The organism is Acinetobacter sp. AOR12_HL (genome assembly GCF_027855275.1).
Taxonomy (GTDB): Bacteria; Pseudomonadota; Gammaproteobacteria; order Pseudomonadales; family Moraxellaceae; genus Acinetobacter; species Acinetobacter baumannii.
The window spans coordinates 57672-115342 of the sequence record NZ_JAKTIJ010000016.1; the positions used below are offsets into that span (position 1 = coordinate 57672).

A 57671-nucleotide genomic window follows, 5' to 3' on the forward strand; every position below is an offset into this window, starting at 1 on the left:
ATTGCCGAGGATTCATCGTGTATTAAGCCAATATCAATGGCGGTTTCCACACCTTGCGAATAGCAATATGCTCCAACTGGCAATGCCGTAGAAGACAATGTCAGCAGTTGCAGTAATTGCGCAGCATTATGAGTGGACATGGTGTAAAGCTTTGATTGGGCTTAAACGATGGTCATGGCTATGCTGTGCATAGGCACCGCTTTCAGGTTCAAACGGATGATCGGTTTCTGTCACAGCAAGCCCCAAACCTTCCACCATTTCTGCAAGCACATGATCAGGCTCAAAATATAAAGCTGTTGGTGTCAGCATTAATGGCACATGTCGGTTACCTAAATGATAAGCCGCTTTAAGCAAATCAAATTCAGTCTGAGCAGTGACTTGCATTAACCGTTCAGGTTTGGCATCGACACGTAATACATCCCCTTCTTGCGTTGCAATATATGAACCACTACGCAAAATGCCGGTACGTGGCAAATCCGCACCAATATCTACGCCACTCGCTAAAGCCGCTCGAAAACGTGATTTTTGGCGGGTATCAAACGCTAGCTCAACCGTTTCAAATGCCTGATCAGGAGAAATATCTTCAAGACGTTGGGTGTAAATTTTCATTTAGCTTTTCTCTCCTTACTTATTTCTTTCATATATAAGGTAATGAGGCAAATCACCTCTATAAATTCATTAAAACAAGAAATAACGTTGTGCCATCGGTAATACGTCAGCAGGTTCACACGTTAGTAATTCACCATCGGCCCGCACCTCGTAAGTCTCAGGATGAACCTGCATAACAGGACAATATGTATTATGTTTCATATCGGCTTTGGTAATTGAACGCGTGTTTTTACACGGACTGATTAACTTTTTAAGATTTAGCTTCTCAGCAACTTTTTCATCAATTGCGACTTGAGATAAAAAGGTAATACAGGTGTTATGCACACCACGTGGATAAGCACCAAACATTGGACGATAATGCACTGGTTGAGGTGTAGGAATTGAAGCATTAATGTCACCCATTGGCGCTGCCGCAATCATGCCACCTTTAATGATCATGGAAGGTTTCACGCCAAAAAACGCAGGCTTCCATAATACTAAATCAGCAAGTTTTCCGACTTCAACCGAACCAATTTCATGACTTAAACCATGGGTAATTGCCGGGTTAATTGTATATTTGGCAATGTAGCGTTTAACGCGATTGTTATCATGAAACTCATTGTCACCCTCTAATGGACCACGTTGTACTTTCATTTTGTGGGCAGTTTGCCAAGTTCTTAAAATCACTTCACCCACACGTCCCATTGCCTGAGAGTCAGATGACATCATGGCAATTGCACCTAAGTCTTGTAAAATATCTTCAGCAGCAATGGTTTCACGGCGAATACGACTTTCTGCAAAAGCAATATCTTCAGCAATTGCAGGGTCTAAATGGTGGCATACCATGAGCATATCTAAATGCTCATCAATGGTATTGATCGTATAAGGTCGTGTTGGGTTGGTCGAAGATGGCAACACATTACTTTGCCCAATTGCTTTTAAAATGTCGGGAGCATGCCCGCCGCCCGCACCTTCGGTATGGTAAGTATGAATCGTACGGTCTTTAAATGCCGCTAGCGTTTCTTCTAAAAAACCACCTTCATTTAAAGTATCCGTATGAATTGCGACCTGTACATCATACTCATCTGCAACGCTCAAACAGTTATCAATAGCCGCAGGAGTTGATCCCCAATCTTCATGTAGTTTTAATCCAATTACTCCTGCTTTAATTTGCTCGCGAATGGGGTCAGGTAAACTTAAATTCCCTTTACCCAATAGACCAATATTCATAGGCAAATCATCAATCGCCTGCAACATGGTCGCAATATGCCAAGGCCCTGGAGTCACTGTCGTTGCCGAAGTACCTGCTGCAGGTCCTGTTCCGCCACCCACCATTGTTGTTGTACCCGACATAAGTGCAGTTTCAACTTGCTGTGGGCAAATCCAGTGAATGTGAGTATCAATACCACCTGCCGTTAAAATTTGCCCTTCACCCGCAATCACTTCTGTTGCAGCACCTAAAGGAATGGTAATGTCAGGTTGAATATCAGGATTTCCTGCTTTCCCTATTTTCCAGATTCGACCATTTTTTAAGCCAACATCCGCCTTTACAATCCCCCACCAATCTACAATCAAAGCATTAGTAATCACAGTGTCGGCAACTTCATCGGCTAAAAGTTGAGATTGCCCCATTCCATCACGAATGACTTTGCCACCGCCAAACTTAACTTCTTCACCATAGGTCGTTAGATCTTGCTCAACCTCAATAAAAAGCTCTGTATCAGCCAAGCGAATACGATCACCAACCGTTGGACCAAACATTTCTGCGTATGCACGACGTGACATTTTCATATGATTAGTTCCTTATTTTTCTGATGGCAAAGCATAATATTTTGTCATCGGGATAAACCGGATTCCCCATTTTTCAGCAGCATCACCACTTACAATAAAACCAAATTTTTCATAGATATCTTGAGCATAAAAACTTGAATTCACCGTAATTTTTTCAATGTCTATATTTTCATTTTTAATTTTTTCTTCTATGAAATCCCAAAGCTGTCGCCCTAGACCTAGTTTCAAATGTGTTTTTTTAATAAAAAAATGCATTAAATGTGAGGGTTGCATATAAGCGACTATACCCACGATCTGTTGATCAATCTCTCCAACAAAATAATGAATATCTTCTCGATCAAAAATTGTTTGTATGACTTCTGGTTTAAAGCGTGAGCGCCCTTCGTCATTTGCAATCACTTGATCTACATATGGAGCAATTATGGCAACGATAGTATCTGTGTCATCTTTCGTTGCTTTTCTAATCAACATTTTCATCCAAACGTCCCATTACCCGACCAGCAAAACCATATACTTCTCGCTTACCAGCTAAAGCAACAAGCTCTACTTCTCGACTTTGTCCTGGTTCAAAACGTATTGCTGTGCCTGCTGCAATATTTAACCGAAAACCTTTGACTGCCTCACGATCAAACTGTAAGGCATCGTTTGCTTCATAAAAATGAAAATGCGAACCGACCTGAATAGGCCTGTCGCCAAGATTAGCCACCACAACTTTCAAAGTTTCTCGTCCAACATTTAATTCAATGTCAGTTTCTGGAGTAATAACTTCACCGGGAATCATAAGTATTCCTTTTTATACAATGGGCTGATGAACAGTGACTAATTTCGAACCATCAGGAAAAGTTGCTTCAACCTGCACCTCAGCAATCATTTCCGGTACCCCATCCATGACATCTTCACGCTTTAATAAAGTCGTTCCAAAGTGCATAAGTTCACTCACCGTCATACCATCCCGTGCACCTTCAAGTAAGGCTGCGGAAATAAATGCAACAGCTTCCGGATAGTTCAACTTTAAGCCTCGTGCTTTACGACGCTCAGCCACTAAGCCTGCAGTAAAAATGAGTAACTTATCTTTTTCTGTTGGATTGAGTTCCATATCTCTTTCCCAAATAGCATCTAATTTTCTTTAAGCAAAATGCGTGCTCAAAAGCAGCATACCGGTTTTAATCGTTTTTAAAATACGCAATTTAACGTAACTTAAGTTTTCCAAATTCTTGGAAATTCTTCATCTAAATCAAACCAATAACGTCTTAATTTAGCGCGTATAGCTGCGAAAGCGTCATGACATCGTCGTACATCATTTCCTAAAAAACGCGCACATAGTACATCTTCTAATAAGGTCAACGTCACGGGAACATCCATACGCATAATGAGTGCACGGATGAGTTCAATATGTTGCTCTAAATAAAATGAAGAACGGAATTTTTCAGGGGGCACAGCCCAAAAACTGGCCATCACCGCCTGATTATTCATTCCTAAACACGAGCTTAACCAGCGATCTCCCCCTTCAAAATATAAAGTATCAGCAACTAATAACTTGTTTTTGCGCCATAATTTAAACTGGTTGTGATAGCTTCCCTGAACAAAATTCTCAGCCCGAGCCTGCCGCCCCAAGACCAGCATATCCCATCCAATAAAACTTGCTGTTTGTTCAAGATGGATATCTGTTTCAGAGTGGGCTAAAGCACCGTCAAAAAGCATTGTTTCTTGCGGCATCCACTCTAAAATAGAATCATCTTTTACATTCAAATAAATATGCTGGAAAGCCTGTTTTCCATTTGTTCTATACCACTTACCCGCTCCCGGTGTGGTAATTACAGCATGCGCCTGCCCTTCTGTTTCAATTTGAAAAGTAAGATGATCACCGCCTGCAATTCCAGCTGGTGGATGAACAATAATGGCATGACAAACCCCAGTTTTTTCGGGCCAGAGCATTTTTTGCACCCGAACGGGGCCATAATGCTTTCTATGACTCATTATGGTGCGCGAGTTTTCATAACAAAACCCCAGTTCTAACTGGGCATACCAAAATGGTGCTGAAGAAGTCTGAAAAGTTTGTTGAATTCGATTCATTTTGGCTCATTTTTGATAATGGCTTTTTTGATAAGCAAAATATGCACCAAAAGCAAAAAGTGGTTATTACAAACTTAGAAACAATTTTTTTATTTTAATGAGTCAAAAAATCATCAATGTCTAACATAAAACCACAGTAAAGCATGGAATTATTTATACAATAGCGCCCATCCTCGCTCTTATAAATTTTTCCCATGAAAATCTTTTTCGTGTTAGTACCGTTTGTATTTTTAACTGGGTGTATTTTTGGCCAATCAAGTGAGGTCAAACGTGCAGAAAAACTTTTAAATAACTTTCAATGTAAAAATATTGAAACAAGTGAAATTTCTACAAGTTCAATCAACTCTTATTACCAGCAATCTTTAGCGGTGAGTAAGGAAAAAGCGACCTCTTATGTAGAAAGCTATAAAAATGGTGAAGAATTATTCGCGATGCCCTTAGATGAAGTCGTAGAACAGCAATACCAACTTTATAAAGCAGCGTGCGATTCTTTAGGTGGGGTTTCTGCCCAACCATAAATTTTTAAAAGTATCCATTAAATCACTTTAGTGGATACTTTTAATTCTCAACTAAAATATAAAAAAACATAGCCCCAATTTGTGCAATTTTTACTCACTTTACCTTTTGTTAAAATTAAGCTACATACTAGAGCTTTTATTTTCGATTCTTTTTTCCTAGCCTGTCAGTACTTTATATTTATTTTTTTGAGGTTTTATTCATTATGAAAAAATCATTATTAGCAATTGCACTTATGAGTACTCTTCTTGTCGCATGTAATAAACATGAAAATAAAACAGAAACAACCTCTGATGCATCTACTCCTGTACAAACTGCTCAAACAAATAATAATGAAGCGGTAGATACCGCACATACAGCCGAGAATTCTTTAGACTGGGATGGTAAATATAAAGGTACGCTTCCTTGCGCAGACTGTGAAGGCATCAAAACTGAATTAGAATTAAAAGATGATAAAACTTATGAGCTAACAGAAACCTATCTTGGTAAAGGTGATGCAAACCCATTTGAAACCCATGGTAAGTTTACTTTCGATAAAGACAATACTTCTGTTATTACCTTAGATGATAAAGCTCAAAACCGTAAATTCTTTATTGGTGAAAATACCGCGATCGCTTTAGATATGGAAGGTAAAAAAGTTGAAGGTTCTTTAGCTGAACATTATGTTTTGAAAAAAGAAGATTAATCTATTTTTCAATATAAATAAAAAACCCGCTCAAATGAGCGGATTTTTTATGAAGTCAATTCTTAGTGAGCTGAGAATTGGTTCATTGTGTTTTTAGCATCGTCACCAGCTTTAAGTGCATTTTCACCAGCGAAGATTTCTTTGTGGTCATCACCGATGTCAGAACCAGCCATTGCTTGGTGTTTCACACATGCGATACCGCCACGGATTTCTTTACGTTGTACGCCAGCAACATAAGCTAACATACCTTGGTCACCGAAGTAACCTTGTGCTAATTCATGAGTAGAAAGAGCAGCAGTGTGGTATGTAGGAAGTGTGATCAAGTGATGGAACACACCAGCTTCACGCGCAGCATCTGCTTGGAAAGTACGGATTTTTTCATCAGCTTCAGCAGCTAATTCAGTATTGTCGTACTCAGCGCTCATTAATTTAGCACGGTCGTAAGCAGATACATCTTTACCTTCTGCAACCCAACGATCGTACGCTTGTTGACGGAAGTTTAAAGTCCAGTTGAATGATGGGCTGTTGTTATAAACAAGCTTCGCATTCGGAACTACTTCTTTTACACGGTTAACCATGTGTGCAATTTCTTGTACGTTTGGAGTCGGAGTTTCGATCCAAAGTAAGTCAGCACCGTTTTGAAGGCTAGTGATACAGTCAAGTACAACACGGTCAATCTGAGTACCTTCACGGAATTGGTATAGACCAGAAGCTAAACGAGTTGGACGATGTAATTTACCATCACGTTTAATTAAGATCTCATCTTCTTGAGCTTCTGAGATATCAATTTCTTGAGTATCTAAGTAGCTAATATATTTAGATGCGATATCACCTGGCTCTTTAACTACAGGGATCTTCTGAGTTAAGTCAGCGCCTTCAGAGTCAGTACGAGCAACGATAACACCGTCTTCAACACCCATTTCTAAGAATGCATAACGAAGTGCATGGATCTTAGCGATGAAGTCTTCATGTGGAACAGTTACTTTACCAGCTTGGTGACCACATTGTTTTGCATCAGATACTTGGTTTTCGATTTGAAGCGCACAAGCACCAGCTTCAATCATTTTCTTAGCAAGTAAGTAAGTTGCTTCTTCGTTACCGAAACCAGCATCGATGTCTGCAATAATTGGCACAACATGAGTTTCGAAGTTGTCGATTTGAGCTGTGATTTCAGCTACTTTCGCAGAGTCACCAGCTTCTTTTGCTTTATTTAAAGCACGGAACAAGTCATTTAATTCTTTTGCATCAGCTTGACGTAAGAAAGTGTAGATTTCTTCGATCAAAGCAGGTACTGAAGTTTTCTCGTGCATAGATTGGTCAGGAAGTGGACCAAATTCTGAACGAAGAGCAGCAACCATCCAACCAGAAAGGTAGATATAACGTTTGCTTGTCGTACCGAAATACTTTTTGTTAGCAATCATTTTTTGTTGAGCGATGAAACCATGCCAGCAACCTAATGATTGAGTATATTTGCTTGAATCAGCATCGTATTCAGCCATATCACGACGCATAATCGCAGCTGTATACTTAGCAATATCTAAACCTGTTTTGAAACGGTTTTGAAGTTGCATACGAGCAGCATCTTCTGGGCTAATGTCTGCCCAAGTGTTGCCGAATTTTGCTTTTAATTCACGTACTGCATCAATCGCTGTTTGATATGTAGTCATGATATTGTCCTGTATTCATTTTAGGATTTCATCGATCGAAGCCTAGAGTCATGTTATGAAAATTCCCTATGACACCAGCTGCTTCTTCATGTACACAGCTTAGACTTAGCCAATCAATTAATCCAATATCCTTCGTTAATCTTCAGTATTTATTTAAAAAATATACCAATAAATCGATATTATAAGTAAAACTAAAAAACATAACACTTTGTTTATAAAAACAAAATAATCCTAAAGGAGTATAGAATTTTGATTAAAAAACACTCCAAGCTTTATTTTTATACAGTTTTTGAAAATTTTCCATTCATTTTTAATATAAAAAGTCAATTGTAAATTAGGCGAATTTTGCCAATGCAAAATGTCAATCAGTATGCTAGAACAGTACTAAATATTAAGAAAATATTTTTGTTCAATAATTATAAAAATAAAAATAGATCAACGATAATAGAATCCAGCATTTGAGATACTTTTTGCCCATACTTAATTTCAACAAAAAATGTCGTTTTTCTCATCATTTTTTCACACAATGTTCTTTAAATATGGCATAATTTGAAACAATTTTAGGGTTTTATTTTCGGTATTTTTTTTATGAATCTGGAGCGGGTAGATCTTAATCTATTAATATATCTTGATGTTCTTCTTCGTGAAAAAAACGTTACTCGCGCAGCCGAACAGCTTGGTGTTACTCAGCCTGCCATGAGTAATATTTTACGCCGCTTGCGTAATTTATTTAATGACCCTCTCCTGATCCGCTCATCTGAAGGGATGACACCGACAGAACGTGCACTTGAATTACAACCGCGTATTCGTGATGCTCTTTCTGACCTTTCAATGATTTTGGAACCGCGTACCGAATTCCGCCCTTATACCAGTAATCGCGTTTTCCGTATTATGACTTCTGACTATGCAGAAGCCACCCTAGTCCCTCGTCTTGTTAAAGCCCTCCGCTCAGAAGCACCAAACGTTGTACTCGATTTTCTTACTCCAAGTGATGTGTCATATAGAGACATGGAACAGGGTAAAGTTGATTTAGCCATTAACCGCTTCAATGAAATCCCGCAAAGCTTCCACCAAGTTTTAGTTTGGCGTGATAGCTTTAGCTGTATTTTAAATGACAAACACCCCGCTGTGACTCATTTAAATCTAAAAAGCTATTTAGATGCTCAACATATTTGGGTATCTAAAACGGGTATGGGTGTTGGCTTTGGGGTAAACCCAGATAAACAAGGTGGCTTGGGCTGGATTGATCAAGCATTAGAACGTATTGGTCAACGTCGCAAAATTTCTGTATTTACACGTCACTATCAGATGCCGGCATTACTTGCTCAAAATGTTGACTTGATTGCCACTCTTCCAACTCGAATGGCACGTTTACAAGCACAAAATCCAAAATTAGTCATTAAAGATCCACCGTTTTACATTCCTGAGTTTGAACTTAAAATGGCTTGGTGTCCATTATTGCACCATCACCCAGCTCATCGCTGGTTACGCCAACTCATTCTATTTGTTGCTCGCCAAATGATCGAAGAGGAAAATCGTGAATTCCTGACTAATAATTCACAATTTTCCCACTATTAAATAAGTTTTAATTTAATTGTCTCTTTCAAACATTATCTTTAAGCGCTGAGCAATCAATCTGATTACCTCAGCGCTTTTTTGTGTTAAAACATAGTCATAATAATGATGATCCTCGGGTGATTTGTGAGTCTCTTTCAAAATATCATTATCATCGTACTGCTCATCATCGCAGCAGGCTTTTTATCTTTAACTGAAATTGCTCTAGCTGGTGCCAGAAAAGTAAAGTTAAAGATTTTAGCTGAAGCTGGCGAAGAACGTGCTCAAAAAGTACTTGATTTACAAGAACAATCTGCAGACTTTTTTGCAGCGTCCCAAATCGGCTTAAATGCTGTTGCAATCTTAGGCGGTATATTGGGTGAAGCTGCGTTTCGTCCTTTTTTTGTGAACTTAGTTGACCGTTTCTATGAAGGACCTTGGACGCAAACCATCGGATTTGCCCTATCTTTCACATTGGTAACTTCTTTGTTTATTTTATTCGCCGATTTAATGCCAAAGCGCTTGGCAATGATCGCACCTGAAAAAATTGCAATTAGTGTAATTAACCCTATTCAGATTTTTATCAAAATCTGTAAGCCTCTAGCATGGGGAATTAATGCTATTGCCAATTTGCTATTCCGCTTGTTTAAAGTAAATACCACACGCGAAGACAATATTACTTTTGATGATATTTCAGCAGTGATGGATGCAGGTGCTCAAGCAGGTGTACTACAAAAACAAGAACATCACTTTATTGAAAACGTATTTGAGCTTGAAGAACGTACAGTCCCATCAAGTATGACAACACGTGAAAATGTTGTTTATTTTACGCTTAACGAGCATGAAGATAGCATTCGCCAAAAACTGGCAGAATATCCTTATTCCAAATTTCTGGTTTGTAATGAAAATATTGATCAAGTGATTGGCTATGTAGATGCTAAGGATATTCTTGTACGTATTTTAAACAACCAATCTTTAACCCAGCTCAATGAATCAACTATTCGTACGGTTCTAATGATACCTGATACTTTAACACTATCAGAATTACTCGATCGTTTCCGCTCAACAAAAGAAAAGTTTGCTGTTGTAATTAATGAGTATGCGCTTGTCGTTGGGGTAATTACACTAAGTGATATCATGATTACTGTTATGGGGGATTGGGTTACCCCTATGGAAGAAGAACAGCAAATTATTAAACGTGATAATAATTCTTGGCTGATTGATGGTAGTACACCTATTGAAGATCTTAAGCATGCGCTTGAAATGGATGAACTACCTGATGAAGAGAATTATGAAACATTAGCTGGTTTCATGATGTACCGTTTACGCAAAATTCCTCGTCCAGCCGACTTTGTTGAATTTGGTGGTTATAAATTTGAAGTTGTTGACGTAGACCATTTTAAAATTGATCAGCTATTAGTAACACGTGTATTAGAAAAAAATGATTTACCATCTCCACCTGATGAAAATTGATTTATTTTGGTGCAAAATATCCTGCAAATGCAGGATATTTTTTGATAAATAATTTTTTCCTTTTAGATAATTATTATTTTAAAATTTTTTATATTAAAAGTTTAATTAATTATCCTAATCACAATTTCAAATATATAAATTAACTCATTCATTAAAATAAAAAAATTAAATTGAATTAAAATAAAATTTTGCACATAAAAGATTTACAGATTCACTTTCGTTATGTAACGTAGGGAGTAGAAGCTTTGTAAATGGGTATACTTCTCATTTCAGTATTTAAACAGAATATAATTTTTAAAAATACATGATAATTTCAAACATGATAAAGGTTTTATAAGTATATATAATAAGCACTATACATTATAAATAGACTATACCATTATTATATATGTTCAGTATTTCTGCAAAATATACCTTTCCAAGTGAATATATATTAACCAAATAAACTAAATATATTATTTGTCTTTTTATTAAAAATTCATAAGAATAATCGAGGTCAGAGTTTTTGAATAAACTTGTTCAGTAAAACTAAAGGCAAAGGATTGATTGTATGCTGACATTACTTGGTGTTGGCATGATTTTATGCTTCATGTATTTAATCATGTCCAAACGTTTAAGCCCTATTATTGCTTTAATTCTCATCCCATTTATTTTTTCTCTTATTGCCTGGGGCCTTGGTCACTACTTTGAAAGCTTGAGCCATATTGAGCTTAAAGGTCTCAGTGAAATGATGCTAGATGGCATCAAAAAACTTGCGCCTACTGGCGTAATGCTATTATTTGCAATTTTATATTTTGCCTTAATGATCGATGCAGGTCTTTTCGATCCTCCGGTTAAATGGATTTTGAAAAAAGTTAAAGGTGACCCCCTAAAAATTACATTAGGGACCGTTTTTTTAACTACATTAGTCTCTCTTGATGGCGATGGCTCAACCACTTACATGATCTGTGTGGCAGCCATGCTCCCTCTTTATCAACGCCTCGGTATGAATACACTGATCATGACAGCACTTATGTTGTTATGTAGTGGTGTAATGAACCTGACCCCATGGGGTGGCCCTACTGCCCGTGCAGCAAGTGCACTCCAAGTTGACCCAAGCCATATCTTTGTACCAATGATTCTTCCAATGGTGGTTAGTATTGGCTGGTTATTCTTCTTGGCATATTTATATGGTCGCTATGAGCAAAAACGTTTAGGCGTGATTGAGCTTGAAAGTCACCATGGTGATAACATTACAGTTTCAAAAGACCCAGAAGCAACTCGTCCACATTTACGTAAAGTGAATATGGTACTCACCATTCTTCTTATGATTGCATTGATTAAAGGTATTTTACCGATGTCAGTGTTATTCATGCTGGCGTTCTGTATTGCAATGCTCATCAACTACCCTGATGTTGATATGCAGAAAAAGCGTATCGCTATGCACGCAGACAGTATCTTGGCTGTTGTAGGTTTAATTTTTGCGGCAGGTATTTTTACAGGTATTTTATCTGGTACAGGCATGGTTGAAGCCATGTCTAAAGAATTTGTTGCAATGATTCCTACAAGTATGGGGCCATATCTAGCGCCAATTACTGCTCTGGTGAGCATGCCATTGACGTTCTTTATGTCAAATGATGCATTCTTCTATGGTGTATTGCCGATTCTTGCTGAAGCAGCTTCACATTATGGTATTAGCCCAGAAGCGATTGCTCGTGCATCAATTGTAGGTCAGCCAGTGCATTTGTTATCACCTCTCGTTCCATCAACCTACTTGTTATGTGGTCTTGCTAAAGTCGACTTTGCAGACCATCAAAAGTTCACTTTTAAGTGGGCATTTATTACTTGTATGGTATTGATGGGTACAGCTTTAGTGATTGGTGTTTTCCCACTTTTTAGTACGATGTAATTCTGCTCTACTATAAAAATAAAAGCCCCTATCGGGGCTTTTATTTTTTATTTATTTACATACTCAATCATGGCATCTAAGAACGCATGAAAGTGCAAGCTAATATCTTCTTGTAAAATTTTATAAGCATTATCAAATTGCACCATTGGAAAGCCTTCTTTCCAAAATGGGAAAATATTATGCAAGTCATGAGTAACTATTGCATCTTCTCGAACAATTGCTTGTGAAATTTGTGCCAAAACTTGCGCTGTCTCTGCGCCATCAACAGCAAGATAATCAATACCACGCGCTTTTAAAATACGAATTCGATCTTTTTTATAGCGAATTTTTTTAGCTTGAGCTGCATTTAAACCTAGTGCAAGAGTAACTGCCTCTACAAACTTCTCTTCAAAATTTGTATTTAGTGCCACCAAAGCCTGCTTATGTGCTTCCTGACGTCCTGCTTTTCCCCCGTTACGGATGATCTCATTGGCTTCCGTATCTAGCTTATCTTTTTTCATCGACTGTAAAATGTCTAAAATTTCGATATCGCTTAAAGATTCAGGAGATTGCTCAAACATAGGAGTCTCTATACATACAACTAAAGGCGTATTCTCTCATAAAAGCGATACTAAAGCAGAGTAAAATTTTAAATAGCATATTATCTTGACTATTTTTATAGTCCTAATCTCAGAGACTGCACTCATAAAATCAGTTAATTCTTTGGTTATGATTTTACCATTTGCCAAATTAATTTTACCCTGATAATATTATTTTACCCCGATAAAAATATGTAGCTAAAATGAATACTAAAATCACCTATACTGCTTTCACTGGAAGCACGCTTATTGCGAGTGACTCCCTTGTTGAACTTGCAAAGAAACTAAAAACTCTTCCTAAAACAACAGAAAATATTCTGATTTTTAATGATCAAACAGGTCAACAAATTGATCTTGATCTTTCTGGTTCGGAGCAAGAGCTTCAACAACGTTATGCTGAACCGGAAGAAATTAAAAAAGTTGGACGACCTAAACTTGGAGTAATTTCGCGTGAAATCACTTTACAGAAAAAACATTGGGATTGGTTAGATCAACAAAGTGCGAGTGCATCAGCAGTGATTCGCAAGTTAATTGATAAAGAGTTAAATAACCCAAATTCTGAAGGCAATATTATGCTAGCCAAACAAGCCATCGACCGCTTTATGTCTGCTATATTAGGCAATATGCCAAATTACGAGGAAGCAACACGCGCCTTATATCAAGGTGATCGAGATATATTTTTAAAAATGATTCAGAGCTACCCTAAAGATTTAAGAGAATATTTAACTTTAAAAGCTCAAAATGTTTTCTAAACTTAATAAAAAACCCGCTTACGCGGGTTTTTAGAACTTATTTTCAATCTATTAAAGACGAACTAATTCCACAATTTTCTCTACTGCTTCTTCTACCGTTTCAGCAGTTATCTCGGTATCTGTACCATCCACAGCGGTTGTGATAATAATAACACCCGTCTCACGTAATAGAACCAATTGCTCAGCTGTTAAGTTTGTTTTCGCGATCGCAACTACACCTTGCTGAATCAGTAAACTTTCTAAAGCTTGAGCTTTTTCAATTAACTGTGCAGAAACACCAATAACAGCAGGTTTTTGACCTAAACGAGCAGCACGATCTTCAGCAGTAACAGGATTACTATGAGCCGTCCACTCTACCGCGGCTTCTACCATGCCCGCGCCAACAGTTACGTTACTTAAACGGTCAATAAAAATAAATGAACCTGTGTAACGTGAATCTTGATAACGGTCAAACACGACTGGAGCATCAAACTCAACCACAACATCTGCAATCGCATTTAACTCAAGCTCTTCAACTTGAGTGTGTTCGAGCGTATTCACATTTACACGGTAGTTAATATTAGTTACTTTTGCTGGAACAGTTTGTGTACCAATCTTAATATTGTACAACTTACCTTTTACAAGTGGGTGTTCATTCATCCATACCACGGAAGCACGAACACTTCTTGAAATTAATGGTTGCTCGCCTGCACGTACTAAGACATTACCGCGACTAATATCAATTTCATCATTTAACGTTAAGGTGACTGCTTGACCAGCAACTGCTTGCTCAAGATTACCGTCAAAAGTAACAATTTCCTTAACTGTAGAACGCTTACCAGAAGGCAACGCCACAATCTCGTCACCAACTTTAATTTCACCTAATGCAACTGTACCAGCAAAGCCACGGAAGTCGAGGTTTGGACGGTTTACATATTGAACAGGGAAACGGAATTCATGTTTACTTGACTCGCGGTTGATTTCCACAGACTCAAGAATACTCATTAAGGTTTGCCCCTTGTACCAAGGAGTATGAGCTGATGGATTTACAACGTTATCGCCATTTAAAGCAGAAATTGGAACAAATAAAATATTGGCTGGACGGCGATCACCCAATTGGCTCACGAACGCATCATATTCAACCTGAATTTCATTAAAACGTTCAGAGGAATACTCAACCAAGTCCATTTTATTAATGGCAACAACAATATTTTTAATTCCCAGCAAACTCGCAATAAAGGTATGACGACGAGTTTGAGTTTGTACCCCATAGCGCGCATCGATCAGGATGATTGCAAGATCAGCAGTCGATGCACCTGTTGCCATGTTACGAGTATATTGTTCATGGCCCGGTGTATCAGCAATAATAAATTTACGCTTTTCAGTCGAAAAATAGCGATAAGCAACATCAATGGTAATACCCTGCTCACGCTCAGCCTGCAAACCATCTACAAGTAGTGCCAAGTCTGGTGCATCACCTGTTGTGCCCACTTTCTTACTGTCACGTGTTACAGCTTGCAATTGATCTTCATAAATCAATTTTGAATCGTAAAGTAAACGACCAATTAAGGTACTTTTACCATCATCTACGTTACCGCAAGTCAAAAAGCGCAAAAGGTCTTTTTGTTCATGTTGTTTTAAATACGCCAGAATGTCTTGGCTGATTAAGTCTGATTGATGAGACATTGCTCAAACTCCACAAATTTAGAAACTGTCTTAGAAATAGCCTTCTTGCTTTTTCTTTTCCATTGAGCCTGCTTCATCATGGTCAATCATACGACCTTGACGCTCAGAACTTGTTGCCAACAGCATTTCCTGAATAATTTCTGGCAATGTATCAGCTTCAGACTCAACTGCACCTGTTAATGGATAACAGCCAAGCGTACGGAAACGTACAGACTTCATTTGTGGAACTTCACCCTCTTTTAAGCGCATACGTTCATCATCAACCATGATTAGCGTACCACTACGCTCAACCACAGGACGAACAGCAGAGAAATAAAGAGGAACAATTTGAATATTTTCTAAATAGATATATTGCCAGATATCCAACTCTGTCCAGTTTGATAACGGGAATACACGAATACTTTCGCCTTTGTTCACTTTACCATTGTAAAGGTTCCAAAGTTCAGGACGTTGGTTTTTAGGATCCCAACGATGTTTACTATCACGGAATGAATACACACGCTCTTTCGCACGTGATTTTTCTTCGTCACGACGCGCACCACCAAAAGCAGCATCGAACTGATATTTATCCAAAGCCTGTTTTAAAGCTTGGGTTTTCATAATATCCGTATATTTCGAACTGCCATGATCAAATGGGTTGATTCCTGCTTCACGGCCTTCTTTATTCTGATGAACAATTAAATCAAAACCATGTGTTTTTGCCATGTTATCGCGAAACGCGATCATGTCTTTAAACTTCCAGCCCGTATCTACATGTAATAAAGGGAAAGGAAGTTTTGCAGGATAAAATGCCTTTAATGCAAGATGAAGCATCACAGCCGAGTCTTTACCAATTGAGTAAAGCATGACTGGATTTTCAAATTCTGCGGCTACTTCACGGATAATATGAATACTCTCAGCTTCAAGTTGCTTGAGATGTGTAAGTCTTGATTCAGTCATGAACACGCCCTTCTCTATCCATTTTGCCCATAAAATCTAGAAGCGGTATTACACCACCACTTAGAAGACCATGTGGAGGAACGAGTGCCATAACAACTCCAATTTTTCGTGATAAATAGTCCAACCACAAGCCCTTTATGAGGCTTATAGCATTAGTTATGCATTATAGTGATTTAAAACTGTTTTCTTTTGCTTGTTTTTTCATATTGATATTCAAATTCATCATATACATGTAATATGCTGATTTACTTATAACTTTAAAATCGTAACTGGTGTAGTCAACTTAAGCAAATCACCATCTGTGCTTTGGATTTCTCTAAAAACAATAAAAAAGAGAAGCCTCTGTAGCCTCTCTTTCTTATTATAAGGTTAACTAAAAATTAGAAACCAAACATTTTACGCTCTAGAGGAATTTCTACTCCAATTGATGCACCAGCATCATTACCTTCTAAGTCAGAATCACTTACCCAACCATTAATTTTTAATGGAAGATCAGGTTTAATGTAATGTGTCCAAGTTAGATCAAGCGCTTTAATTTCATCATCTTTAGGGAATGCTTTATTAATTGCCAAGTTAGATTGGTTAACTTTAACCACCATAGCACGACCGCTTAAACGGTTCATCACGTCAAAGCGGATATCACCACCCACAGAATACATTTGTCCATCGCCACCCATCGCATGTCCTAATGGGAAGCCATGTTGGTAATAACCATCTTTATAAACATAATGATTATAGGAAATACCCTTCACATCATTATTAGTGCGGGTATCAGCCCATTCTGCATAAAGTTGATATGGCATATTATTATAGCTAGAAGAATAGTCGACTCCTGCTAAATACATTTTTTTAGAAGGAAGTAGTCCAGCTTCATCTTCACCAACATATTGACCATAAATACCAACAGGAGCATTTATAAGAGATTGTAGATTTAAACGAGCATCAAAACCTGCAATTTGGTTAGAACGATCTTCATCAGAATCATACACATTGTCATTCCCTTTAATTGCATTCCACAAAGAATCCCAACTTTCAGAACGTCCTTCACCACCCCATTGTAAAGTACGAGAAGCACCTAGTTCTAAATAGGGTAAAGGTCTTGCAGTTAAACGTAAGCCTAATAATTTGGCATGAGGAACCGCTTTATAATCATCTAATTGGCCTGCAAAAGCTTGATATTGCCAAGGTCCAATCCAAGATAACCATTTTGTCTCAAAAGCATTTTGTACAGCTCTTTGTGCCGTCACGCCATACACAGGACGACTTGCATCGCCACGGATTAAGCTACCATCATGTCCAGGTCCCCACCATGTTGGAATTTGACCTGCAACAAGCCACTGGTTCCAGAGTTTACCAGCGACATATGAACCCTCAACGTTAACGTCATGCCCACTATCAATTTGAGGGTCTTTTTCTGCGTTTACACGGATTTTTGCATCCCAATTTTCACCACCAGCATTAAACTCTAATGAACCTTGGTACTGCGATTTTTGGTTATCACCAAATGCTTGAGGAATATTTTTGATATCAGTTTCAGCAAAAGCACCCACTTTAACTGTATCGTTATCTGCCTTTAATGCATTGAGAACTGAATTAATAACTTTTTGCTGTGCTGGATGAGTCACTTTAGCTTGAGAGAGAGCTCTTTGAATTTCATCACCACTTAATGGCCAAGTAGAAGTGCTGATGTTAATAACACCTTGTTGATTCAACCAGTTTAAGTCGGTACGTAAATCATCATTATTAAGCACTAAACCTTGTGCAAAAACAGCCGATGAAGCAGTTGCTAATAATGCAATCGAAAGTGTTTTTCTTAAAAACATGTCAGCACAATTCTCAAAGTTATTTATGAGCAACACATTAATTTTTTTATCGCAAATTTGCAATTGTTAAACTGTGCAATTACATTTTTTAACGGTGTTTTAAGTTTTCTATAACTTAAGTATTTTTTATATATAAATAGTTAATAAAAAAGGCAGTATAAACTGCCTTTTTCTGTATTGAAGATTAAATTAACCTTCTTTACGACGCATATGCGGGAACAAAATCACATCACGAATACTTGGTGCATCTGCAAAAAGCATAACCAAACGGTCAATACCAATACCTTCACCCGCTGTTGGAGGTAAACCATATTCAAGTGCTTCAACAAACTCTGCATCGTAATGCATTGCTTCATCATCACCAGCATCTTTTTCAGCAACTTGCGCTTGGAAACGTTCAGCCTGATCAATTGGATCATTTAACTCGCTAAAGCCGTTTGCCAATTCACGGCCACCAATAAAGAACTCAAAACGATCAGTAATGTGCGGATTATCATCATTACGGCGAGCAAGTGGAGAAGTCTCTGCTGGGTACTCAGTAATAAAAGTAGGCTGACGAAGTTTAGTCTCAACCGTTTCTTCAAATACGATTGTTTGAAGCTTACCTAAACCAAAACCAGGTTTAACTTCTTCTTTTAATTCCTCACGGACAAATTTTGCAAGGAATTCACGATCACCTACATTTTCAGGTGTGAACTGCGGATTATTCTCCAAGATCGCATCAAACATAGAGATTTTCTTGAATGGTCCTTTAAAGCTAAATACTTCACCTTGGTAAGGCACATCAGTCGTACCTAAAATATCAAGGGCTAGCTTTTCAAGCATGTTTTCAGTTAAAGCCATCAAGTCTTTATAATCAGCATATGCCTGATAAAACTCGATCATGGTAAATTCAGGGTTATGACGTGTTGACACCCCTTCATTACGGAAGTTACGGTTAATTTCGAACACACGCTCAAAACCACCAACAACTAAACGCTTTAAATAAAGCTCCGGTGCGATACGCAAGAATAATGGCATATCTAAAGCATTATGATGCGTTTCAAACGGACGTGCAGACGCGCCACCCGGAATCACATGCATCATTGGCGTTTCAACTTCCATGAAACGTTCATTAGTTAAAAATGCGCGAATACCTGCAACGACTTTGGCACGAATTTCAAAAGTCTTACGCGTTTCTTCATTCACAATTAAGTCAAGATAACGCTTACGATATTTAACTTCTGTGTCGTTCAAACCATGAAATTTATCCGGCAATGGACGAAGCGATTTTGTAAGAAGTTCAAAACCTTCAAGGTGTACATATAAGTCACCTTTGCCAGAACGACCGATATAACCTTCAGCAGCAATAATATCGCCAAGGTCTAAACCTTTAATAGTTTCGAGCGTATCTTTTGGTAAACCCTTACGGTCAACATATAATTGGATACGACCAGTCATGTCTTGAATCACCATGAAAGAACCACGGTTTAACATGACACGGCCAGCAACTTTTACATAAACATGTTCAGCGCTTTCGATTTGTTCTTTAGACTGATCTTTAAATTGTTCTTGTAAATCAGCAGCGTAATGTTCACGTTTGAATGTATTTGGCCAAGGACTCTTTCCAGTTTCCTTTGCAACATCTTGGATTTGCTTTAATTTGGCATGACGCTGTGCAATTAAATCGTTTTCGGAAATAGTTGGTTCAGAAGTCGATTGAGCGTTTTGTTGCGTCATCTCTGCCTCGGTTAAGTAAAAATGAAGTGGCATAGCTTAACAGATTGCTGAGGTTTTTCGAACGATTTCAATCAAACAAAAACGAAAAAAGTCCAAGCCGTCAATCTGAGTGGACATTGAATGATAAAAATTACTTAGACCAATCGCTAAGTTCATTTTTTTTAGGTTTGAGTAAAATATAAAAAAATCCAAATAACCTCGATTTGAAAAGGCCCTATTTGCCTTTTATTTTATCTATGAGATTGTGTAGTAAATAATGAAAATTCTATTTTTACATGGCTTGGATTCTTCTCGTGAATCAACAAAATTTCATGCCATTTTACATCCTGAAAAATTTTGTATTGATGTTGATTATCGCAACCTAAGTTATGCTTCAGTTAAAGACTTTTATCATCAAGCGATTGAAACAATTAAACCTGATTTGTTAGTCGGTCATAGCCTCGGCGGTTATTGGGCTTTGAAAACTGCTGCTCAACATAAATTAGCTGTTATTGTTGCCAACCCAAGCCTTACACCTAATTTTCGTAATGATTACCCTCACCTTTGTGACGAAGATCTTGACCACTCTAACCCTAAAATGGCCTATTTAGAGTTAGGAGACGAGCAACTTGATATGTATCAAGTACAGGAAAAGCTGTCACCATATATGACAATAGAAACTTATGACGGAGGCCATCATCGTCTTGCTTATCCTTCTCGTCTTAATGATCTCATTACTAAAATTCATAAAAAATATTTTGCTTGAATTTACGTATGACACATAATTTTCAAAAAACTTATTATGTAAAAAGATAACAAATTAAATTACAGAAACTTATTTTTCAGCCATTTGTTTTACAGCTTCAAAGCCTTGAACGAAGCCACTTTTTAACATACCGATGTACTCAGGTAAGGTGGCTAATTCTACTTTTACCGTTGTAGTATCCCCATTTTGACTTAAAAAATATTTTTCTAGCGAACCACTCCAGCCTTTCACCTCTTCACTTTCCAAGTCTTCTTTCCCGTCTTTAATCATTCCTAAATGTTTAAAAATTAGTACTTCAGGCTTTTTCATTTCTTCAATGGTCGAAACCATTCCATTTCCTTCTCCGTCTAGAAAATATGTTTTACCACCGACTTTCCAATCTGTGCGCATTGAAGAATCTGGAGCAAAGAATTTCGTCCATGCATTATAGGTCTCACTATTCCAGAGTACGTCCCATACTTTTTCTATAAGGGCATTAATTTCTACTTCATATATTAGAGTTTCCATATTCGACTTCCTTATTCTCCGTTAATTAAGTGTTCCATAAACTTTTCTGTTTTATATAAACATTAATTTATTTGTCCATTTATTAACCATATTACTTTTTTAAGAACTTTATTTATATAAATGCTTTGCTCTTTTTGTAACCCTTCATATCACTCATCGCCTCCTTGCATGAATAAACTTATAAAAACATATGATTTATTATGTGTTTATGTTGAAGTTTTGCCTAAATAACCATTTATTTGTCTCGATATGCCATTCATCTTTGCTTATGAATGATTAAACTCCCTTATATGCTTTACTTTAAATGTAGAACTGCGTAAAAATTTGATATCCGATCAAAGCGACATTAGTTATTATTGAGCGGATCGTAGTTACATTATTAATAGATGGAATAGTTTTACTGAAAGGCAGCTTTGAGCAAACTTATCAGTGCGGAGAGTCTCATGAAAAAATATCAATGTATCGTTTGTGGATGGATTTACGATGAAGCAGAAGGTTGGCCACAAGACGGCATTGCAGCTGGAACAAAATGGGAAGATATTCCTGATGACTGGACTTGCCCTGATTGCGGCGTTTCAAAAGCTGACTTCGAAATGATCGAAATCTAATGTCTTAAATTAAAAGGCCATGATTTACATGGTCTTTTTTATATATCACCAATCACCGTTTTAAATTAACAATTCTAATTCTGGAGAAAAAAATGCATCCAATCGTCATTATCGGATCAGGCATGGCGGGTTATACCTTAGCACGTGAATTCCGTAAGCTTAACCCAGAGCAAGAACTTGTGATGATTTGTGCGGATGATGCGGTGAACTATGCAAAACCAACCTTATCCAACGCTTTTGCAGGAAAAAAAGCCCCAGAACAGATTCCATTAGGTGATGCTGCAAAAATGAGTGCCCAACTCAATATGCGTATTGAACCTTTTACTTGGGTGAAAGAAATTTTAGCTGAGCGTCATGAACTTGTTCTAAAAAAAGACGGCGTTATTTCTCAGCAACCCTATTCAAAATTAATTTTAGCTGTCGGTGCTAACCCGATTCGCCTTGCAATTGCTGGTGATGGTAGTGATGACATCCATGTGGTGAACTCACTCATTGACTATCGTTCTTTCCGAGAAAATCTAGCTCAGCGCAAAGATAAACGTGTTGTGATTTTGGGTGCAGGTTTAATTGGTTGTGAATTTGCCAATGACTTACTTCATAGCGAATATGATGTAACAGTAATTGATTTAGCGCCTCAACCATTAGGCCGTTTATTACCTTCACACATTGCTTCAGCATTCCAGCAGAATCTTGAAGAAGCGGGTGTTAAATTTGCCTTAGGCACAACCGTTGAAAAAGTCAGTAAAATCAATAACGGTGAAGATTACGCGGTTACATTGGCAAATGGTCAGACTTTGGTTGCTGATATTGTGCTTTCAGCGATTGGCTTACAACCGAATATTTCTCTTGCTCAAAGTGCAAATATTCAAACCAGCCGTGGTGTGATTACCAATAGTTTACTTGAAACCAATCAAGCAGATATTTATGCGATTGGTGACTGTGCGGAAGTTAACGGTACCCTGCTTCCATATGTAATGCCAATTATGCAACAAGCCCGCGCTCTAGCAAAAACATTAAGTGGTCAACAAACAAATGTACATTACCCTGCTATGCCGGTTGCGGTAAAAACTCCGGCTGCACCGCTTACAGTTTTACCGGCACCGGTTGATGTGGATGTAAATTGGGAAACTGAAGAATTCGACGATGGTATGCTTGCCAAAGCAATTGACAATGAAGGAACATTGCGTGGTTTCGTATTGTTAGGTGCAACAGCAGGCAAGCAACGTTTAACTTTAACTAAGCTTGTTCCAGATCTTATTCCTGCCCAAGCATAAGGTTTAAATTGGGAATGCTCATGATCTTGAATATTCCCTCAAGGAATGAATAACATGAATAGCGCCTTACAATTTAGTATTTCACCGTACACTCCATTTATGCAGGAAACCAAAGTCAATTTAGGCAATGGTATCGAGCTACATGTAGAAGTAGGTGGAAAACCAGAACATCCGACTATTTTGCTGATTATGGGTTTAGGTGCCCAAATGCTATTTTGGCCGGACTTTTTCTGCAAATCACTCATTGATCAAGGTTTTCGTGTTATTCGTTTTGATAACCGTGATATTGGCCTTTCTTCAAAAGTCCGCCATCAAGGTAAACGTTTAAATACCATGAAATTGATGGGACGTTTTGCTTTAGGGCTAAGAAATCAGGGTGCACCTTATACGCTCTATGATATGGCAGATGACGTTTCTATGCTTCTCGACCGTTTAGGAGTAAGCAAAGCACATGTGATTGGTGCCTCAATGGGTGGCATGATTGCCCAGATTCTCGCTGCAAAATATCCGGAAAAAGTAGAAAAATTAGGTTTGATGTTTACCAGTAATAATCAACCGTTTCTACCACCACCATTCCCTAAGCAACTTTTAAGCTTGATTGGCAAGCCAGAATCACGTGATGAAGAAGGAATTGTGAATCACAGTTTAAAATTATTCCAATTGATTGGTTCTCCTGGTTATATTAACCATATTGAAGCCGTTCAAACTGCAAGAAAACTTTATCAACGTAGCTACTATCCTGCTGGTGTACTTCAACAGTTTTTAGCAATATTATGTACAGGTTCCTTACTGCAACTGGACCGTGAAATTAAGCAACCCACTTTAGTCTTGCATGGCTCTCGTGACCGCTTACTTCCACCGAGTCACGGTAAGGCCGTAGCAAAAGCAATTTCCGGTGCTAAGTTTGAATTAATTGATGGAATGGGGCATGATATCCCTGCCCATTTTATTCCACAGCTTAGCGGTTTATTTGCGCATCATTTTAAATCATCATACTAGGACACTATGGCTGCATTACCCTCACTAAGACAGCTATCATATTTAGTTACGTTGTCGGAAACTTTGCATTTTACTGAAGCAGCACGTCGCTCTTTTGTTACCCAATCGACTTTATCGGGCGGCATTATGGAGCTGGAAAGGCTACTAGGTGGCGTTCTGGTTGAGCGTGACCGTCAGAATGTGCGTTTAACGCCATTAGGTGAGCAAGTTGTTGCTCGAGCCCGTGTATTGCTAGCAGATGCTCAGGATTTAATGCGTTTAAGCCGTGAAATGAGTGAACCATTAACAGGTGATCTTCATTTGGGTGTTATTCCAACAATTGCACCTTTTATCCTGACACGGTTACTTGATGAAGTGCATCAACAATTACCGAAGATTCAGTTGCATTTACATGAAGCTCAAAGTGAGAAGATTGTAGAGCGCCTAGAACATGGTAATTTGGACATGATTGTCCTTGCCCTACCTTTTGACACAAGAAGTTTAAAAGTAGCTGAAATTTCAAAAGAAAATTTATATCTTGTTTGTAGTAAACAAGATACAAATGCACTTCAAGCAAATTCTCTTGATGATCTCGATTTATCACGTCTTATTTTGCTTGAAGAAGGCCACTGTTTACGTGACCACGTATTAAGTGCCTGTCCAATTGGTGAGCGTAAAAACGATAACCGCTTAAAAGCAAGTTCTCTACCAACATTGGTTGAGATGGTTTCTTCCGATTTAGGCTTTACTCTTTTACCAGAAATCGCAATTGAAAATAGTATGATCAAATTTAATGATCAGATTACTGCAAAACCAATTGAAGACGCACCTAGCCGTACTTTAGCACTTGTTACTCGTAAAAGTACGCCGTTGCAAAGTGAGTTTGATGTTCTTCTGCAAATCATGCAGAAAATTACCACAAACTTACATGAATAAAAAAAGGAGTCTTTGGACTCCTTTTTATTTTACTGTGCTGTTAGGGAAGCCCATTTAAATACCCAAGCCGATCTCAAATCCAAGCTATCATCTGCAATTATTTTTTCTCGAATAATTTGTGCAATTGCGTAGTCATTGGCAGGGTCGACCATGACCCGTATTCCTTTTGTGGTTGGGCTGGTAACAACTTTATACCCTTTAGCCTGTAATTGGGACTGAATCATATTTGCTTTATTTTGATTAGGTGCCAAAGCAACTTGCACCATCCATTTTTTTTCACCGTTTTCTAAAATTTCTTTCGCGACCGCTGCATCAAGTTGCTTTTTCTTCTCAATATTTTTCTTTTCTTCAATTTTTTTTAACTGATTATCGTCAATTTTCTTTTGTGCTAACAATTCCTCTTGAGTAAGTTTTCTTTTCTGAATCACGATTGTCTTATTTTGTGTTTCATTCTTCTTATTTTTCTCTCTAGAAGGATGTATAAAATAAGGATATATCATTTGATCATCAAATTTCTGAAATACAATAATATCTCCATAGCACTTCTGATCCGCATAAGCAGTCACTGGCATTAACCCCAAAAATATTCTAATAAATAAACTTTTAATAAAGTCTTGCATATTATTCACTTACCAAAGTTAAGTATATTTAATGCGGCGTATTAAAGTAGATTTCTTGTGATTTGTATATTTTTAAAATTCAATGTTTTATGTAAAGAATCACATATTTTTCAAACATATTGCATTAATTCAAATTATTGCCGTTTATCCTACAACCATTTAGAAAAATTAATTAAATTATTATGAAATTCAGTTAATTAAAAAGCCGACATGATGTCGGCTTTTTTAAAAATAATTTTTTATTTAAAAGTTTCTAATAATTCTCTTTGAGCATTATGCAATTTTTCGCCTGCGGCAGGCTGGGCACGTACCCATGTACCATCGCCCTGTAATAACCAAGCTTGCTGATTATCTTGTAAATAATTAAGGAGTCCTTGCTGATAAATACGTTTTTTCAAAGCAGGATCTTCAATTGGGAAGCATGCTTCAACACGATTAAATAAGTTACGATCCATCCAGTCCGCACTTGAACAGTAAATACGAGCATCACCATTATTACTAAAGTAATAAACTCGAGTATGTTCAAGTAAACGACCTACAATTGAACGTACCCGAATGTTTTCCGATAAATTTGGTAATCCCGGACGTAAACAGCAAATCGAACGAATAATGAGATCTACCTGCACCCCTGCTTGAGAAGCTTCATACAATTTATTAATAAGCTGAACTTCAGTTAAAGCATTCACTTTGACAATAATTTGGGCTTTACGACCAGCCTTTGCATTGGCAATTTCTTCATCAATGAAGTTGATGAGCTGAGCATGCAGAGTAAAAGGTGCATGGAGTAACTTTTTCAGTTTTGCCATTTTACCCATACCCGTGAGCTCTTGGAAAATACGGTGTACGTCTTCACACAAGTCTTTATCGGTGGTCATTAGGCCGTAATCGGTATAAATGCGAGCATTCATAGCATGGTAGTTACCCGTTCCTAAATGAACATAACGCACCAGTTTGTTGTTTTCACGGCGTACTACCATAATCATTTTGGCATGGGTTTTATAACCCACAATACCGTAAACAACGACTGCCCCTGCTTCTTGTAAAACATTAGCCACTTCGATATTCGACTCTTCATCGAAACGGGCACGTAATTCAATTACCGCTGTCACTTCTTTACCATTACGCGCGGCTTCTGCTAAAACTTGAACAATTTCCGAGTCTGCACCACTACGATAAAGTGTCTGTTTAATTGCGAGTACTTGCGGGTCACGTGCTGCTTCACGGAGTAACTGAATAACAGGTGCAAAAGACTCAAATGGGTGATGAAGTAAAATATCCTGCTTTTGCATAGCCGAGAAAATACTCTCGGTCTTTTTAAACACTTTTGGTACAACTGGCGTGTGTGAGTCATAACGCAAATGAGGACGTTTAAAGTTCGAAACCAGACGAGCCAAGTTTACAGGGCCATCAACTTTATATAATTGTTCTTCGTTTAAGTCGAACTCTTCAAGTAGATATTCATAAATATGCTGTGGACAATTTTGGGTTACTTCTAAGCGTACTGCACGACCAAATCGGCGTGAACTTAACTCACCTTTTAACGCTTTTGCCAAATCTTCAACGTCTTCGTTAAGTGCCAAATCGGCATTACGAGTTACACGGAATTGATAGCAGCCAGTTGCAGTCATGCCCGGGAACAAGTCTGAAACATGTTCATGAATAATTGCAGACAACATGACGTGATGTTCTTTACCACCCGTTAACTCATCTGGTAATCGTACAACACGTGGCAATGAACGTGGGGCTGGTACAACAGCCAAATCAATTTGTCGCCCGAACGCATCTTTACCTTCTAAAGTCACAATAAAGTTCAGACTTTTATTGACTAAACGCGGGAATGGATGGGCTGGATCTAAACTGATTGGAGTTAAAACAGGCGCAACCTGTTCCTGAAAATATTTTTTTACCCAAGCTGATTGAGCTGGTGTTAATTCACCACGACGTAAAAAGCAAATATCTTCTTCACGTAACTTAGGTAAAATTTCTTCGTTTAAAATACGATATTGGCGCTCAATTGCAGCATGAGCAGTTTCAGAGATTTTTTGTAAGACTTGTCTTGGTGTTAAACCGTCCGGGCTTCGACTTTCATTGCCTAGAGCGAATTGCTCCATAACACCTGCCACACGAATTTCAAAAAACTCATCTAAATTACGCGAAAAAATGAGTAAGAAATTCATTCGTTCCAGTAATGGATGTAAAGGGTCGACGGCCTGTTCCAATACGCGCAAATGAAAGTCAAGAATAGACAATTCACGATTAATATAACGGTCATTATAACTATATTCTGTTGGGGTCGTTGCTGTAATCGCTGTATTCATGTCTAACCTAATCTCTTTCCAACCAAAATCTCTGCAAAATAGTATGCTGCAAAATTATGTCAATTTGATAAAAACTAAAAAAATAACACATCTTTAAGACAGTGTTATTCAGGAATCTGGGTGCTATTCATATAACGTAAAATAACGCGTTTTCTATATTGTAGTTTACGATCGTTGCGATGATCTTGATAATATTTCGGATCAGGCAATAACGCGGCTAAAAAAGCAGCTTGTTCGCGAGTTAAGCTTTTGGCACTTTTGCCGTAATAATATTGGGCTGCTGCTTCAACACCATACAAATTTTTGCCAAATTCAACAGAGTTCATATACACCTCAAGAATTCGACGTTTCGACCACATGCGCTCCATCATCCATGTCGCTACAGTTTCTTGGCCTTTACGAATAAATGAACGCTTATTATATAAGAACAAGTTCTTTGCAAGTTGTTGAGATACGGTAGAACCACCAGCAACGACCTCTCCTTGCTCATTGTTACGCTCTAGCGCAAAACGAATACCATCCCAGTCAAAACCATGATGATGAATAAACTTTGCGTCCTCCCCTGCTAAAATTGCATGTTTGAAATTGTCACTAATATCATCATAGTCAAGCCATTCATGAATGATCGGCTCAGATGGATCTGACCAATAATCAATTCGCATAAACATGGTGGTATCAACTTCATGCGTACGCCACCAAACCAAACTTGAGAAAATCCAAAGCTGAATAAGGAGAATTGCCCCAATAAAAATTAACAACACGCGAACAATAAAGGCTTTCATGTTCGTCCTGATCTCCTGTATTCAACTTTTTTCATGTTAAGCTGTAAAGCATGTTCATATATAACAAAAGCATAGCATGACTCAATATCAGCCTCCGCACATTAATCGTAAACTCAATGTACAAGCTTGGTGGCTGACCGCCCTACTGATCTCGATTAATGTAGGTTTGTTCATCTGGCAAATTATATCTGGAGTCGATATTAGCGACCCAGCTATAAAAGATGCACTTCACTGGGGTGCAGATTTTACACCACTTACTTTTTCCGGGCAGCCAGAACGTTTATTTACCAGCATGTTTTTTCACTTTGGTATTATTCACCTTATGCTCAACATGTGGGCTTTATATATTTTTGGTAATGTCGCTGAAGCTTTATTTGGACGTTTATACTTTATTGGTCTGTATTTACTTGCAGGCTTGTTTGGTAGCCTTTTGAGTAGTTATATTAATATTCAAAATGGGCATGAATTATTACAACATTTTGATCAGAGCTTACTTCCCCATGTCAGTGCTGGTGCTTCGGGCGCTGTGATGGGATTAGGTGCAGCATTAACTGTTCTTTCTTTATTTCCGCCGCTGCCTCATCAAGCTTATATACTTGATAAGAAATCATTATTAATGATTATGGCGATTAACCTTATATTCGGTCTGGTTGCCACAGGTATTAATAATGCTGCACATGTCGGTGGTATGATTATGGGTGCATTACTCGCACTGATTTGGTATTTAAGCTACCGCACTCCATTTAAAACCCTCCTAAAATTTTTAGGTCTATTGGGAGGACTTTTCATGACTGTCGGCTTCTATGTTTACTGTAATCAGCTTAACTCACCATTACTTCCACTTTGGCATGAGGTTTTAATTCAGAACCCAGAAATACTCCCCTAACTTAAATCTGGTTCAGCTCACGTAAACTTTGTAGTGGCGGTAAATTACACAGATAACCGAGTCGATATCGGCCAATCAGAGCGCAAAGCAACATCATGGCAAATGGTAAAATCAACCATATTTCAATATGCCACTGTAAAGCCATATTCATTTTATAACTTGCAATAGCGCTAATTACCTCGGCAAAACAGCAGGCAACAATGCCTGCTAACAAACCTAAAAAACCAATTTCCAGACTGAGCATCTGCTTCATTTTATTTTTAGAGAGACCAAATGAACGCAACAAAGCCACTTCCCGACGGCGTTCATCCATTAATAGATTTAAACAAGCAATTAAAACAAGTATTCCAGAAAAGCCAACTAAAGCTGCAAGCACAGTCACGATTTTGACTAGAACGTTCATTAAGCGTTTTACTTCATCTAAAATTCGATCAACATCAATAAAAACCGTATTGGAGAATTGCTGAATCATATGGATCATTTTAGGTTGATCTTGCTTAGGCACATAAAAACTACCCAAGTAGCTACCAGCATTTTCATCTAAAGTTTTAGGCGAAAAAATAAAGAAAAAATTAGGACTAAAGCTTTCCCACTCAACGCTCCGAAAATTTATAACTTTAGCTTGCAAGGTACCTTCTGGCAGACTAAAAGTAAGCCTGTCACCAATCTGGATTCCTAAACTTTCTGCTGTTTTACTCTCAACTGAAACTTGGCCTACTGCATTAAATTCCGCTTGACCTTTTGTAATGACATTGTCATCTGGTAAAGCACTCGACTGCGTTAAATTTAATTCGCGGCGTAGAGCGTTATTTTGCTTTATAGCTTCTTCTGAAAAAGGAACATCATTCTTAGCAACTAATCGCCCACGAATGTTTGGATATAACGGTGTGCTTTGCCAACCATTTTGCTTTAACTGTTGCTCAAAAGCTTTTAAATCAAATGGTGGTAGGCCATAAACAAACTGGTTTGGTGTTCCCTCTGGTAATTGCTGTTGCCAACGCTCTAATAAATCTGTTCTTAATACACTTAACACGGTAATGAGGCTTAAACCCAAAGCCAGTGCTGTAATTTGTAAGGCACTTTGCGATGCTGAACGAATATAAAAAGACAAACGGGTTTTCATCTTTTTTAAAGCACGAAGCAATAGCCAGACAACGGTGTAAAGTAAAATGCAAAGCAGAATAATCGCTGTTAGTACCCAAATACTGAGCATTAAATTTTCACTTAAAACTAAGCTAAAAATAACAAGACTGGTAATACCCGCAAAGAACATAAAGAATAACGATTTTCGAGATTTGGCTTGCTCGCGAATAACACGGATGGGAGGAGTATTTAACAACTCCCAAATGCTTGGCAAAATGAATCCAAGTAGCACAATTACACTGGTAAAAATGGCAATTGGTAAGGGACCAAGTAAAAAACCAACCACAGAGAAGCTTAACTCTAGTTGTGGAATCAGTTGTAGCATGAGCTCAAGCAAGCCATAGCCCATCATTATTCCTAAGAGACTACCGATCACAATCGAAATTGCACTGACTACACAAAGTAACCCGATATAGGCCCATAAAATTTGAAACTTACTCGCACCTAAACAACGTATTAAAGCAATGTGATCTTGGTTTTGCTGAACATATCTTTGACTCGTTAAAGCAATGGCGATACCACACAATAAAATTGTTAAAATATTGGCCAATTGCAAAAAGGTATCTAGGTTTTCTAACGGACGTAATAATCTGCTATTTGATTCACTGGCATCGCGTAAACGTAACCCTATGGTTTCTTCCTGTTCATTTGCAGGTTGATGCTGTTGCTTAAATTGCCTTGAAAATGACTGAACCTGTTCAGGCTGACCAGATATTAACAGTCGATAATCGATTCTACTACCAGTTTGAATTGCATGGGTTTTAACAATATCTGCTTGATGAATAATGACAGTAGGCGAAAAACCAGAAAAACCAAGTTCTTGATTTGAATCTCGCACAATCACGCCACTAAAGCGAAATGCCGCATCTGTAATAGATACCATATCGCCTAGTTTAACTTTAAGTAAATCGGCTGCCCTTTGACTCAACCATACTTCACCTGGTTGGATACCACGCGCTATAGGTTCAATCTCAAGCTTTCCTCTTAATGGGAATGCAGGTTCTATTGCTTTTACATTGACCATGACAAACTGATCTTGAGTATGTGCCATTGAACTAAACATGGTCACATTAGTCTGCTTTAAGCCAAGCTGATCTGCCCTTTTTTGCCATTTTGCGTCTATAGGTTCATTATTCGACAGAACCAAATCTGCTGCTAACATTTGCGCTGCTTGTAGACTTACCGCATTTTTAACTTGGTCATTGCTAAACTTAAGAGCGGTGGTTGCACTGATCGCAAGTGAGAGCGCAATAATAAGTAAATATAAGCCTCCGGTACGCAAGCTTTGTAACAAAAGTGGTTTGAGAAGATTACGCATAGTTTAACCACCCTGTACCGTCTTTAGTCGGCCATCATCTAACTCGACATGTCGTTGGCAAAGTGCTGCCAAATTACGGTCATGTGTGACCAAAATAAGTGTAGTACCAAGCTCCCGATTTAAATCAAAAAGAAGGGTTTCAATTTCTTGGGCGGTTTGACCATCGAGGTTTCCGGTCGGTTCATCGGCAAAAATAATTTGTGGCTCGGCAATGAGAGCCCGAGCAATTGCCACACGTTGTTGCTCTCCACCGGATAAGACCTTAGGCGTTTGTTCAGCTTGACGGCTTAAGCCTACCCGATGCAACCAATCTAAAGCTTTTTTCTCAGCAATTTTATAATCAAAATCTTTACGTAACCGAAGCGGTAACATCACATTTTCAAGTGCACTTAACTGTGGCAAAAGCTGAAAAGACTGAAATATAAAACCAATATGCTGCATTCGAATTTGAGCGCGCTGCTCTTCTGTTAACTTATGAACCGCCTGACCACATAACCACACCTCACCTTCAGAGGGTTGGTCTAAAGTCGCTAAAATACCCAGTAAAGTTGATTTTCCTGAACCAGAACGTCCTGTAATTGCTACCTGCTCCCCTTCATAAATATCTAAATCAATATTTTTTAAAATCGTAAATTGATTTTGGTTAATCTGAATAGTTTGTGTAACTTGATGGGCAGCAATGATAGGTTGTGGCATGATGTGAACAGTCCTATATATTGAGTATTCGGGTCGAAACACAAATGTATAAATCTTATTTGTTTGGTTCTAAAAGTCTCTTGCTCATCTCATTGAGCATGTTGCCCATGTTCGTCTCGGCAAAAACTATTTTAATTTTAGGAGATAGTATCAGTGCCGGTTATGGAATAGACCCTAAACAAGGTTGGGTACAATTACTACAAAAACGTTTAGACCAACAGTATCCCAAACAACATAAAGTGGTCAATGCAAGTGTGAGTGGGGAAACCACTAGCGGTGCTTTGGCACGATTACCAAAACTTTTACAAACTTATAAACCCGAGGTAGTTGTTATTGAATTAGGCGGGAATGATGGCTTACGTGGTCAACCACCACAAATGATTCAAAAAAATCTGTCTCAGCTCGTCCAATTAAGCCAGAAGCAAAAAGCAAAAGTTATTCTTTTTGGTATGAAGATTCCGCCCAATTATGGCACGGCTTATAGCAAAGCATTCGAAAATAACTATAAAACTGTCAGTCAAAAATACCAGGTGAAATTGCTACCCTTTTTTCTTGATGGCATCGCTGGGCAAAAGCAACTAATGCAAAATGACTTGATTCATCCAAATGCCCAAGCACAATCAAAATTACTGAATTTAGCTTACCCATACATAAAAGGTGCCCTATAGGCACCTTTTAGTTTTAAATATTTTTATTATGATCAGAAATCAAAGAAAGTAACTTCACCAGTTTCTAGCGAATATTCAGCACCAACGACAATCAGTTCACCTTTTGCAATTAGATTTTCTAATACAGCCGAACCATGACGTAATTGGTTTACCGAAGCAAATACGTTTGAACGCACCGCATGACATGAGAGTTTTTTCAAGTCATTTTTTAAATCAGTCTGCATTAAAATCTCAACTGATGGACGAACACGGTTCACAATCGACATTAAGTTAGAAGATGGCGGGTGCTCAGGGTTCATCAAGGTATCAATTGTCGCTTGAATCGCGCCGCAATGACTGTGTCCTAATACAACTACAACCGGACAGTCATAACGTTCTGCCGCGAACTCAACACTACCAACTTGTGAAGGTGCAACAACATTACCAGCAACACGGATTACGAATAAGTCACCAAGACCTTGATCGAATACCATTTCTGCTGGTACACGAGAATCTGAACAGCCTAATACAATTGCAAATGGATTTTGATCCTTTGCCATTTCAGCGCGTTCATGATGTGATAAGGTTTTTGCAAGGGAAGTATTTCCATTTACAAATCGTTGATTACCTGCTTTCAAACGATCTAAAACTTCTTGCGCAGTAGGCATTTTATATTTCCATTGTTTTTTCAAGGTTAGAAATCATTTTAATGTGTCAAAATTTGAATGTCACTGACAAAAAATAAATCCTTTTTCAGGAAAATTTTTTAAAACTTTAATTAGTTTTATAAGGAAGATCACCGCACAATTACCTACTGTTTAGTGAAAAAATAGACATACTTTACTTTATAGATTGACTATAATTTTCTTGATTCCAAACGTTTGGCAAATGACTCATTGGCAAAGTTTTTCAATAATTTTTCAAACTCGCTTAAGCATCAAGGATGAAATCTATGACAAGGCTGTCCGCCCCAATTAAAGCCTCTATGAAAAAAACTGCTACTGCACTGACTTTGGCTTGTAGCTTATTGTCAGTCATGAGCATTTCTCAAGCGCAGGCAGCCGATAATATTGATGTCAGCTTTCAAACAATATTACAGCAGGAACGTAACTGGGCAGGACTGCAAAGCAAAAGCCTAAAGGTGGGCGATATCACTTGGTCATATAGTGAAGGTGGCTCTAGCACAAAGCCAACTTTACTACTCATTCATGGCCTAGCGGGCAGTCGAGATAACTGGAACCGAGTTGCCCATTATCTCACGACAAATTATCACGTTATTATTCCTGACTTACCGGGCAGTGGCGAAACTATCGTTTCGCAAGACTTTGATTATTCAGTTCCAAACTTAGCTGAAAAATTACGTCGCTTTGTTGAAGCCGCGAATTTAAAAGGCCCAATTCATATTGCTGGGCACTCACTCGGCGGATCAATTGCCCTACTCTATGCTGGACAATATCCATTTGAAACCAAAAGTCTATTTTTAGTCGATAGCGGTGGTATTTTCCGTTCTGCCAACACAATTTATCTAAAAGATCCAACCTATCTAAAACAACTTTTAGTCTCTAAAAAAGGTGATTTTAATTATTTATTAAAACAAACCATGTTTAATCCTCCGTTTATTCCGAAAGAGTTCCTACAAGCTCAAGAAAAACTGATGATTAATCAAGCACCTCAAACCCAGAAACTGGTTGATCAATTGATCGCACTCAATAAAGTCTATACCCCAGATTCATTTGCCGTACTTACTAAAACGATTGACGCCCCTACACTCATTTTATGGGGTAAACAGGATAAAATTATTAATGTAGAAGTAGCAAACGAGCTAAAACGGCTTTTAAAAAATGCCCAGCCTCCAGTTATCTTAGAAAACGTAGGCCATATGCCAATTTTGGAAGCTGAACAGTTGGTTATCCAACAATACGTACCATTTTTACTGAAAGTAGAAACAAACCAGTCGTCAAAAACGACAACACCTTAAATAAAACTTCCAACTTGTGAGACCTTATGTCTACCCAACCCATGATTGAAAAACTTATTGAAGCTCATCTAGATTTTTTAGATGAGCAATTTGCTCAGACTCAGGTAATCCAACAAGAGTTTGAGCAGTTTTATCATTGGTTGGGGAGTCGACAATTACAACACCTTTGGACGTTTGAACAGGTTCAACAGCTCATTCAAAAGCAGATTTTAGACACACCCGCTTCGGATTTTCTTATTGAACAGATTGCTGAGCATATCCGCTTTGCATTGATTCATCCTGCAAATGACACCGCAACTGTTGAAGATGTTATTCCTGTTTTAACCATTGATCGAATTGCACAATACGTTGCCAGTAAAGAAGAGCACCGTAAAAAACTCATTAAAACAATTGTGAATAACCCTGCCTTTTCTGCACTGTTGACTCAATTGATTCAGCAAACAATGCATGATTATTTAGATGAATCTATGTCAAAACGCGTGCCCGGTGTAGGTCGTTTTATGAAGATGGGCAAATCTGTATTAGAAACAGTAACCGACTCTAATCTTGACGATACCATTAACCATTACTTGCAAAAGAATATTTTAAAACTCAGCCAGATGAGTGAGCGTGTTTTAAACCAACATTTTGACAATGATAAACTCTACCATTTTCAGGCAAATGTTTGGCATAAAGTTAAAACCTCGCCACTTTCTGTTTTAAAAAACTATATAGAAGTTCAAGATTTAACAAAAACCGTTGGCCTAGGACATGAAATCTGGGACCACATTCGTCAAACTGATTATCTAAAACAGCAAGTACATGATGGTATCTATACTTGGTATGTACGTAATCAGGAGCGTAGTTTTGATTTATTGCTCCGTGATCTTAATATAGACGAAAATTTAGTGAAGCATGAACTCACCGAATTGCTTGTACCCGTACTACAACAATTAGTCACAACAGGACATTTAAGACGTCGTGCCCGTGTATACTTAGAGAAGTTTTATTATTCAGAAAAAGCATTAGAGATTTTAAATAATAAAGGCGCTTAAAGCGCCTTTGTTATTTTATTGATTAGAAAGAATATTTTAAAGATGCGTAATAAGCTCGACCTGGCTCATTATAAGTTTGGCTAATAGAATTACTGTCTCTTAAAATTTGTTTATCAAACAGATTACTCACACCAACACGCGTACTAATTTGGTCTGAAAACTTATAACCAACATTAATACCAGCGGTACTATAGCTTTTTACCGTACTTGGCTTAAGCGCAGAATTCGCACCTCCTGAACCTATACCGGATTCAAGTCTATTCTCTGCAAATTGACGTGATTTTTGACGACCATATTGAGTAAATACAAAATTTACATCCAATTGATCAGTAATGTCATAATCAAAAATTGAGTTAATTGTATAGATTGGAACTAAAGATAATGGATTCCCAGTTTGCTTGTCTTTCGAGTCCATCATGTAGGTAAAGTTATTAGTCCAGCGGATATCACCGAAGTCTAACCCCAAACTTCCTTCAAAACCTTGAATTAAGGCTTTAGGCGTATTTTCCCAACGCAAAATATTCCACTTCGTATTGGTCACAGCTCCTGTATTTGCATTTGTACTTGAGCCATCAACTGTTCCGACAACATGAGTACCCGCAACAATCTTATCTTTATAATCATTACGGAACCAAGTTAAGCTCGCATTCACGATATCTTTTTGGAACTGAATACCGAGCTCTTTATTTACCGATGTTTCAGGTTTTAAATCACCATTACCTTGTAATAAACAACGCGACTCAATATTAGCAGGGCAGCCATTGCCATTTGTACTTAATAAATACCCTTCGGCATTTTGATACATATTTGGTGCTTTATAAGCTTTTGCTACCCCACCTTTTAAAGTGAAATAATCATTGAGTTTTTGAGTAATATTTAAGCTTGGGCTCCAATTAGAACCAGATTTACTATGGTCATCAAAACGTAAACCTAATACAACATCTGTGCTGTCTGTAACTTTCAGGTTATCTTCAATATATGCAGAAGCAATACGTGACTCCATTTTACTACGATCACCTTTCGCTAATTGATCGCCATAACCTGAACCACTGCTGTCTTTACCTTGAGTTGTCGAGACATTATCTTTAAATCTGTCTTCAACCCATTCGGTACCTACAGTTAATACTTGGGGTAAATAGTATTCAAAAGGAATATTAGCCTCGCCGTTAAAGCGAAGAGTTTCTAAACGCGAAGTGGCTTTATCATCAAGATTATTAATTTTTCCTTCTACACTTCCCGCCAAGCCTTCAGGTAGACGTTTGTTATGGGTCTTATCATATTGAGCAACTAACTTACTCTTACCCCAAGACCAATCACCTTCGTGCGTTAATGCATAGCTATCACGATACATGGTATTGGTTTCTTTACCAATGAGCTGCGAAAGAATCGCATCCGCTTCAGCATTTGCATTTAACTGAGAGTCACCAGAATAAATATTACCTTGTTTGCTAGAAGAAATATCAAGCAAGACAGTTTGCTGGTCTGTTGCCTGCCAAGCTAAACGTCCTGAAATATCTTTATTTTTAACACCTTCACGGCCAGCTGCGGTACTACCAATTGATTTATTAATATCAACATCGTCAGCTTCTGTTTTATTATAATTACCATATAAACGATAAGATAAAACATCCTTAATTAGTGGCCCACTTACGTTAAAACCAACACGATTTGATGAACCTTCTTTGGAGTCTTCAGGCTGTGAAGTATAGAACTCTACTGAACCATGAGTTTCATTCGTTACTTTTTTAGTAATGATGTTAACTACACCACCCGCAGCACCAGAGCCATAACGAGCTGCTGCTGGTCCGCGTAAAACTTCGATCGACTCGATGGCTTCTGCTGGTACCCAGTTTGAGTCGCCTCGTGTATCACGCTCTCCTTTCCAGCCATAACGGACTGAATTACGAGAGTTAATTGGTTTACCGTCCACTAAAATAAGCGTGTTTTCAGGGCCCATTCCGCGAATATCAATTTGTCTATTATTACCACGCTGCCCAGTAGCACTATTACCTGTCAGGTTGACACCTGGCATACGACGTACATAGTCAGAAATATCATTACGAACTGGTAGTTTTTCTAAATCTTCTTTGGTAATAACCGATACACCGAGCGATTGCTTCACTTGCTCTTCAGCTGTTACGAAAATTGTTTCCAATTTCACAGGTTCAGCAGGCTTTTCTAATGTTTGTTCAGCTTGTTCTTGCTCATTTTGTGCAGCAAAAGCCATAGACATCATACTTGCCAGTACTGAAACAGAAAGCACTGACTGGATAATACGCTTCGACATAAGTATTCCCAATATATTGATTTATTAAACATCTCTCATTTTCAGTTTCGCATTGTAACAAACATAAATAAAATTACAAATGATATTGATAATAATTATCATTATTTGCATTGAATAATAAAAAAACCTCATTCCGAGGCTTTTTTATTTCACTTTTCAAATAATTTAATTATTTGAAATAAGCACCTTCTGCTTGTGTATGGTCTGTTTGGTCAACCACACGTTGTAGTTCAGGAATGTGTTCTTTCAAGGTTGTTTCAACACCTTGTTTTAAAGTCACATCAATTGCTGAGCAACCTTGGCAACCGCCACCAAATTTCAATACAGCAGTAAGACCATGTTCAGGGTCATCTTGCACTTCAACTAAGCTACAGTTACCGCCGTGTCCTGCAAGGCCCGGGTTAATTTCTGCTTGAAGTACATAGGTAATACGCTCTTCAATTGATGCATCTGGCCCTACGCGCGGCACTTTAGAGTTTGGTGCACGGAAAGTTAACTGACCACCAAAACGATCTTTGTTGTAGTCAATAACAGCGTCTAAAAGATAAGGGATAGACGGCGCATCAATATATGCAGGGAAATCAGGATAGTCCTGTTTATAATCCGTTGGCACCACTTCTTCTGGTGCACTATATGCCATACAGCACTCTGCACGTGGTGTACCCGGATGTTCAACAAAAATTCGAACGCCAATTCCCGGAGTATTTTGCTTCGCCAATAATTCGTGCAAATACTCTTGTGCAGATGGTGTAATCAAAAGGTTCGGAATTTCTTCTGCAACAGCAGTGTTGGTGTTCTCAGTCGACATAACAATATTCCTCAAGCTGATGCCTTTATATTAACCGAAGATGAGGTGGATTTAAAAAAAATCAACTAAATTTGTCGGATTTATACACAACAGGGTTTCAAGTTGTGTTTTTAATGGCATTATTGCCATCAGTATTGATCATTTTTAAATATTTCTTATGTTGCATTTGCCGTTTAATCACACCATTACTCTTATTATTATTACGGTCATTGTGTCTTTACTTGCTTTTAGCAATCAAAATGTCATGAACCGTTTGATCTTCTGGCCGCCTGCAATGCAACGTGGACAATTTGATCGATTCATTACTCATGGTTTTATCCATGCAGATGGTACACATTTGCTCTTTAATATGATTACCCTGTTTTTCTTTGGCAGCATCATCGAAAGTTTTTATCGCCAATATTTTTATGACATGGGTTTTGTGTTGTTTTACTTAGGGGGCTTAATCTTCGCGATCTTGCCAAGCTACCTACAACATAAAAATGATGCAAACTGGGCAAGTCTAGGTGCTTCAGGAGCCGTATCTGCGGTTCTATTTGCCTATATTTTATTTCAACCGTGGAAGCTGATTTTTGTATTCTTCATCCCTGTGCCAGCTATTATTTTTGCAGTTCTCTATGTTGCTTATAGCATTTGGGCAGGTAAACGTGGCAATACGCATATTAATCATAGTGCCCATTTATGGGGTGCGGCTTACGGCGTAATTGTAACGATTTTGATTGAGCCAAGAGTGATTCCTCATTTCTTAGATCAACTTACTCGCCTACCTTTTTAAATCCATATTTTTGAGAAAAGCCCAATATGGGCTTTTCTTTTTTTCTCATTTATTTATCAAGATAAATTCTCAGATATTTTTCTGATTTTCTTTGATCAATTCCTTGTTTTGATTGCAAAAACCATCTGATTAAACTCAAGCACAATTCTTTTAATAATTCAGATGATACAATGAAGTACAAAGCTCTTTTATCTAGTCTTTCTATTGCTTTATTTAGCTTATCTTTAGCTGGATGTAACGATAATGATTCACAAGAAACTGCGGTAAGTACACCAAAGCAGCCGAATATTTTATTCATTATGGCCGATGACTTAGGCTATTCAGATTTAGGAGCTTTTGGTGGTGAAATTCATACCCCAAACATTGATAGTTTAGCGCAAGAAGGTCGAATTTTAACTGACTATCACACTGCACCTACATGCTCGCCTACTCGTTCACAACTCATTTCTGGTACTGATCATCACTTGGCAGGCATAGGTGCTATGGCAGAGCTTACCCCTGAACATTTAAAAGGACAGCCTGGCTACGAAGGCTATTTAAATGAACGCTCACTATCGATTGCTCAGGTGCTCAAAGATAATGGTTATCGAACTTATATTAGCGGTAAATGGCATTTGGGATTAACACCTGAAACCAATGCACATGCCAAAGGTTTTGATCATTCATTTACCTTATTACAAGGTCTAGACCATCACTTTAAACAAGCCCCAAGTGCCTTTAAACGGAACTCGACGTATACCGAAGATGGACAAATTATTCCTGTTTCAGCATTGCCTGATGACTTTTTCTCGACCAATTATTTTACCGACAAATTACTTAGCTATTTAGAGTCAGGTAAAAATAGTGGCAAACCATTTTTTGCCTATGCAGCCTATACAGCACCCCACTGGCCAATACAGGCACCAGCAGAATACCGTGAAAAATATCGTGGCGTTTATGACGTTGGTTACGATGCTATCCGTAACGCCCGTATTGCACGCCAAAAGCAACTTGGAATTATTCCAGTAAACTTTGAGGCTGCAGAACCAATTGCAACTCAAAATGCACCACAAAAATATGGCAAGTGGAATGAGTTAACAGCTGAACAAAAAGCGCTTGAAGCACGCAAAATGGAAATCTACGCAGGCATGGTAGAAAATCTCGATGCCAATGTAGGCCGAATTATTCAATATCTCAAACAAAATAATCTTTATGACAACACTTTAATTTTCTTTGTTTCTGATAATGGCGCAGAAGGTTTTGTTCGCGGAAGCTATGGCAGTGAATCAGGCTTTGATAATTCTGTATTAAATGTAGGTACCCCTACTTCTTATCATTACATTGGTCCACGTTGGGCCGAGGTCAGTGCAGCACCTTTCCACTTATGGAAAGATACAGCTGGTGAAGGTGCAACTACCGCTCCTGCTATTGTGAAATTACCAAATCAAAAGAAAGCTGAAGAAACCAATCATAGCTTTGCATCGGTACTCGACGTTTTTCCAACGTTATTAGATTATGCTCATATTCCAGTACCTCAAGGGCAATATAAAGGCCGAACCATTAATACGCCAAGCGGTTATTCTTGGAAGTCTGTACTTGAAAATAAATCACAAACGATACGCCCTGCCAATTTCAGTTTTGCCGATGAATTGCATGGTAGTAAATATGCAAAACAGGGTGAATGGAAAATCGCACTTCAAGGTCGCCCTGAATTAGGAACAGGTTCTTGGGAGCTCTATAACATTGCCACTGATCGTGGAGAAAATCACAATGTCGCGCAGCTTTACCCTGCAAAAGTTCAAGAGCTATTAGCGGTTTATCAAAAATACACTGAACAAAATGGCGTACAGGAATATAACGCCAAATGAAATTGAAACTGGTTTTAAGTACTACAATCAGCCTGTTGTTCATCACAGGCTGTAGCAAGTCTGAACATAACGCTGACACTAAAACGGTTTTACCAAAGCATGCCATTCAATCGGCTGCTTTGGGTTCCATTGAACAGTGTAAGAGCTATACCGGACTTCCTACAGGCTGGCTTAAAAATACAACCGCAGGCATGGTATTCATTCCAGATGGGCATTTTAATTTTGGTTCTGAAAAAGCTTATCCAGATGAACTTAACTTTGGAAAAAAACAACGGGAAGTTAAAGGTTTCTGGATTGATCAAACTGAAGTCACTGTTGCTCAGTTCGCGAGTTTTGTGAAGGCAACTGGTTATATCTCCGATGCTGAAAAACAAAAACAAGCTGCTGTTTTTTCTCCAGACCCCCATCACCCTCAGCAATGGTGGCAACTTAAGACAGGATATACATGGAAAACACCAAACGGCAAAAATGGTGCACTTCCTAACCCTCATGAACCTGTACGCTACGTAACTAAAAATGATGCTGAACATTATGCAGTTTGGCTAGGACGTGATTTACCCACAGAACTTGAATGGGAATATGCCGCTAAAGCAAACTCGCCAACTGATACTCCTTTACATCAAGCACCTACCGATGAGCACCAGCATCCACAAGCGAATTACTGGCAAGGTGCATTTCCCTTTGAAAATCTGAACCAAGATCATTTTACTGGTATTGCTCCTGTCGGATGTTTTAAACCTAACGGTTTTAAACTATTCGATATGATTGGAAATGTTTGGGAATGGACATCTTCTCCTTATCAAGGTGCGCATGACCAGCACATGGGTAATTATTCTGCTTTAAGACAACAAGAAATGAGCAGTACTCAATATGTGATTAAAGGTGGATCGTTTTTATGTGCTGAGAATTACTGCTCACGTTATCGTAATAGTAGCCGCTATCCCCAAGATTTTGATTTAGCCGCTACCCATGTGGGTTTTAGAACGATTTTACGCTCTCCTTAATTTCTTCTTAATTTAGCTGCTAAAAGATATTTTTTAACCAAAAACCGATCGAAATATAATCAAAACATTTCTATAGTAAAAGGGAGAATGATAAAAAAGCGAGAACAACATGAAAACTTTACTTCTTTGTGCCGCAGCAATTTTCACAATGTCATTATCAGCCTGTGCAGTACATACACCTGAGGGTAGTATTGTGATTGATCCTGACTCTCCGTATTACGGACACCCAGGAGGTTTTTGCCCACCTGGACAGGCGAAAAAAGGACGTTGTTAGAAGTACTCTTTTAAAGTCATTAGATAGAGACTTCTATTAAATGATGAACTGAATACCGAAATGGAGGGTTCCAGCCCAAAATTAGATGGGATGAAACTAGAAAATTATGGTGTAAAAAATCACCATATCCCCAAGATTTTTAAAAGACAATCTTACGTTGTCTTCTATCTAGTTTCACCCCAATTCTTTCTTATTTCGTTTGACTTTTCTGATCATTTAATAAAAAAAGTCTAGTTTTTACTCATCGTTGTATCTTTTTATTGATACATTTTGATCATTTTACCTTCAGGTCAAACCTGATGAATTCGCTCTATACAAAATAACTATTTATGTAACGTAAGTCTATAAAAATGTTCTAAAAATGTGAAAAAAAATAAAGGTAAAATGCGATGTAATTATCATAAAAAATGACTCATCTTGTATTCATCACAAAAATATTGAATTTTATTTTGGCAGTTATTGCCACACGTTTCTTTTCGTTGGCATAGATAATGTATACACCTGTATATTAACCTTATCGTACAAGCGAGATATTTTATGTCCAGCCAGAGTTCAGCCGAAGGTCTACAATTTCCGATTCACGCCTCGATCAAAAAGCAAAGCACGTCTCTTACAGGCCAAGAGATTTTGTCAGAAGCTTTATCTATTGTAGATAATAAAACTGCTCAACAGATTTTGGCTGAAAAAAATTGGCGAAAAAATTATCCTATTTACTTTAAGGCACTTGTTAAGCACGGAATTACTAACAGCAATAATCCAATTACCATTGCAAAACAGGGGTTGCATAAGGCTCATCATCTTTTTGATTATTACCGCGATGGTAAACACTATCTTTTAAAAGATGCTCTACACATCCCCACTTCTACTCCTTTAAATACAGTAAGATTTAAAGGCGAAAGTGAAGCTGCACCAGAATGGTATGTTCCATATAAAGGTCAAAAACTGAGCGGAAAAAGCTTACTTGACCAAATTCAAAAATGGGAAAATACAGGTATTATTGAACCAAGCCATGCTAAGGCTTTACGTGAAGCTGCTGCTCATCCTGAATGGTTTGATTTATCTGACCGTACGATGGTGTTATTTGGTGCAGCCTCAGAAGCAGGACCATTACCTTGGCTAGCAAAATGGAAAGCGAATATTGTTGCAATAGATTTACCAAACCCACGAGTTTGGGGGAAAATTCTAAATACAATCCAGCAAGGAAACGCAACGCTTATTGCACCAAGTATTGAAAAAGTTGACTCGTCGGCAAAAGCTTCAGCATTGAGAGATAAATTGGGTGCCAATTTATTAACCCAAATACCAGAAATTGCCCAGTGGTTAGTTCAATTTCCTCAAAAATTAGACTTGGCTGCTATTGCTTATTTAGACGGAGAAAAACATGTCCGTGTTTCTATGGCAATGGACAGTATTATGCAATATGTGAGTGAACATAAACCTGATACCAGCTTAATGTTTATGTGTACGCCAACCGATGTTTATGCAGTACCTAAAGAAGTTGCAGAAGCTGCTCAAGAGAAATTTAAATCCCGTTCACAACTACAAAAAATGGCTGTGAAAGGTGTTTCTACACTCTCACTCAAACGTTTTTTCCAAGCACCTTATCAAGATTTGATTACTAGCGAAAATGGCAAAACTTATGGTATTGCAGACTGTTTGGTAGTTGAACAAGGACCAAACTATGCTTTGGCAAAACGTATTCAACAATGGCGTGCGACACTTGCCCGTCATCAAGGTCAACGTGTAAGTATTAATATTGCACCATCTACCACAACTCATTCGGTCACAAAGAATCCGCTCCTTAAAGCTGCTTTTAATGGCGCAGAACTTTTTGATGTAGAAGCATTTAGTCCAGAAACCACGAATGCGATTATGGCGGCGCTATGGATTCATGACTTAAGAAATGATTCTTCTGTTGCAAACCCTGAAACCGTACTCGACCACCCTCTAGAGTTGATGATGGAGGGGGCTAACCATGGCGGTTTATGGCGTGTGGCTTATTTGGCACGTACAGCTCTTCCTTTTGCAGCCATCTATGGCTTTGCAGCCGAGAAACTTCCATTTAGGAAATTTTCTAAAAAATAATGAAGTTGAAAGCCCAATTTTAGAATTGGGCTTTTTTGTGCAATTAATTGCTTTGGCTATGCGTTAAATACTTCTGCATTTCATCAGGTGGAACCATTCCTCCTCCTGTCGCCCATACCACATGTGTCGCATGTTGTAACTTTTCAGCTGACAATTGATGCAAAGCCAAATAATCAGGAGTAGTTTGCACATAATATGGCCCCATCATGCCTGCCGCTGCCGAGGGCTCAACTTGAATATTTTCAGTTTGATTTAAAAGCGCAATGAGTTCATATAAACATTCATCATGAATGGTGTAGTAACCGTCAATTAACTGCTGCATAGCACGTCCGACAAAACCAGAAGCACGGCCAACAGCTAATCCATCTGCCGCAGTGATGTTATCTAAACCAATGTCATTTACTGAAATCTGATCATGCAGGCCTGTATAAACGCCAAGTAACATACACGGAGAATGGGTAGGTTCTGCAAATATACAATGTACATGCTCACCAAAAGCAAGTTTTAACCCAAAGCTCACCCCACCAGGTCCGCCCCCTACTCCGCATGGCAAATATACAAATAAAGGATGATCTGCATCGACTTTAATTTGCTTTTGTTCAAACTGTTGTTTTAAACGCAAACCTGCAACTGCATAACCTAAAAATAAAGTAGTCGAATTCTCATCATCAATAAAAAAACAAAATGGGTCCTGTTCGGCTGCCTGACGTCCTTCTTCTACAGCAACTCCGTAATCACTGGCATATTCCACCACATTTACACCAAGTGAACGTAGCTTATCTTTCTTCCATTGCCTTGCATCGGCAGACATGTGTACCGACACTCTAAACCCAAGCTTCGCGCTCATAATACCGATTGATAAACCAAGGTTACCGGTAGAACCTACTGCAATTTGATATTTGGAAAAAAATGTTCGAAATGAGTCTTGGTCTAATTTACTGTAATCATCTTCTAGCTTGAGAAGCCCTGCCTCAATGGCTAATTTTTCAGCATGGGCCAATACTTCATAAATACCGCCACGTGCCTTGATTGAACCCGAAATAGGTAAATGACTATCTTTTTTCAGCCAAAGTTTCCCTGTAAGTGTCTTATGTTTTTGTAGCGATAGAGCTTGTTGCATGTCGGCAATTTCTACTAGCGCTGATTCAATTTTTCCATGCTGGGCTTGAGTTTCCGGGAAGACTTTTGCCAAATAAGGTGCGAAACGCGCTAGCCTTGCTTCTGCTTCTTTTACATCCTGTCCTGTAAGACCCACTTTCATTAGTGCTTCGTTTAAAGGATAACGGTGAGGATTAAACCAAAATGTTTCTTGATAGTCTTGTAATGTTTGAATGAGTGGAAATTGTTGTTTTAATTGGTCGAGTTGAACCGTTTTCATCTTATATCCTTTCATAAAAATTTTAAGCTAAACCGTTTACTACAGGTGTTCTAGATAGCCATTAACTTATTAGAGAATTTACCCTAAAAAAATATTTTTTTTGAAATATAGAAATAAAAAAAGCCACTCATACTAGTGGCTTTTTTTTTATTCAAACAGACAGCTTATACAAACTGTAAGAACAACCAGTATAGACCACCAGACAAACAGATGGTTGCAGGAAGTGTAAATACCCATGCAGAGAGAATTGTTTTTACAGTATTGAAATTCAGGCCTGATTTATTGGCAACCATAGTACCTGCAACAGCACTGTTTAAAACGTGTGTTGTTGAAACCGGCATACCTAAACCATCTGCTGCAGCAATTGTACTCATTGCAACAAGTTCAGCAGACATCCCTTGACCATAAGTCATGTGATGCTTACCAATACGCTCACCGACAGTTACCACAATACGTTTCCAGCCAACCATAGTACCAAGTCCAAGCGCTAATGCGACTGCCACTTTCACCCAGTTTGGAATGTATTGTAAGAATGAATCCAAGCTACTACGATAATCTTTCACAAGCTTTTTCTGTGAGTCATCCATTTTTGGTAAAGCATCTGCCTTATCCAAACGCTTAAACGTCGTTGTGCTCAAATACATGTCATTACGGATTTCGCTAATTGCAGCTTCTGGAATATCTTTTAAGTTGCTATAGCTAGAAACACGCTCACCCAAATGGTCAGTCATGCTTGCCAATGCAGGCACAACTTCAGGTGTTTGTTGCTTGGTTTGAATGTATTTAGTTAAAACCGCACGCGCTTTTTCGTCAGTCAATTCTGGTTGATTTTGGTTTAACAAAACCGCAGTTTGAGAAGAAAGCTGGTGGAATGATTGAACCTGCTGTGTATCGAGGTTTTTATTTAATGAATAAGCTAATGGCACTAAACCAACCAAAATAAGCATGATAAGACCCATACCTTTTTGGCCATCATTAGAACCATGTGCAAAACTCACACCTGTACAGGTAAAGATAAGAATTGCACGAATGATTGCTGGTGGTGGCTTATTCCCTTCAGGTGGCTGGAATAATTCTAATTGGCGTTTGAAAATAGTTTTAACCAACAAGAATACAATTGCCGCAAAAGCAAAACCAATTAAAGGAGAAAATAATAATGCCTTACCTACTTTAATCACCTGATCCATATCAACACCACTGGTCGTTACGCCAGTCGATGCACTCAACAGATGATTCATAATACCCACACCTAAGATTGAACCAATCAAGGTATGAGAGCTAGAAGCAGGAATTCCCAAGAACCAAGTGCCAAGATTCCAAAGAATTGCAGCGATCAACAATGCAAAAACCATTGCAAAGCCAGCACCACTGCCCATGTTCATAATAAGTTCAACTGGAAGCAATGCAATAATGCCATACGCAACAGCACCACTTGCGACCATTACCCCAAGGAAATTACAAAAACCTGCCCACATGACTGCAACCGGTGCAGGCAAAGCATTTGTATAAATAACCGTTGCAACTGCATTAGCAGTGTCGTGGAAACCGTTAACAAATTCAAAGCCTAGTGCAATCAAGAGTGCAGTAGATAAAAGAATAACTGAATAAAGGCTTAAAGGTGGAACATGCGCTAAATCAGCACTGACCTGAAACCCAATATAAATAAGTGTTGCAATAATAATCGTCAGAAACACCGGCATAAAAAACTTAGGTGTCGGGACATGTACATTCGTCGATTTTGCTTGCAGGTTTGCCGCAAGTTTTGAATCCGAAACAGGGGGTAGATTAGAATTCATGCAGACGGTAAGAGGATAATAAAATCCTCTGTATTCTTAAATTAAATTATGACAATTATATGACAAAGAGGCGCCTGATGAAGTCAATTTTTTATATTTTGACCTCATTTGATGCACCTTTCCCCGACTGTTTTTATTTTTTTCTTAAAATACAATAATTTAAACCATTAATTATGAGCTCCTTTTGTGCTTATTTTTACAGCAAAAAAATAAATAAAATTACCGATATGTCTATTTTTCATACAAAGCAACTGTAATATTTCGGCATATTGAGCATGAAATATTTCAATATCATGATCATTTGATGAATATTTCATGAAAATTCCTTTGTTTTTGACATAAAGCGATCTCTTTTTTTAACTTTTTAGTCAGCTACACCTGACCTTCGTAGATCATCATTTGTGCTGCTATTCTGTTACAATAGCGCCGCATTTTTAAATTCATATAAAGATCGGGGTTTTCTATGTCTACGCTTGCCACCCTAAAAGCGCTTCTTGCTAAACGCATTCTGATTATTGATGGTGCAATGGGAACCATGATCCAGCGCCATAAATTGGAAGAAGCTGACTACCGTGGTGAGCGTTTTGCTGATTGGGCACATGACTTAAAAGGTAACAATGACCTTTTGGTTTTAACACAGCCTCAAATCATTCAAGGTATTCATGAAGCCTACCTCGATGCTGGTGCAGATATTATTGAAACCAACAGCTTTAACGGCACACGTGTTTCAATGTCTGACTATCACATGGAAGATCTTGTTCCAGAGATTAACCGTGAAGCAGCACGTTTAGCCAAAGCAGCTTGCGAAAAATATTCGACTCCAGACAAACCGCGTTTTGTGGCAGGTGTACTGGGGCCAACATCTCGTACATGTTCAATCTCTCCAGATGTGAATAACCCTGCTTTTCGTAACATTAGCTTTGATGAACTAAAAGAAAATTATATTGAAGCGACTCATGCACTAATTGAAGGTGGTGCAGACATTATCCTGATCGAAACTGTATTTGATACTTTAAACTGTAAAGCAGCGATTTTTGCAGTCAAAGAAGTCTTTAAACAAATTGGTCGCGAATTACCAATTATGATTTCAGGGACCATTACCGATGCATCAGGCCGTACTTTAACAGGTCAGACAGCGGAAGCTTTCTGGAACTCGGTTCGTCATGGCGATTTGCTTTCAATCGGTTTTAACTGTGCCCTTGGCGCAGATGCCATGCGCCCTCACGTAAAAACTATTTCCGATGTCGCAGATACCTTTGTTTCAGCGCACCCAAATGCAGGCTTACCAAACGCATTTGGTGAATATGATGAAACTCCAGAGCAAACTGCAGCTTTCTTAAAAGAGTTTGCTGAAAGCGGTTTGATTAACATTACTGGTGGTTGCTGTGGTACGACACCAGACCATATTCGAGCTATTGCCAATGCGGTAAAAGACATTGCGCCTCGCCAAGTGCCTGAAACGGTACCTGCTTGCCGCTTAAGTGGTTTAGAACCATTTAATATTTATGATGATTCATTGTTTGTAAATGTTGGTGAACGTACTAACGTTACCGGTTCTAAAAAATTCTTACGTCTCATTCGTGAAGAGAACTTTGCCGAAGCTTTAGAAGTTGCACAGCAACAGGTTGAAGCTGGCGCACAGATTATTGACATTAACATGGATGAAGGGATGCTCGATTCGCAAAATGCGATGGTGCATTTCTTAAACCTTGTAGCATCCGAACCTGACATTTCACGTGTGCCGATCATGATTGACTCATCGAAATGGGAAATCATTGAAGCTGGCTTAAAATGCGTACAAGGTAAACCAGTTGTTAACTCAATTTCCTTAAAAGAAGGTTATGACGAGTTCGTCGAAAAAGCCCGCCTCTGCCGTCAATATGGTGCCGCAATTATTGTGATGGCCTTTGACGAAGTGGGTCAGGCCGACACTGCTGAACGTAAACGTGAAATCTGTAAGCGCTCTTACGACATTTTAGTAAACGAAGTAGGCTTCCCTGCTGAAGATATTATTTTTGACCCGAACGTATTTGCAGTTGCGACTGGTATTGAAGAACATAACAACTACGCAGTCGATTTTATTGAAGCAACGGGCTGGATTAAACAGAACTTACCGCATGCCATGATTTCTGGCGGTGTGTCTAACGTTTCGTTCTCATTCCGTGGTAATGAGCCAGTTCGTGAAGCCATTCACTCTGTATTCTTGTACCATGCCATCAAACAAGGCATGACCATGGGTATTGTGAACGCAGGTCAAATGGCTATTTATGATGATATTCCTACCGAGCTAAAAGAAGCGGTTGAAGATGTCATTTTAAATCAGAATCAAGGTGAGTCTGGTCAGGCTGCAACTGAAAAATTACTTGAAGTTGCAGAAAAATACCGTGGACAAGGTGGTGCAACAAAAGAAGCCGAGAACCTTGAATGGCGCAATGAATCAGTTGAAAAACGTCTTGAATATGCCTTGGTTAAAGGTATTACTACTTATATTGACCAAGACACCGAAGAGGCTCGCTTAAAATCAAAACGTCCTTTAGATGTAATTGAAGGGCCACTGATGGACGGTATGAACGTCGTCGGTGACTTGTTCGGTTCAGGCAAAATGTTCTTGCCACAAGTTGTAAAATCTGCCCGAGTCATGAAACAAGCAGTGGCATGGCTCAACCCGTACATCGAAGCTGAAAAGACCGAAGGACAGTCTAAAGGTAAAGTCCTGATGGCAACGGTTAAAGGTGACGTACACGATATTGGTAAAAATATTGTAGGCGTAGTACTTGGCTGTAATGGCTATGACATTGTTGATCTTGGCGTGATGGTCCCTTGCGAGAAAATCTTGCAAACTGCGATTGATGAAAAATGTGACATCATCGGATTGTCTGGTCTGATCACCCCATCTTTAGATGAGATGGTATTTGTTGCTAAAGAAATGCAGCGTAAAGGCTTTAACATTCCTTTATTAATTGGTGGCGCAACCACTTCTAAAGCCCACACAGCAGTAAAAATTGACCCTCAGTATCAAAACGATGCGGTAATTTATGTTGCCGATGCTTCACGTGCTGTTGGTGTAGCGACAACCTTGCTTTCGAAAGAAATGCGTGGTGCATTTATTGAAGAGCATCGTGCTGAATATGCCAAAATTCGTGAGCGTTTAGCCAACAAACAACCAAAAGCGGCCAAACTGACTTATAAAGAGTCGGTTGAAAATGGTTTTAAAATTGATGAAAGCTATGTGCCACCAAAACCAAATCTTTTGGGAACACAAGTTTTAAAGAATTATCCGCTTGCTACACTCGTGGATTATTTTGACTGGACGCCATTCTTTATTTCTTGGAGTTTAACTGGCAAATTCCCGAAAATTTTAGAGGATGAAGTGGTCGGCGAAGCAGCAACTGACTTGTACAACCAAGCACAAGCAATGTTGAAAGATATTATCGACAACAACCGTTTTGATGCTCGTGCTGTTTTTGGTATGTTCCCTGCTCAGCGTACAGATGCAGATACCGTCAGCGTATTTGATGAAGCTGGTCAAAATGTTACGCATACTTTTGAGCACTTACGTCAGCAATCTGACAAAGTGACAGGTAAACCGAACTTGTCTTTAGCAGATTACATTCGTGCTGACCGCGAGCAGCAAGACTACTTGGGCGGATTCACTGTATCGATTTTTGGTGCAGAAGAACTGGCCAATGAATACAAAGCCAAAGGTGATGACTACTCTGCAATTTTAGTGCAGTCATTAGCTGACCGTTTTGCTGAAGCCTTTGCAGAACATTTACATGAACGTATTCGTAAAGAGTTCTGGGGCTATAAAGCGGATGAGCAGCTCAGCAATGAAGAACTGATTAAAGAGAAATACGTCGGTATTCGCCCTGCACCAGGTTATCCTGCTTGCCCTGAGCACTCTGAAAAAGCAGTGTTGTTTGACTGGTTAGGTTCTACCGACAAAATCGGTACTAAACTGACTGAACACTTTGCAATGATGCCACCATCTTCGGTGAGTGGTTTCTATTATTCTCATCCACAAAGTGAATACTTTAACGTGGGTAAAATCTCACAAGACCAACTTGAAGATTATGCAAAACGTAAAGGTTGGACACTTGATGAGGCGAAGCGTTGGTTAGGGCCGAATTTAGATGATTCGATTGTTTAAGTTATTAAAGGAACATCCCCTCAATTGAGGGGATTTTTTTATTTTTGTTCAAATACTCCTGTAATATGAGTCATACCATTAAGTGTATTTACTCCTGCTTTTACATTATGAAAATAAAAGGTTTGTCTATTACTATCTGAAGTTATGCCAGAACAAGGGATTTCTCGATTTCCGCACATGAACTCTTGTTCACCAACTATTGTTTTAACGCTTAAATGTCCTGCAAGCTCTTGAATGATAGATATATCAATTAATTCATTACTATTTTCAAAACCTAGATTATAAATTTTTTGATCATTTTTAACTGTAGCTATATAACGATTGTGAATAGGCAACATTACTATTTTTTGATCCCCAAATTGTAAGTCACTATAAGTTTTAGGCATGTTCATATTTACACTAACATTTAGTTTCCTATTATTAGTATGATCAATCAATTCTATATTTTCGAGATTAAACTCTATATTTTTTTGATCTTCCTTCCAAAACTGATCGCTCAATTTCTCTATATTTTCAAAATCCCCACCTTTATATACCAAATTAATTAATGCATTACTTTTCACCTTATTTTCATAAAATATTATACTTAAATATGAAATATCTTCATTTTTCTTCAAAGTAATTTTTTTTGTAGTGTATATTAATTCATTATTATAATATTGCTTTGACTCTTCAAAATCTATAATTTTAAAAATACTTCCATCAATAGCAATATCATTAACTTTGATAGCTGAAAACCTATCTTTTTGAAACAATGGCCAATTTGAAGGAACCGTAAAATTTATATTTCCAGACACAACTACGGGAACTCTATTTCCTATCTCCTCTCCATTTATAGAAGTTACTGAGAACTCATTTTTGGACTGATTCAAATCAAAACTCAATTTAAATTTATCCCCGAAATTTTCTATCTTATATGTCGTACCATCTGAACAAGTTAAGAGTGGTAAACATATAAGTGCCTTATTTAAAGTATCCTTCCATACCAGATAATCTAAACTCGCTATATTTGAATAAGGTTTTAATGAAATAGAGCCCAAGAGCTTTTTTTCCTGTCCCGTTAAATTAATCAAGACAGCTTCAGTAGGTTCATTACCATAAGCAATTAGGTCATAGTTGGTTATGGCTGGGTTTAATTCAACCTTTTCATTAACATTAACGCCTTGTATAAACAATGTATTATCTTTATTTGGTACTATACTTTGGTTATTTTCACCACATCCAGCCAATATTAAAAAACTTAATAGACTAAAGTGTATTTTTTTCATTTTTTCAAATCCTATTTATAATTTTTATTCATCTTATAACAGATAATTATTTAAACCAAACCTTCAAAATAGCCAACTTCCTGTTAATTGATGTTTACATTTCATTAGCATATTAAGATAAAAAATCCCCTAACCTTTAAGATTAAGGGATTTCAACGAATGTATTTCCATACTATCCACATTAAGCAAATACTACTTTTACTTCAAATGTGACTTAATCTTCTCTTTAACTGCTTCAGTTGAAATACCATATCGATCATGCAAAGTGGGTAATGCGCCTGCATCTAAAAATGCATCTGGCAAACCAATCATGTCAAAACGAGGATGTTGCCCATTTCTTAGAAGTAGTGAGCCGACAGCTTCACCTAACCCACCAATGACTGAATGATTTTCGGCAGTTAAAACAGGTCGGCCACCTTTTGCGACTTCATCCAGAATAGTTTGTTCATCTAAAGGCTTAATGGTAGGCACATGCAGCACTGAAACCTCAAGGCCCTCTTTTTCAAGTTCTTCAGCTGCCTCAAGCGCACGCATGGTCAATAAACCAGTAGAAATAATGAGTAAATCTTTACCCGGTTTAATCACCTGTGCCTTACCCAATTTAAATTGGTAATTATATTTATCGAGCACTAACGGAACCTGACCACGCAATAAACGCATATATACGGGGCCATTATGCGCGGCAATCTGAGGAATCGCCTGTTCGATTTCCAAGGCATCACATGGATCGATAACCATCAAGTTCGGCATAGCACGGAAAATTGCAATATCGTCAGTCGCCTGATGGCTTGGGCCATAGCCCGTGGTTAACCCCGGGAGTGCCGCCACAATTTTGACATTAAGGTTATCTTCTGCAATCGCCATACAAATAAAGTCATAGGCACGGCGTGATGCAAACACGGCATAAGTTGTTGCAAAAGGAACAAATCCTTCACGAGCAAGTCCTGCTGCTGCGCTCATCAAAAGTTGTTCTGCCATGCCCATTTGGAAAAACTTGTCTGGGTTTTCTTTGGCAAAGATATGTAGATCAGTATATTTTGATAAATCCGCTGACAAACCCACGATATCGTCACGCTCTTTTGCTAAGGCATTCAGTGCATGTCCAAATGGAGCTGGTTTGGTCGGTTGGCCCTCGGCAGCAATAGAAGCAATCATTGCCGAAGTGGTTAGTTTTTTCTTAGGGGGATTGGCTAACTGGCTCATGGTGTATTCCTTACTGTCCATAGTGGGTCAAAATATTTAAAGCGTCGTCCCATTCATGTTCATCAACACGAATGAAGTGTGTTTTTTCGCGGCTTTCCAAGAACGACACGCCTTTACCCATTTTGGTGTCACAAATAATGACGCGTGGGCATGTTCCCTTATAGTTTCGTGCTTGATCGAATGCCTCAAGCAAAGCTTCCATATCGTTGCCATCTACACGTTGGGTGTACCAACCAAAAGACTGCCAACGATCAACAATTGGCTCAAACGCTAAAATTTCGCTTGAGTGCCCATCTGCCTGCTGATTATTCACATCAATAATGGCAATCAAGTTATCTAGTTTCCAATGAGAAGCAGACATCACAGCCTCCCATGTTGAGCCTTCATTTAGCTCCCCATCGGACAGTAAGTTATAGACAAAAGCATCTGATTTTTTCTGTTTCAGTCCTAGACATGCGCCGACTGCAATTCCAAGACCATGACCCAATGAGCCACCTGTAATTTCCATACCCGGTGTATAGGAAGCCATGCCCGACATCGGTAAACGACTGTCATCTGCACCATAGGTTTCAAGCTCTTCAAGCGGGATAATTTTTGCTTCAATTAAGGCTGCATAGAGTGCAATTGCATAGTGCCCAATAGAAAGATAAAAACGGTCACGCCCTTCCCATTCGGGGTTTTCTGGCTGATATTTCATGGCATGGAAATAAGATACTGCCAGTAGATCTGCTGCACCCAAAGCTTGCCCAACATAGCCTTGGCCTTGTACTTGCCCCATACGTAAAGCATGCTGGCGAATGTGGTAGGCACGTTGTTGCAACTCGGCAATTTGGCCTGCTCTATCAACATTTAACATTGTCATTTACTATTCCTTATTAACGATTAACCAGTTTTGCCGGAACACGCAGAACCAGACTGGCACCGAAAATTAATACTGCTGTGATTAAGAACATGCCGATTGCATTTGAACCCGTGTTAGTAGTGACCCAACCGATTAAATAAGGTGAGCAAAATCCGGCAAGGTTGGCAAAGCTATTGACGGCTGCAATACCTGCCGCAGCGGAAACACCACCCAAAAAGTTGGTCGGTAACATCCAGAATAAAGAGGATGCTGTCAGCACACCTGAGGCTGCGATGCAAAGGCAAATTAAAGAGAACGTTAGATTTGAAGCGAATAAAGTCGCAAATGTGAGTGCTATAGCACCTGCACACATCGGAATAATTAAGTGCCAGCGGCGTTCTTGGAAATGGTCGCCGCTACGCCCCGCCAAAATCATGACCACAATGGCACACATATAAGGCAGGCTTGTGAGCAAACCAATATGCCAGTTATCACTAATGCCCGAGTTACGAATGAGAGTTGGCAACCAAAATGTAATTGCGTATTGGCCCATCACTACACAAAAGTAGATACCTGCCAGTAGCCATAAGCGTTTATCCGCGATGAACTCTTTGACGCTAGCATGGCCTTCTTTGTGCTGGTTATCCTGAGCAAGCTCTTGCTTCACCAAGTTTTTTTCGTCTTGGGTTAGCCAGTTGGCTTCTTGAACTGAATCTTTTAAAACAGCAAGTACAAGCAAGCCAACAAGCACTGTGGGAATGGCCTCAATTACAAACATCCACTGCCAGCCAAACCAGCCATGTACGCCGCTCATTCGGTCCATGATTAAGCCTGAAAGTGGGCCACCAATCATTCCCGAAATTGGAATTGCGATAAACCACAGTACGGTCATGCGTGCACGGCGGTAAGACGGGAACCAGTAAGTGAGGTAGAGCAACAAACCCGGAGCTAGTCCAGCTTCAGCGACACCCAGTAAAAAACGTAAGGTGTAAAATTGCCATTCAGTTTGAACAAAAGCAAAACAGCCTGACAAAATGCCCCATGTAATCATGATTCGGGCAATCCAACGCCGTGCACCTACTTTATGAAGCACAATGTTACTTGGTACTTCACAAAGAAAATAACCAATAAAGAAAATCCCTGCGCCTAGCCCATATACAGCTTCACTAAACTGTAAATCGCTCATCATTTGGAGTTTGGCAAAACCCACATTTACTCGATCTAAATAGGCACAAAAATAACAAAGCATTAAAAATGGCATGAGCCGAAATGCAATTTTTCGATACGCCGATTTACGAATCGTTGTATCTACTTCAGATGAAAATACTGTATCCATCATGCGAATCCCTTTACATTTGGCCACAGTATCCTCTTGTGACCATCATTCTATTTTTATTTAAATGGTGAGCGATTAATGAATAAGCATGCCACCATTTACATCGAGTGTTACACCAGTCAAATAAGCTGACAGGTCACTTGCCAAAAATAGTGCTGCATTTGCAACGTCTTGTGCTTTACCTAAACGGCCAAGCGGAATACCAGCCAGAATGTCGTGACGACGGTCATCATTCATTAAACCGCCAGTAATATCAGTCTGAATTAGACCGGGAGTAAGAGAATTTACACGAATCTGGTCACCACCAAACTCACGAGCCATCGCTTTTGCCAGACCTAACACGCCTGCTTTAGCAGCGCTATAGTGTGGCCCGCCAAAAATACCACCGCCGCGTTGTGCTGAAACTGAAGATAGGCACACAATGCTTCCACCACCGTT

General features: G+C 38.6%; 53 protein-coding genes (2 of these 53 cut by a window edge). 22 read left to right on the forward strand and 31 right to left on the reverse strand.

The window, feature by feature from the left end; all coding sequences use genetic code 11:
- The 7 genes from MKL36_RS06745 to MKL36_RS06775 form a co-directional block, all read right to left on the reverse strand.
- Positions 1–140: the 5' portion of an urease accessory protein UreF gene (locus tag MKL36_RS06745; protein ID WP_000103638.1), read on the reverse strand. Its footprint begins 526 nt before the window's first position; the window shows 140 of its 666 coding nt (coding positions 1–140); its start codon is at positions 138–140; its stop codon lies beyond the left edge, outside the window.
- Positions 127–609 (reverse strand): urease accessory protein UreE, encoded by a 483-nt coding sequence (gene ureE / locus MKL36_RS06750; RefSeq protein WP_021511450.1) that lies wholly within the window; start codon positions 607–609, stop codon positions 127–129. The genes MKL36_RS06745 and ureE overlap by 14 nt, the downstream gene beginning before the upstream one ends.
- 69 nt (positions 610–678) lie before the next feature.
- Positions 679–2379, reverse strand: coding sequence for an urease subunit alpha (ureC, locus tag MKL36_RS06755; RefSeq protein WP_000784172.1), 1701 nt, complete (start codon positions 2377–2379; stop codon positions 679–681).
- 12 nt (positions 2380–2391) lie between these two features.
- Positions 2392–2850, reverse strand: a complete 459-nt coding sequence (locus MKL36_RS06760) for a GNAT family N-acetyltransferase (protein ID WP_002156405.1) — start codon at positions 2848–2850, stop codon at positions 2392–2394.
- A complete protein-coding gene (locus tag MKL36_RS06765; protein WP_000612143.1) occupies positions 2840–3160 on the reverse strand; it encodes an urease subunit beta in 321 nt (106 codons plus the stop codon). The genes MKL36_RS06760 and MKL36_RS06765 overlap by 11 nt, the downstream gene beginning before the upstream one ends.
- A 12-nt stretch (positions 3161–3172) precedes the next feature.
- Positions 3173–3475: an urease subunit gamma gene (ureA, locus tag MKL36_RS06770; RefSeq protein ID WP_000422460.1), complete on the reverse strand. Its 303-nt coding sequence runs from the start codon at positions 3473–3475 to the stop codon at positions 3173–3175.
- Between the two features lie 101 nt (positions 3476–3576).
- Positions 3577–4452 (reverse strand): urease accessory protein UreD, encoded by an 876-nt coding sequence (locus MKL36_RS06775; RefSeq protein WP_021511449.1) that lies wholly within the window; start codon positions 4450–4452, stop codon positions 3577–3579.
- Between the two features lie 194 nt (positions 4453–4646).
- Here MKL36_RS06775 and MKL36_RS06780 point away from each other — a divergent pair, with 194 nt between their 5' ends.
- Entirely contained in the window at positions 4647–4970 is a 324-nt protein-coding gene (locus MKL36_RS06780; RefSeq protein WP_000688341.1) for a hypothetical protein, read from the forward strand.
- 203 nt (positions 4971–5173) lie between these two features.
- The gene (locus MKL36_RS06785) at positions 5174–5653 is read left to right on the forward strand and encodes a copper resistance protein NlpE (RefSeq protein ID WP_021511448.1); all 480 of its coding nucleotides are present in this window, start codon (positions 5174–5176) and stop codon (positions 5651–5653) included.
- 62 nt (positions 5654–5715) lie between these two features.
- Here MKL36_RS06785 and MKL36_RS06790 read toward each other — a convergent pair whose 3' ends face one another.
- Positions 5716–7320, reverse strand: a complete 1605-nt coding sequence (locus MKL36_RS06790) for an isocitrate lyase (protein ID WP_000214787.1) — start codon at positions 7318–7320, stop codon at positions 5716–5718.
- Between the two features lie 588 nt (positions 7321–7908).
- On the opposite strand from MKL36_RS06790, the gene MKL36_RS06795 reads away from it, so the two are divergent.
- The 3 genes from MKL36_RS06795 to MKL36_RS06805 all read left to right on the forward strand — a co-directional run bounded on the left by MKL36_RS06795 (position 7909) and on the right by MKL36_RS06805 (position 12235).
- The gene (locus tag MKL36_RS06795; protein ID WP_001047619.1) at positions 7909–8898 is read left to right on the forward strand and encodes a LysR family transcriptional regulator; all 990 of its coding nucleotides are present in this window, start codon (positions 7909–7911) and stop codon (positions 8896–8898) included.
- Between the two features lie 123 nt (positions 8899–9021).
- Complete coding sequence (locus MKL36_RS06800; protein WP_000051871.1) at positions 9022–10347, forward strand: hemolysin family protein; 1326 nt, start codon at positions 9022–9024, stop codon at positions 10345–10347.
- A gap of 550 nt (positions 10348–10897) precedes the next feature.
- On the forward strand, positions 10898–12235 hold the full coding sequence (locus MKL36_RS06805) for a CitMHS family transporter (RefSeq protein ID WP_000956803.1): 1338 nt from the start codon (positions 10898–10900) through the stop codon (positions 12233–12235).
- Positions 12236–12282: 47 nt separating this feature from the next.
- Here the strand turns inward: MKL36_RS06805 and MKL36_RS06810 are convergent, their stop codons facing one another.
- Complete coding sequence (locus MKL36_RS06810) at positions 12283–12795, reverse strand: hypothetical protein (protein ID WP_000462918.1); 513 nt, start codon at positions 12793–12795, stop codon at positions 12283–12285.
- 221 nt (positions 12796–13016) lie between these two features.
- Between MKL36_RS06810 and MKL36_RS06815 the strand changes: the two genes are divergently transcribed.
- The gene (locus tag MKL36_RS06815; RefSeq protein ID WP_021511447.1) at positions 13017–13565 is read left to right on the forward strand and encodes a DUF2239 family protein; all 549 of its coding nucleotides are present in this window, start codon (positions 13017–13019) and stop codon (positions 13563–13565) included.
- Between the two features lie 51 nt (positions 13566–13616).
- Here the strand turns inward: MKL36_RS06815 and cysN are convergent, their stop codons facing one another.
- From cysN to lysS, 5 genes are all read right to left on the reverse strand, one after another.
- Positions 13617–15230 carry a sulfate adenylyltransferase subunit CysN gene (gene cysN, locus MKL36_RS06820; RefSeq protein WP_000019500.1) on the reverse strand — a complete coding sequence of 538 codons (1614 nt, stop codon included), beginning with the start codon at positions 15228–15230 and terminating at the stop codon, positions 13617–13619.
- Between the two features lie 30 nt (positions 15231–15260).
- Positions 15261–16169 (reverse strand): sulfate adenylyltransferase subunit CysD, encoded by a 909-nt coding sequence (cysD, locus tag MKL36_RS06825; RefSeq protein ID WP_000140408.1) that lies wholly within the window; start codon positions 16167–16169, stop codon positions 15261–15263.
- Positions 16162–16293 carry a hypothetical protein gene (locus tag MKL36_RS06830; RefSeq protein WP_002011285.1) on the reverse strand — a complete coding sequence of 44 codons (132 nt, stop codon included), beginning with the start codon at positions 16291–16293 and terminating at the stop codon, positions 16162–16164. The genes cysD and MKL36_RS06830 overlap by 8 nt, the downstream gene beginning before the upstream one ends.
- A 256-nt stretch (positions 16294–16549) precedes the next feature.
- Positions 16550–17992, reverse strand: a complete 1443-nt coding sequence (locus tag MKL36_RS06835) for a capsule assembly Wzi family protein (protein ID WP_000479765.1) — start codon at positions 17990–17992, stop codon at positions 16550–16552.
- 189 nt (positions 17993–18181) lie between these two features.
- Positions 18182–19711 carry a lysine--tRNA ligase gene (gene lysS, locus MKL36_RS06840; RefSeq protein ID WP_000193744.1) on the reverse strand — a complete coding sequence of 510 codons (1530 nt, stop codon included), beginning with the start codon at positions 19709–19711 and terminating at the stop codon, positions 18182–18184.
- A gap of 256 nt (positions 19712–19967) precedes the next feature.
- On the opposite strand from lysS, the gene MKL36_RS06845 reads away from it, so the two are divergent.
- Entirely contained in the window at positions 19968–20456 is a 489-nt protein-coding gene (locus tag MKL36_RS06845) for a YqiA/YcfP family alpha/beta fold hydrolase (RefSeq protein WP_000697203.1), read from the forward strand.
- Positions 20457–20525: 69 nt separating this feature from the next.
- Here MKL36_RS06845 and MKL36_RS06850 read toward each other — a convergent pair whose 3' ends face one another.
- Positions 20526–20963, reverse strand: coding sequence for an SRPBCC family protein (locus MKL36_RS06850; protein ID WP_021511446.1), 438 nt, complete (start codon positions 20961–20963; stop codon positions 20526–20528).
- 443 nt (positions 20964–21406) lie between these two features.
- On the opposite strand from MKL36_RS06850, the gene rubA reads away from it, so the two are divergent.
- From rubA to oxyR, 4 genes are all read left to right on the forward strand, one after another.
- On the forward strand, positions 21407–21571 hold the full coding sequence (gene rubA / locus MKL36_RS06855) for a rubredoxin RubA (protein WP_000760495.1): 165 nt from the start codon (positions 21407–21409) through the stop codon (positions 21569–21571).
- 92 nt (positions 21572–21663) lie between these two features.
- On the forward strand, positions 21664–22845 hold the full coding sequence (gene rubB / locus MKL36_RS06860; protein WP_021511445.1) for a rubredoxin reductase RubB: 1182 nt from the start codon (positions 21664–21666) through the stop codon (positions 22843–22845).
- A 54-nt stretch (positions 22846–22899) separates the two neighbouring features.
- Positions 22900–23844 carry an esterase EstB gene (gene estB, locus MKL36_RS06865; RefSeq protein WP_001083350.1) on the forward strand — a complete coding sequence of 315 codons (945 nt, stop codon included), beginning with the start codon at positions 22900–22902 and terminating at the stop codon, positions 23842–23844.
- A gap of 6 nt (positions 23845–23850) precedes the next feature.
- On the forward strand, positions 23851–24759 hold the full coding sequence (oxyR, locus tag MKL36_RS06870; RefSeq protein WP_000729506.1) for a LysR family transcriptional regulator OxyR: 909 nt from the start codon (positions 23851–23853) through the stop codon (positions 24757–24759).
- A gap of 29 nt (positions 24760–24788) precedes the next feature.
- On the opposite strand, the gene MKL36_RS06875 is transcribed toward oxyR, so the two are convergent.
- The gene (locus tag MKL36_RS06875) at positions 24789–25379 is read right to left on the reverse strand and encodes an SPOR domain-containing protein (protein ID WP_002055323.1); all 591 of its coding nucleotides are present in this window, start codon (positions 25377–25379) and stop codon (positions 24789–24791) included.
- A 57-nt stretch (positions 25380–25436) separates the two neighbouring features.
- On the opposite strand from MKL36_RS06875, the gene MKL36_RS06880 reads away from it, so the two are divergent.
- Positions 25437–25565, forward strand: coding sequence for a hypothetical protein (locus MKL36_RS06880; protein ID WP_085920711.1), 129 nt, complete (start codon positions 25437–25439; stop codon positions 25563–25565).
- Between the two features lie 53 nt (positions 25566–25618).
- Here MKL36_RS06880 and ppk1 read toward each other — a convergent pair whose 3' ends face one another.
- Entirely contained in the window at positions 25619–27697 is a 2079-nt protein-coding gene (gene ppk1 / locus MKL36_RS06885; RefSeq protein ID WP_021511444.1) for a polyphosphate kinase 1, read from the reverse strand.
- A 104-nt stretch (positions 27698–27801) separates the two neighbouring features.
- A complete protein-coding gene (gene mtgA, locus MKL36_RS06890) occupies positions 27802–28479 on the reverse strand; it encodes a monofunctional biosynthetic peptidoglycan transglycosylase (RefSeq protein WP_000642933.1) in 678 nt (225 codons plus the stop codon).
- 76 nt (positions 28480–28555) lie between these two features.
- Here mtgA and MKL36_RS06895 point away from each other — a divergent pair, with 76 nt between their 5' ends.
- Positions 28556–29365, forward strand: coding sequence for a rhomboid family intramembrane serine protease (locus MKL36_RS06895; RefSeq protein ID WP_021511443.1), 810 nt, complete (start codon positions 28556–28558; stop codon positions 29363–29365).
- A 1-nt stretch (position 29366) separates the two neighbouring features.
- Here MKL36_RS06895 and MKL36_RS06900 read toward each other — a convergent pair whose 3' ends face one another.
- Both MKL36_RS06900 and MKL36_RS06905 read right to left on the reverse strand, forming a co-directional pair.
- Entirely contained in the window at positions 29367–31826 is a 2460-nt protein-coding gene (locus MKL36_RS06900; RefSeq protein ID WP_086374214.1) for an ABC transporter permease, read from the reverse strand.
- Positions 31827–31829: 3 nt separating this feature from the next.
- Positions 31830–32522: an ABC transporter ATP-binding protein gene (locus tag MKL36_RS06905; protein ID WP_021511441.1), complete on the reverse strand. Its 693-nt coding sequence runs from the start codon at positions 32520–32522 to the stop codon at positions 31830–31832.
- Positions 32523–32566: 44 nt separating this feature from the next.
- Between MKL36_RS06905 and MKL36_RS06910 the strand changes: the two genes are divergently transcribed.
- Positions 32567–33190, forward strand: a complete 624-nt coding sequence (locus tag MKL36_RS06910; RefSeq protein WP_031945678.1) for an arylesterase — start codon at positions 32567–32569, stop codon at positions 33188–33190.
- A gap of 32 nt (positions 33191–33222) precedes the next feature.
- Here the strand turns inward: MKL36_RS06910 and MKL36_RS06915 are convergent, their stop codons facing one another.
- A complete protein-coding gene (locus MKL36_RS06915; RefSeq protein WP_001141695.1) occupies positions 33223–33837 on the reverse strand; it encodes a carbonic anhydrase in 615 nt (204 codons plus the stop codon).
- Positions 33838–34121: 284 nt separating this feature from the next.
- Between MKL36_RS06915 and MKL36_RS06920 the strand changes: the two genes are divergently transcribed.
- Together MKL36_RS06920 and MKL36_RS06925 are read left to right on the forward strand one after the other, a co-directional pair.
- Positions 34122–35147, forward strand: a complete 1026-nt coding sequence (locus MKL36_RS06920; RefSeq protein WP_000197531.1) for an alpha/beta fold hydrolase — start codon at positions 34122–34124, stop codon at positions 35145–35147.
- A 26-nt stretch (positions 35148–35173) separates the two neighbouring features.
- Positions 35174–36181, forward strand: coding sequence for a hypothetical protein (locus MKL36_RS06925; protein ID WP_021511439.1), 1008 nt, complete (start codon positions 35174–35176; stop codon positions 36179–36181).
- Between the two features lie 22 nt (positions 36182–36203).
- Here the strand turns inward: MKL36_RS06925 and MKL36_RS06930 are convergent, their stop codons facing one another.
- Both MKL36_RS06930 and nfuA read right to left on the reverse strand, forming a co-directional pair.
- Entirely contained in the window at positions 36204–38468 is a 2265-nt protein-coding gene (locus MKL36_RS06930) for a TonB-dependent siderophore receptor (protein WP_000044170.1), read from the reverse strand.
- Positions 38469–38637: 169 nt separating this feature from the next.
- The gene (gene nfuA / locus MKL36_RS06935; protein WP_000102721.1) at positions 38638–39276 is read right to left on the reverse strand and encodes a Fe-S biogenesis protein NfuA; all 639 of its coding nucleotides are present in this window, start codon (positions 39274–39276) and stop codon (positions 38638–38640) included.
- 157 nt (positions 39277–39433) lie between these two features.
- On the opposite strand from nfuA, the gene MKL36_RS06940 reads away from it, so the two are divergent.
- The 5 genes from MKL36_RS06940 (at position 39434) to MKL36_RS06960 (ending at position 45261) form a co-directional block, all read left to right on the forward strand.
- A complete protein-coding gene (locus tag MKL36_RS06940; protein WP_000902942.1) occupies positions 39434–40051 on the forward strand; it encodes a rhomboid family intramembrane serine protease in 618 nt (205 codons plus the stop codon).
- Between the two features lie 170 nt (positions 40052–40221).
- Complete coding sequence (locus MKL36_RS06945) at positions 40222–41898, forward strand: arylsulfatase (RefSeq protein WP_021511438.1); 1677 nt, start codon at positions 40222–40224, stop codon at positions 41896–41898.
- Positions 41895–42902, forward strand: coding sequence for a formylglycine-generating enzyme family protein (locus MKL36_RS06950; RefSeq protein WP_021511437.1), 1008 nt, complete (start codon positions 41895–41897; stop codon positions 42900–42902). The genes MKL36_RS06945 and MKL36_RS06950 overlap by 4 nt, the downstream gene beginning before the upstream one ends.
- 109 nt (positions 42903–43011) lie before the next feature.
- Positions 43012–43176, forward strand: coding sequence for a hypothetical protein (locus tag MKL36_RS06955; protein WP_000854552.1), 165 nt, complete (start codon positions 43012–43014; stop codon positions 43174–43176).
- A 537-nt stretch (positions 43177–43713) separates the two neighbouring features.
- The gene (locus tag MKL36_RS06960) at positions 43714–45261 is read left to right on the forward strand and encodes a hypothetical protein (protein ID WP_021511436.1); all 1548 of its coding nucleotides are present in this window, start codon (positions 43714–43716) and stop codon (positions 45259–45261) included.
- Positions 45262–45304: 43 nt separating this feature from the next.
- Here MKL36_RS06960 and MKL36_RS06965 read toward each other — a convergent pair whose 3' ends face one another.
- From MKL36_RS06965 to MKL36_RS06975, 3 genes are all read right to left on the reverse strand, one after another.
- Entirely contained in the window at positions 45305–46639 is a 1335-nt protein-coding gene (locus MKL36_RS06965; RefSeq protein WP_021511435.1) for a D-serine ammonia-lyase, read from the reverse strand.
- Between the two features lie 164 nt (positions 46640–46803).
- The gene (locus tag MKL36_RS06970) at positions 46804–48435 is read right to left on the reverse strand and encodes an inorganic phosphate transporter (RefSeq protein ID WP_001087641.1); all 1632 of its coding nucleotides are present in this window, start codon (positions 48433–48435) and stop codon (positions 46804–46806) included.
- A gap of 167 nt (positions 48436–48602) precedes the next feature.
- Positions 48603–48752: a hypothetical protein gene (locus MKL36_RS06975; RefSeq protein WP_000877774.1), complete on the reverse strand. Its 150-nt coding sequence runs from the start codon at positions 48750–48752 to the stop codon at positions 48603–48605.
- A 146-nt stretch (positions 48753–48898) separates the two neighbouring features.
- Here MKL36_RS06975 and metH point away from each other — a divergent pair, with 146 nt between their 5' ends.
- Complete coding sequence (gene metH / locus MKL36_RS06980) at positions 48899–52585, forward strand: methionine synthase (protein WP_021511434.1); 3687 nt, start codon at positions 48899–48901, stop codon at positions 52583–52585.
- Positions 52586–52623: 38 nt separating this feature from the next.
- On the opposite strand, the gene MKL36_RS06985 is transcribed toward metH, so the two are convergent.
- The 5 genes from MKL36_RS06985 to MKL36_RS07005 form a co-directional block, all read right to left on the reverse strand.
- A complete protein-coding gene (locus tag MKL36_RS06985) occupies positions 52624–53853 on the reverse strand; it encodes a hypothetical protein (RefSeq protein WP_021511433.1) in 1230 nt (409 codons plus the stop codon).
- 198 nt (positions 53854–54051) lie between these two features.
- A complete protein-coding gene (locus tag MKL36_RS06990) occupies positions 54052–55056 on the reverse strand; it encodes a transketolase family protein (RefSeq protein WP_004748016.1) in 1005 nt (334 codons plus the stop codon).
- Positions 55057–55066: 10 nt separating this feature from the next.
- The gene (locus MKL36_RS06995; RefSeq protein ID WP_086374224.1) at positions 55067–55912 is read right to left on the reverse strand and encodes a transketolase; all 846 of its coding nucleotides are present in this window, start codon (positions 55910–55912) and stop codon (positions 55067–55069) included.
- Between the two features lie 19 nt (positions 55913–55931).
- Positions 55932–57233, reverse strand: coding sequence for an MFS transporter (locus MKL36_RS07000; protein ID WP_021511431.1), 1302 nt, complete (start codon positions 57231–57233; stop codon positions 55932–55934).
- 75 nt (positions 57234–57308) lie between these two features.
- Positions 57309–57671 carry the end of an SDR family NAD(P)-dependent oxidoreductase gene (locus tag MKL36_RS07005; protein ID WP_021511430.1) on the reverse strand. The gene runs 387 nt beyond the window's last position, so only the last 363 of its 750 coding nucleotides appear in the window; its start codon lies beyond the right edge, outside the window; its stop codon occupies positions 57309–57311.

Excerpts from the sequence above, each read along its gene's own strand:
- MKL36_RS06765 (WP_000612143.1), bottom strand. The coding sequence starts at position 3,160 with ATGATTCCCGGTGAAGTTATTACTCCAGAAACTGACATTGAATTAAAT.
- MKL36_RS06975 (WP_000877774.1), bottom strand. The coding sequence starts at position 48,752 with ATGAAATATTCATCAAATGATCATGATATTGAAATATTTCATGCTCAA.
- MKL36_RS06780 (WP_000688341.1), top strand. The coding sequence starts at position 4,647 with ATGAAAATCTTTTTCGTGTTAGTACCGTTTGTATTTTTAACTGGGTGT.
- MKL36_RS06985 (WP_021511433.1), bottom strand. The coding sequence starts at position 53,853 with ATGAAAAAAATACACTTTAGTCTATTAAGTTTTTTAATATTGGCTGGA.
- MKL36_RS06850 (WP_021511446.1), bottom strand. The coding sequence starts at position 20,963 with ATGGAAACTCTAATATATGAAGTAGAAATTAATGCCCTTATAGAAAAA.
- MKL36_RS06900 (WP_086374214.1), bottom strand. The coding sequence starts at position 31,826 with ATGCGTAATCTTCTCAAACCACTTTTGTTACAAAGCTTGCGTACCGGA.
- lysS (WP_000193744.1), bottom strand. The coding sequence starts at position 19,711 with ATGACGCAACAAAACGCTCAATCGACTTCTGAACCAACTATTTCCGAA.
- nfuA (WP_000102721.1), bottom strand. The coding sequence starts at position 39,276 with ATGTCGACTGAGAACACCAACACTGCTGTTGCAGAAGAAATTCCGAAC.
- ureA (WP_000422460.1), bottom strand. The coding sequence starts at position 3,475 with ATGGAACTCAATCCAACAGAAAAAGATAAGTTACTCATTTTTACTGCA.
- MKL36_RS06775 (WP_021511449.1), bottom strand. The coding sequence starts at position 4,452 with ATGAATCGAATTCAACAAACTTTTCAGACTTCTTCAGCACCATTTTGG.
- MKL36_RS06845 (WP_000697203.1), top strand. The coding sequence starts at position 19,968 with ATGAAAATTCTATTTTTACATGGCTTGGATTCTTCTCGTGAATCAACA.
- MKL36_RS06805 (WP_000956803.1), top strand. The coding sequence starts at position 10,898 with ATGCTGACATTACTTGGTGTTGGCATGATTTTATGCTTCATGTATTTA.
- MKL36_RS06815 (WP_021511447.1), top strand. The coding sequence starts at position 13,017 with ATGAATACTAAAATCACCTATACTGCTTTCACTGGAAGCACGCTTATT.
- MKL36_RS06930 (WP_000044170.1), bottom strand. The coding sequence starts at position 38,468 with ATGTCGAAGCGTATTATCCAGTCAGTGCTTTCTGTTTCAGTACTGGCA.
- MKL36_RS06915 (WP_001141695.1), bottom strand. The coding sequence starts at position 33,837 with ATGCCTACTGCGCAAGAAGTTTTAGATCGTTTGAAAGCAGGTAATCAA.
- cysD (WP_000140408.1), bottom strand. The coding sequence starts at position 16,169 with ATGACTGAATCAAGACTTACACATCTCAAGCAACTTGAAGCTGAGAGT.
- MKL36_RS06835 (WP_000479765.1), bottom strand. The coding sequence starts at position 17,992 with ATGTTTTTAAGAAAAACACTTTCGATTGCATTATTAGCAACTGCTTCA.
- MKL36_RS06990 (WP_004748016.1), bottom strand. The coding sequence starts at position 55,056 with ATGAGCCAGTTAGCCAATCCCCCTAAGAAAAAACTAACCACTTCGGCA.
- MKL36_RS06925 (WP_021511439.1), top strand. The coding sequence starts at position 35,174 with ATGTCTACCCAACCCATGATTGAAAAACTTATTGAAGCTCATCTAGAT.
- MKL36_RS06760 (WP_002156405.1), bottom strand. The coding sequence starts at position 2,850 with ATGTTGATTAGAAAAGCAACGAAAGATGACACAGATACTATCGTTGCC.
- cysN (WP_000019500.1), bottom strand. The coding sequence starts at position 15,230 with ATGTCTCATCAATCAGACTTAATCAGCCAAGACATTCTGGCGTATTTA.
- MKL36_RS06795 (WP_001047619.1), top strand. The coding sequence starts at position 7,909 with ATGAATCTGGAGCGGGTAGATCTTAATCTATTAATATATCTTGATGTT.
- MKL36_RS06960 (WP_021511436.1), top strand. The coding sequence starts at position 43,714 with ATGTCCAGCCAGAGTTCAGCCGAAGGTCTACAATTTCCGATTCACGCC.
- MKL36_RS06940 (WP_000902942.1), top strand. The coding sequence starts at position 39,434 with ATGTTGCATTTGCCGTTTAATCACACCATTACTCTTATTATTATTACG.
- MKL36_RS06875 (WP_002055323.1), bottom strand. The coding sequence starts at position 25,379 with ATGCAAGACTTTATTAAAAGTTTATTTATTAGAATATTTTTGGGGTTA.
- MKL36_RS06895 (WP_021511443.1), top strand. The coding sequence starts at position 28,556 with ATGACTCAATATCAGCCTCCGCACATTAATCGTAAACTCAATGTACAA.
- MKL36_RS06955 (WP_000854552.1), top strand. The coding sequence starts at position 43,012 with ATGAAAACTTTACTTCTTTGTGCCGCAGCAATTTTCACAATGTCATTA.
- estB (WP_001083350.1), top strand. The coding sequence starts at position 22,900 with ATGAATAGCGCCTTACAATTTAGTATTTCACCGTACACTCCATTTATG.
- MKL36_RS06995 (WP_086374224.1), bottom strand. The coding sequence starts at position 55,912 with ATGTTAAATGTTGATAGAGCAGGCCAAATTGCCGAGTTGCAACAACGT.
- MKL36_RS06945 (WP_021511438.1), top strand. The coding sequence starts at position 40,222 with ATGAAGTACAAAGCTCTTTTATCTAGTCTTTCTATTGCTTTATTTAGC.
- MKL36_RS06910 (WP_031945678.1), top strand. The coding sequence starts at position 32,567 with ATGTATAAATCTTATTTGTTTGGTTCTAAAAGTCTCTTGCTCATCTCA.
- metH (WP_021511434.1), top strand. The coding sequence starts at position 48,899 with ATGTCTACGCTTGCCACCCTAAAAGCGCTTCTTGCTAAACGCATTCTG.
- MKL36_RS06810 (WP_000462918.1), bottom strand. The coding sequence starts at position 12,795 with ATGTTTGAGCAATCTCCTGAATCTTTAAGCGATATCGAAATTTTAGAC.
- MKL36_RS06790 (WP_000214787.1), bottom strand. The coding sequence starts at position 7,320 with ATGACTACATATCAAACAGCGATTGATGCAGTACGTGAATTAAAAGCA.
- MKL36_RS06905 (WP_021511441.1), bottom strand. The coding sequence starts at position 32,522 with ATGCCACAACCTATCATTGCTGCCCATCAAGTTACACAAACTATTCAG.
- MKL36_RS06950 (WP_021511437.1), top strand. The coding sequence starts at position 41,895 with ATGAAATTGAAACTGGTTTTAAGTACTACAATCAGCCTGTTGTTCATC.
- MKL36_RS07000 (WP_021511431.1), bottom strand. The coding sequence starts at position 57,233 with ATGGATACAGTATTTTCATCTGAAGTAGATACAACGATTCGTAAATCG.
- ureC (WP_000784172.1), bottom strand. The coding sequence starts at position 2,379 with ATGAAAATGTCACGTCGTGCATACGCAGAAATGTTTGGTCCAACGGTT.
- rubB (WP_021511445.1), top strand. The coding sequence starts at position 21,664 with ATGCATCCAATCGTCATTATCGGATCAGGCATGGCGGGTTATACCTTA.
- MKL36_RS06785 (WP_021511448.1), top strand. The coding sequence starts at position 5,174 with ATGAAAAAATCATTATTAGCAATTGCACTTATGAGTACTCTTCTTGTC.
- rubA (WP_000760495.1), top strand. The coding sequence starts at position 21,407 with ATGAAAAAATATCAATGTATCGTTTGTGGATGGATTTACGATGAAGCA.
- ureE (WP_021511450.1), bottom strand. The coding sequence starts at position 609 with ATGAAAATTTACACCCAACGTCTTGAAGATATTTCTCCTGATCAGGCA.
- ppk1 (WP_021511444.1), bottom strand. The coding sequence starts at position 27,697 with ATGAATACAGCGATTACAGCAACGACCCCAACAGAATATAGTTATAAT.
- MKL36_RS06920 (WP_000197531.1), top strand. The coding sequence starts at position 34,122 with ATGACAAGGCTGTCCGCCCCAATTAAAGCCTCTATGAAAAAAACTGCT.
- mtgA (WP_000642933.1), bottom strand. The coding sequence starts at position 28,479 with ATGAAAGCCTTTATTGTTCGCGTGTTGTTAATTTTTATTGGGGCAATT.
- MKL36_RS06970 (WP_001087641.1), bottom strand. The coding sequence starts at position 48,435 with ATGAATTCTAATCTACCCCCTGTTTCGGATTCAAAACTTGCGGCAAAC.
- oxyR (WP_000729506.1), top strand. The coding sequence starts at position 23,851 with ATGGCTGCATTACCCTCACTAAGACAGCTATCATATTTAGTTACGTTG.
- MKL36_RS06965 (WP_021511435.1), bottom strand. The coding sequence starts at position 46,639 with ATGAAAACGGTTCAACTCGACCAATTAAAACAACAATTTCCACTCATT.